Genomic DNA, 54217 nt, shown 5'->3' with positions numbered 1-54217 from the left:
AGTGGGAGAGGGCGATGCCGATGCCGATGAAGGTGGGCGCCCATTCGCCTACGAAGATGCCCCATCGGTCGGCGCGTTCGATGCCGGCGGCTTCGGCTTTGAGGCTGCCGATCCAGGAGGCGACGCTGAGGCCGATGGAGGCGATGCCGGCGAGGTAGGCGTGTTCGCTTCTGATGCCGATGTCGTGCATCTTCTTGATGATCACGGCGGGTCCTCTCTGTGGGGTTGGGGTCGGAGTTCCACGTCCGCTACGTCCTATTCATTCCGTATCGATGCATCTCCTTCGGTGTAGTCACTTTTCGGAACCAGCAACGACGGTCCGTCGAGGCGGTCGGCAAACCTGTGGTGCATGCGTACTCTCCCGGGCCAGGATGCGGCTATGCGTCACGTCCAGAACGATCCCGAGTTGCAGGAGCAGGTTCGGCGGTTCGTCACGCCTGATCGTCGATACCTTCGGTTGGGCGGGGGCCTTCTGCGGCTGAACCCTGTCGAGCGATCCGCTTTTGTGCGGGATCTGGCTCAGGCTGCCTACGAGATCACTCCGGCGGAGCTCAGCATCCTCTTCGAGGGCGGATGGCGCGAGCGCAAGACTGCCGCATGGCTGGTGGCTGTGGCCCACAGGACCGAGTTCCGCGACCTCATCGGTCGGCTCCTACTGGCCAGCGAGGGGCCGTATGCGGGCGCGGCGTACTGCGTCGTCCTTGCGAAGTTCGGCAGTGCGGCGGATGCCGAACTGCTCAGCGCATACCTTGATCACTACTTGTTGCGTCCCGACCTCGACTACGACCAGGCAGTCGTCCTCGGGACGCTCCTGTACCTCGATGGGATTCTCGGCTCCGAGTACACAACACGGTTCCTCGGCCCGGACGGTCCGTGGGACCGATGGCTCGAAGTCCGGGCCGTTGCGGCCCCTGACCCGCAACACTGCCGGCAGACCGTGCAGCAACTCTGCGTTCTCGTCGACGAGACCGCTGAGGCCTTCGTCTCGCCGGACTGCGCGAGTTGATCATGATCGAGCGAGACATCGTCCTCAACCAAATCGCCCAAGGCGTGCGCCCGGTCTCACAGGGCTTCGGCAGTCCTCAACGAGTGGCTGTGACAGTGGGTTTTGCCGTCGACCTCAGTCTGTCGGTGTCGGCGCGGCGCAGGCATCGGCGATGGCCCGCGTGTCCAAGTAGAACGGACGGACCTCGGTGATCCGCCCGTCCTTGACCGTGATCGCTTGCAGAATGGGGAAGTTGAGTTCACGGCCGGTCGCGCGAGCGCGAGCACGGACCTGTGTGAGCACGACCGCAGTCTCACCGGTGGCCAGGAACTCCTGTTCCACCATCTCGAACGACTCCCACACCTCTCCCATCATGAGGAAAAACTGCGTCATGCCGTTGTGCCCACGCCAAGTGCCTCCGTATGGCAGGGCATCTGCTTGATGCAACTCGACATCCGGCGCGAAGAAGGGGGCGAGGAGGTCGAACGAAGCCTCGCCAGGGCCTCCCGCCGCCAGGTACTCCGCCTCAGCCGCATACATGCCGGTGAGAACTGTTGCTGACTCCGTAATGGATGACATCGTCATGCCGCCAGCATGAGGGCCGCAGCAGGACCTTGCTGGCGGCAATCAGACATCGTTGAGCTGCACGTTCGGCACTTCCGGCAACACGCCCTACCTGCTCCCCCTGCGGAGCTGCTCTTCAGCCTTCCGGGTCAGACGCCGGTAGTACGGCCACACTGGCTTCGGCCGCTGGGCGTCACGGTAGGCCAGGAACGGGGCCGCGGACCGACCCAGCGTGACCAGCGCTGGAGCCCAGAGATCGAGGAAGTCCTTCTCGCTCACGTACCTTTTGGCGCAGTAGAAGCCGGCAATGTCGAGGCCGGCCAGGGCTCGGTTCGCAAGCTCGTACTGCTCTGGGGTCAGGCTTTCCACGTCCTGCATCTCGTGCAGCACCTTTCGCCCAGTCTGGAGCTTCGGGTCGATCAGTGATTCGTGGAGCCGCAAGGTGATGTCCCGGCGGTCGTTGCGGACCGACCGGTACAGCGAGCAGAGGCTGATCACCAGGGCGATCCCGGATATGACGACTGCGGTCCCGTTCACGTCTGCTGCGTCCCCCTCGGCCGTAAGCTGTGTCTGGGTCAGCAGTCGTACCCAGGGGCCACGGGCTGCATCCCGCAGCGCGCTTCCTAGCTGTCCAGAAATCCAAGGGCGCTGTCGGGCCGGCACACGTCGCAGGGTCTGACGCCTTCGGTGATGGCGGCCCGCACCTCGTCGAGGGTGTAGGCGAGCCAGGTCTCCAGGGTGCGGAGTCGCGGCAGGTCGGGCGGGAGGTCGGTCACGCCTCCAGCTTGCACCAAAATTCGAACAAGATTTCTACTGGGGTCATGGTCAGACGCAAGGTCGAGTACCTCACCGACACCCAGGAGCGGATCCTCGGCGCCATCCGCGCGGCCATCACCGAGCAGGGCGAGGCCCCCACCGTCGCCGAGATCGCCTCCACGGTGGATCTGCGGCCGTCATCAGTGCACTATCAGCTGCGCGAGCTGGAAGCGAAGGGCGCCATCGCCCGCGAGCCGCACCAGCCGCGTGGAATCCGACTCGCATGATGGCGGGCATGACCGCCGGCCGCTTCCACCTGACCGTGGTCGCCGATGGCAGGGAGGTGCTGCACGGCTGGTGGGGGAGCGAGACGGTGGTTCGCGGCAAGTTCACCGCCTGGATCGGCCGGCACGGGACACGGCCCGGCGCCCGGGTCACGCTCATGGACGAGGAGACGGGAGCCGTGCTGACGGAAGCTGCAGCACCGTCGTAGGGGGCGGTGGCGGGGCGGATGCCGAAGAGCCGCAGAAGACCTCCCCCAGGGCCCACGGTGAAGAGGAATCCCAGAAGGTGACGAAGACCCGGAAAACCTTGTCGAACGCGCTGTTGCGTTCAATGAGCAGCCACCTTGCCGGGACGCGTTGGCCTGAGCGATCCGATGATTCTTCCCCCATGAGCGATCAGCGTGGCCCCGCGGGGGAGAGCCGTCCAACGCGTTGCCTGAATCGAGTTCCCGTCGGTTGCAGATGGCGATGGGCTGCTCGCCGACGCGACGCCCCGGCACTGTCAGTGGCCCCTCGTAGACTCGTCCTATCGATCCGACGAGCAAGTCGGGTTTGTTGTGGCTGAAGGCCCCGTCTGGTCACGCAGGCGGGGTCTGCCGCTGCCTGGGGTGCATCCATTGGGAGGGTGCGACGGGAAGGGGCGGGTGAGGGCTCATCCTCGGGACCCTCGCCGCCCCCGGTGCTCCGGCGGAATCACCACCGGGGGCGGCCTCACCCGGCAAGCTCCGGGTGCCGGACGACCCTCTTTGCGGCCCTCTCGACGTCGACGCGAGGCTTGCCTTACGCGGTGAACGTGCTCGGTGACTGCGGCTTGGAACGTGTCGGCGGCCCCCAGCTGTGCGGCGCGGGCGCCGGGACCCTCGCCGACCTCGACGGGCAGGTGCGGCAGCGGCAGGCGCAGCTGAAGCCGCGATCCCGGGACCGGTACGCGGCCGACCGGCTTACTGCGGGCGCGGCTACGGTGCTCGCGGAGTCGATGGGGCCGGGCCGCCGCAAACACGGCAGGTCGACAGGGCACCCCCAACAGTGTCCCGGGCGACACGGGAGATCGTCCGGGACGGACGCACCCGCCCCGCTGGGTTCCTCGGGCTATGTGCCCGGCCCCGTTCGGCGCACCAGGTCGAGCACCGGTCGCAGTCCGGCCGGGCGCTCGGTCACCGGCAGATGATCCACGAAGTGAACTCCGCAGCCGAGGGCCGCGGCGCCGCCGTCCGCCCGCCGGTCGTCGCCCACCATCAGGGTCCGCCCCGGCTCCGCGCCGAGCGCCTCGCAGGCAAGCGCGAAAAGCCGGGGGTCGGGCTTGCGGATGCCGTGCTCGTAGGACAGGACGTACGCGTCCACGTACCGGTCGAGGCCGTGTGCGCGGAAGACGGGCCGCAGATCCCAGCCGATGTTGCTGACCACGCCCACGGCGACGCCCTGACCGCGCAGCGTCTCCAGCACCTCGGCGGCGTCGGGGTAGGGGCGCCAGGCGCCCGGCGTCATGTGGCGCTCGTACAGCGCGTCGTGCAGCCCGGGGTCCGGCAGCGGCACCCGCCGGGACAGCCCGGTGTAGGCGGCCCGGTGCAGCGCGGAGCTCTCGTCGCGGGTCTCCCACACCCCGGCCAGCTCCTCCGGTACCCGCACCGGCGGTGCGCCGCCGGGCAGCGCCCCCGCGGCCTCCAGCGCCCGTGCCGTCTCGGCCAATTCCGGACCGGACAGGGGAACCCCGGCACCGTCGAGCACGGCACGCAGCCAGTCCTCGGACGCTTCGATGCGGAACAGGGTTCCGGAGAAGTCGAACAGCACGGCGGTCATGGGCGGATCCTACGAGGCGGGGCGGCGGCCAGGTGCCGGAGTCAGGGATGCCGGCGCCGGTGCACCAGGACCGCGAGCGCCGTCACCAGGACGCCCAGGAGCCAGCCGCCCGCCACGTCCGTGGCCCAGTGCACGCCCAGCCATACCCGGGTCACACCGACGCCCGCCACGGAGATCGCCGCCACGGCCCAGGCGGCGCGGCGCAGGGCGGGGGAGGCGCCGTAGTAGTGGACGAGCCACACCAGGAGGCCGCACACGAAGGTCGCCGTCATGGCGTGGCCGGACGGGAAGGCCGCGTAGTGGGCGGAGTCGACGGGGTCGGGCCAGACCGGGCGGGGGCGGTCCACCGCGGCTTTCAGGACCTGTTGGAGAAGGCTGCCCAGCAGGCAGGTGGCCCCCAGCCAGACCGCCGTCCAGCGGTCCCCGCGCCGGAACCACAGCCACAGCACGACCGCCGCGGACAGGAGCCGCATCGTCCACGTGTCCCACACCCAGTCGGTGAGGACCCGCATGGCCTGCGTGACGTCGGGTTCGTCGACGGCCCAGCGGTGCGTCGTGGTGGCGATGTCGTCGTCGAGGCGGATCAACGGCCCCCACTCGACCGCCACCAGCGTGAGCAGCAGCGCCGAGCACACGGCCAGCGTCCAGGTGAGGCCGAGAGCCGTGCGGGGGCGCGGTGGGGTGGGCGGGGAGTCGACGGGCGGCGTCTGCATGCTGCGATACTCGCCGACCGGATGGCCCGGAGGCCAATTCCCGGGGTGGGAGCGCCCGCGGGCCGGCTAACCCAGCGCCCGCAGCCCCGGCGCGAACGCCACGAGTACCGGTACCGCCGGCACCAGCGCGGCCGCAGCCGTCAGCCGCAGCCGCCGGGCCGCCGAGAGCCGGTCGGGCGGGGTGAGCAACCGGTGCACCCGCTGCGGGACCTGGGCCTGCGGGGTCGGGCACGGACCGAACACGCCGCGGTCCTCGTTGAGTTCGACCAGCGCCAGCGCGGTCGTCAGGCGGCCGAAGCGGCGGGACGCCACGTCGTCCGCGGCGAGTTCGACCAGGCGGTGCATCTCGTCGCGGAACGCGGCGAAGACCGGAACCTGCGGGAACCCGTCCGCCAGCGCGGCCGAGCAGTGCAGCAGCCAGTCGTGCCGCGCCTGCGCGTGCCCCTTCTCGTGGGCGAGGACCGCGTCCAGCTGACGGCCCTTGAGGCGGCTCAGCGCGGCGGTGGTGACGACCAGCTGCGGGGGAGTGCCGGGCAGCCACCAGGCGTCCGGCCGCTCGCCCTCCAGGACGACGAGGCGGTCCGGTCCTGGCGCCTCGCCGGGCAACAACGGGGCGCGGTGCAGGAGTTCCGAGCGGCGCACCCGACGCCGGGAACGGGCCCGTACGACCTCCCGGACGAGCATCGTGGCGCTCCACAACCCGGCACAGGCCAGGGTGAGGGCGGTCGTGTCCGCCCAGAGGCCGGACGTGCCGAGCGCGTAGGCCTCGACCACCGGGCCCGGCGCCGTCGCGAAGACGGGCCCGCCCACCGCGTGCCAGGCCGCCGCCGCGCTGAACGTCATCGACAGCGCGCAGCACACCAGCACGGCCGCCACCACGCACTGCCACACCCACAGGGCGACCACCGGTTCGCGGTCCGGCCAGTCCGCCCGGGCGAGCAGTCTCGGGGCGAGCACGGCCGTCAGGGCGCCGAGCAGCAGCAGTGCCGCGGGGAGAATCATGGGGGCAGCCTATGAGCGCGGCGCCGCCCGCAGTACGGGCCGAGGCGCAAAGTGACGCAGGCAACGGTTGCGTGCGGCGAACACCGGGCACGGCCGGCCGACGGCGCGGTCACAGGTCCGCGTCACCCGGCCCCGGTGCACCGCCGGGTCACATGGCCGCCAGCATGGCCAGCATCGCGATGCCCATGGAGAGGCGGCAGGCCCGGGCCAGCTCCGGCCGGTCCCCCCACCCGGCCGTCGGACCACCGCCCCCGGCGACGGCGACGACCGGCAGCAGGCGTACGCCGGACAGCAGGACGTATCCGGTGAAGTAGAGCAGCAGCGCACCCGTCGCCGCGGGCGGACCGGACACGCCGTGCCCGTGGGCGTGGGCGGGCGAACCGGCCATGACCACCGCCATGTAGACCATGGCCGCGGCCCCGACGAGGTGGTGCAGGTGGTGGCCCCCGTACCGGGCCGCCGCCCACAGGGCGCGCAGCCCGGCGGCGCCGAACACCACCACGTATACGGCCCAGGCCCACGTGGGTGGGGTGAACGCCGCCGCGGGCACGGCCATGGCGGCCATGCCGAACCCCATCAGCGCCTCGCCGCCCGCGGCGCGGCGCTGTTCCCCCTCGTGGCTGCGCATCCGCAGCAGGCAGTACGCGCCGGTCGCCGCGCACAGCGCGACCAGCAGCCATCCGGGCGACACCGGTCCGTGCACACGCACCTCCCCGTTCGGCGGTCCACGGTCGGTCAAGGCCTGCCCCGGCCACGCGGCGCGCACGCGAGCGCAAGGGAGTACGCAGGGGGTTATTCGGGGGAGCGCGGGGGATTGCCGCTGGTCGGCGCCACGGCATGGCGGCGCGGGCGCTCCCCGCCGGCACGAGGAGTGATGATTCACAAGTAAAACACCTGCTAAGGTAATTCATATGAGCAGTGCGCACCCCTCCATCCCCGGCACCTCACCGGGCCGACGTCTGTCCCTGGCCGGCGTGCTGCGCCTGCGCCGGCCCTCCGAGATCTGGTTCAAGCCCGCCCTGAGTTCGGTCGCCGCCGTCGCCCCGCCCAACCTGCTCCTGCTGGCACTCGGCCGGCTCGACCTGGCGATGTACACGATGGCCGGGTCCCTGTGCGCGCTCTACGCCCACAACCGCCCCTACGCCGCCCGGGCCCGGGCCCTCGCGTGGGTGGTGCTCGGCATGCTCGGCGGAGTCGCCGTCGCCCTGGTCACCGCCTCGCTCACCCGGAACGCCGTCGTCCTGGTCACCGTCGGGGCCCTGCTGGCCGCCGTGCAGAAGGCACTGTGCGACGCCACCCGCATCGGCCCGCCGGGCAACGTGGTCCTGACCTTCATCAGCTCCGCCGCCCTCTTCGTCCCGCACACCCTCGGCCAGATCCCCGCCCACCTGGCCCTGGGCGCCGCCGCCGGCGCCTGGGCCTGGCTGGTCTGCATGGCACCCGTCCTGGTCCGACCGCACGGCCCGGAACGCCGGGCCACCGCCCAGGCCCTGAACGCCGCCGCCGCGTACGCCGAAACCGAGCACGCCGACCCCCGTGCCGCCGGCGACGGCGACGCCCACGCCGCCGCCCGTGCCGCCGGGTACGCCGCAGTGCAGCACGCCTGGCAGACGCTGCTGTCCCTCCCGGCCACCGGCGCCCGCGCCACCACCCGGCACGCCCTCGAACGCCTCGTCGTCCGCGCCGAGGTCGCGCTGGCCGCCCCCGCCGACACCGACCCCGAGCCGCTGCGCACCTGGGCCCGCGCCCTGCGTGGCACCGGCCGCGTCCCCCGCACCGACGACGGCCCGGCCGTCACCGACGAACTCCTCGGCGTCGACGCCGAACTCGCCGCCCGCCCCGCCCCCCTGTGGCAGCGGCTCGGCCCGCTCACTCCGGTCGCCGTACGCACCGCCCTGGGCTGCGCGCTGGCCGGCTACGCCTCCCTGGCCCTCGGCGTCGGCCGCCCCTACTGGGCGCTGGTCACCGCCGCCGCGCTCTACCAGGCCAATCTGACCCTCACCTGGAGCCGGGCCGTGCAGCGCGTGGTCGGCAACCTCGCCGGGGTGCTGCTCTTCGCCGCCATAGCCCCGCTCGCCCACCTCGGCCGGGCGCCGCTCGTCCTGCTCTGCCTCGCCCTCAACTTCGGCGCCGAGGCCCTCATCACCCGCAACTACTGGCTCGGCAGCGTCTGCGTGACCCCGATGGCGCTGCTCATCACCGAGTTCGCCGGATACCAGGAACCGGGTTCCCTGATCACCGAGCGGGTGGTGGACACCCTCGTCGGCGCCCTGGTCGGCTTCCTGGCCGCCGTCGCCGTCACCGACCGGAGCGCTGGGAACCGCGTCGAGCGTGCGCTGCGGGCCGCCGACCGGGCCCGGGAGCACACGGCCCGCGTCCTGGCGGAGCCCGATCCGGCGCCCGGCGCCCTGGAGGCCGCCCGCCGGTCCCTGGCCGCCGCGCTGACCGACCTGCGGGCCACCGTGGACGGGGCGGCCGGCGAATGGTGGGGACGCGCACTGCCGCAGGAGAGGGTCGTGCTCGCCGAGCAGTCCGGACACCGTACGCTCGCCGCAGCGGTGCGACGCCGGGCAGCGCGTCGGGACCGGGACACGGGAACGAGAGCGGAGGACGTACGGCCATGACCGCAACCGACGGGGGCTCGGCGACCGGGGGCGACGGGAGAGGGGGACCGGGCGGCGACACCGTGGCCGCGGTCGTGCGGCAGTGGCGGGCCGTCCATCCGGACCTCGACACCGGGCCGATGGAGATCATCGGCCGGATCAACCGCTGCGCCGCCCTCCTCCAGCAGGCCGAGGACGCGCCACTGCGCCGGGCCGGCCTGAGCCGGGCCGAGTTCGACCTGCTCGGCGCGCTGCGCCGCACCGGCCACGAGCTGACCCCGGGCGACCTCGCCCGCGAGACCTTCTCCTCCGGCGCCGCCGTCACCAAGCGCCTCAAGCAGCTCACCGAGCGCGGCCTGGTGGAGCGGCGCGGCGACACCCGCGACCGACGCGTCGCGCACGTCCGCCTCACGGACACCGGACGCGACCTCGTCGACGGCATCCTGCCCGAACAGCTCGCCTACGAGGCCGCCGTGCTGTCGGGCGTCGACGAGCCCCGGCAGGGGGAGCTGGCGGCACTTCTCGGCGGGCTGCTGGGCCAGCTGGAGGGCCGCCTGGACGCGCTGCGGGTCTGAAGCGGCCCCCGAAGGCGGGGCCGGGCCGGCACCCGGCGGCCGCCACACGCCGCCCCGGCAGGCTCAGCGCTCGTCCCCCGCCCGGTACACGCCGAACATCGCGCCCCGGGGATCGCGCAGCACCGCGATCCGCGGTCCGTCGGGCGGCGAGACGGGCTCCATCAGCACGGTGCCGCCGCCGTCGGTCGTGCCGGCCGCCGCCGTGTCCACGTCCGTCACCGCGAAGTAGGGCAGCCAGTGCGCCGGCACCTCGTGCGGGAACTTCTCGTCCATCGTCACCATGCCGCCGAAGTCCGCCCCGCCGATGCCCCACTGCGGGTAGTACTCCGAGGCGCTCAGGCTCCAGCCGAACACCGTGGTGTAGAAGTCGGCGGCCAGGTCGGGCTCGCGGGTCAGCAGTTCGACCCAGCCCAGCGAGCCGTGCGCGTTGAACAGTCCGGCACCGGCGAACGAGCCGGGCTGCCACAGCTGGAACAGCGCCCCGGTGGGGTCCACGACCACCACGAAGCGGCCGTGGCCGGGGACGTCCGTGGGCCCCTCCGGCACCGTGCCGCCGGCCGCCGTCACCTGCCGGACGGCGGTGTCCGCGTCGCGCACGGCGAACACCACGTCCCACGCGACCGGCTGCCGCGCCCGCGGCAGCGGGGTCAGCCCGGCGACCGCGTCGCCGCCGAGCCGGGCGATCGTGTGGCCGCTCGCCCGCCGCCTCGGGTCCGTCTCGGGGCGCCAGCCGAACAGCCCGCTGTAGAACCGCTCGGCCACCGCCAGGTCGTCGGTCCCCAGCTCCGCCCAGCAGGGTCCGCCGGTCACCGGTTCATGAAGCTTCATCGGGGCCTCCTTCCGCCGGGCCGCGGGCCTCCGCCCCCTTCCAGCACGCTAAGGCCGCCCCGGTGCCGGGGCCATCCGGCGCACACCGCCCCGGCGGCCCGGACGCCTCAGATCCCCGGCCGGTATCGCAGCGGATGCTCCGCGGGCACCTCCACCAGCACGATCCGGGTGCCGTCCGGATCCGCGATCCACATCTCCACCAGCCCCCACGGCTCCTCGACCGGCGGCCGCACGATCTCGACGCCCTTGGCGCGCAGTTCGTCGTGGGCCGCCGCCGCGTCCTCGACCTGGAGCCACACCTTGAGCGCGGGGGAGAGCGGGGCCTCGGAGCGCCCGGAGACCTCCAGGAAGCCGCCGCCGAGGAAGTAGACGGTGCCCCGCTCCGGACCGGTGCCGAACTCCCGGTGGACGGCGAGGCCGAGCTGGTCGCCGTAGAAGGCGCGGGAGCGTTCGGGGTCGGTGGGACGGAGCAGGATCCGGCTGCTGAGTACATGCACCATGCGTCCCGACCCTACTGGCGGCGCTACCCTCATCGATGCCCCCGCCGCGCCCGAGAGAGAACCGGAGACGCCCCACATGGACACCACCGCCGGCCGACTGATCTACCGCGATGCCACCGACGCCGACGTGGACGGGATCGTGGCGCTCATAGAGTCGGCCTACCGGGGCGACTCCAGCCGGGTCGGGTGGACCACCGAGGCGGACATCCTCCAGGGGCAGCGCACGGACCCGCAGGGCGTGCTGGACGTCGTGAAGTCGCCGGACAGCCGGCTGCTGACGGTCGAGCGGGACGGCCGGATCGTGGCCTGCTGCCAGTTGGAGCACCGCGGGGAGCACGCGTACTTCGGGATGTTCGCCGTCAGTCCCGCGCTCCAGGGTGAGGGCCTCGGCAGGACGATCATCGCGGAGGCCGAGCGGCAGGCCCGCGGGACGTGGGGCGTCAGGGAGATGCACATGACCGTGATCTCCGTCCGCGAGGACCTCATCGCCTGGTACGAGCGCCGCGGCTACCGCCGTACGGGAGAGATGACTCCCTTCCCGTACGGCGACGAGCGCTTCGGCATTCCGCTCCGCGACGACCTGCGGTTCGAGCTGCTGGTCAAGCCGCTGGTCTGAGCCTCAGGCGGTGAAGCGGCCGGTGCGCTTGATCTCCGGGTAGTCGGTCGTCGCGCCGTCGAGGCCCAGGGCGCGCACCAGCCGCAGCTGGTCCTGGGTGTTGATGGTCCAGGAGAAGACCCGCAGGCCCGCCTTGCGGGCCTGTTCCACGATCTCCAGGGTGATCCGGTTGATGTCCAGACACAGGGTCCCGGCGCCCGCCTCCACGGCCCGGTCCACGACTTCCTTGCCGTAGTACTGGGCGACCAGCGCGGTGCGCACCCCCGGCACCAGCCGCGCGATCTCGACGATGGCCTCGTCGTGGAACGAGATCACCTCCACCCGGTCCACCAGGTCCCGGCGGAGCATCACCTCGGAGAGCGTCCGGGCGGCCGCCGCGTCCTTGATCTCGGCCTGCAACGGCACGGAGACGGCGTCCAGTACCTCCTCGAAGACGGGGACGCGCTCCCCGCGGCCCGCGTCCAGCGCGCGCAGCTCCTCGAGGGTCTTGTCGGCGATGGCGCCGCTGCCGTCGGTGGTGCGGTCCACCTCCGCGTCGTGCATGACGACGAGCGCGCCGTCCTTGCTCAGGTGCAGGTCGAGTTCGACGACGTCGAGGCCGGCCTGCTCGGCGGCGACGAAGGAACGCAGGGTGTTCTCGGGTTCGACACCCATCGCTCCGCGGTGACCGATGGTGAGGAAGTTCAAGGCTCGACTCGCTTCCGTCGACGTCGGCGATGGCAGGGCGGCAGCCTAACGGCCCTGCGGGACCGTTTCCCCTCTGCCGCGCCTGGTATACGAGCCAGGGCGTCCCGCAGGAAAAAATGCGGTGAAGGCCCGGGTGGGGCAGGATAATTTGCGGGGGCTCCCCTTGCTGGGAGAAACCTCGTATGCATACGGTGTCCTGACGCAAGCTTCTCTCGTAGAGGATGGGACATGACGGAAATTCTTGTGCAGGTGGGTGTGGAGGAGAACATTCCTCCGGCGAGCAGGGTGGTTGAGCACCCGGCGTGGCCCGTGCTCAAGGATGCCGTGGAGCGGATCCGGCCATGGCAGTCCAAGGACGGGTCGATCGACTTCGACGCCGAGGGCGCGCCCGGGCGGACCGACGCCGAGGACGCCGTGCGCCGGGTCGTCGCGGCGGTCCGGGAGCTGTCCCCGCTCCTCCCGCACGACCACGCGTACCACGAGGCCCTGGTGGCCGACCTCGGCCGCTGGGCCGACGGCGGCTTCGAGGTGCCCGACTTCCTCGACTCGCTGCTGGCCTTCCAGCCCGCCGCGAACCGCGCGGACGGCCTCCAGCACCTGGTCGTCTTCCCGATGTACACGCAGAACGGCAACCCGGACCGCAACTTCGAAGCGGTCGTGCTGCGCATGGTCTGGCCCGACTGGCTGGCCGAGCTGGAGCGCACCCGCTACGACAACCCGTTGTTCTGCGGCATCACGTTCGAGGACTTCACGGCCGGCTACGACACCAACTCGGCCGTCCTCTTCCCGGAGACCATCGCCGTGCGCGAGGCTCCCGAGCGCTTCTCCTGGGGCGGCATCTTCTGTGACCGCGAGGCCGCCCGCTTCCGCCGCGTCACCGAGGCCGCCGTGGGCATCCTGGGCCTGGAGCTGCCCGAGGACGTCGCCGCGCTGGTGGACGACCAGAAGCGCTGCGAGGAGGCGTTCGTCCTGTGGGACATGGTCCACGACCGCACCCACAGCCACGGCGACCTGCCGTTCGACCCGTTCATGATCAAGCAGCGCCAGCCGTTCTGGATGTACGGCCTGGAGGAGCTGCGCTGCGACCTCACCGCCTTCAGGGAGGCCGTACGCCTGGAGGCCGACGGCGTCCCGCAGGCCCGTGACGTGCAGGTCGCGGTCCTCTTCGACCGCATGTTCCGCTTCCCGGTCACCGGTGAGCGGGTGCGCAACTACGACGGGCTCGGCGGTCAGCTCCTCTTCGCCTACCTGCACAAGCACGACGTCGTCCGCTGGACCGACAACAAGCTCTTCATCGACTGGCAGCGCGCACCCGAGGTCACCAACCAGCTGTGCGCCGAGATCGAGACGCTCTACCGGGACGGCATCGACCGTCCGAAGATCGTCCACTGGTTCGCCGGCTACGAGCTGGTCTCCACCTACCTCGCCCCGCACCCGGGCTCGAAGTGGGCGAAGGGCCCCGACGCCCTGGACCTCACCCTGCCCCCGCGCAAGCTGGTCGACGACGTGCTTCCGGACGAGTTTCCGCTGAGCATGTTCTACGAGGCGCTGTCCAAGAAACTCAAGAAGGTGATTGCCTCGACCCGGGGCATCACCGCGGACGGCGCCGAACGGGCCGCCGCGTGAGCGACGGCACCGGCGGTCAGGCACAACAGCGGCAGGCACAGGCTCGGGAGGCGAGGACCATGGGGAACGGGGCGCTCGACGGCGCGGTGATCGCGGTGGCCGGAGCGGGCGGACCCGCCGGACGGGCCGCGCTGCTGCGGCTCGCCGAGGCGGGTGCGACGGTCGTCGGCTCGGACAACGACCCGGAGCGGCTGGCGGAGGCGGTGGACGCGGCCCGCTACGCGCACGGCGGCGCCAGCGTCACCGGCGAGACCGTCGACCTGCTCGACCGGGACGCCGCCCAGGCCTGGGCCGACCGCACCGAGCAGGAGTTCGGGCGGGTCGACGGCCTCGTCCACCTCGTCGGCGGCTGGCGCGGCAGCCAGAGCTTCACCAAGACCAACCTCGACGACTGGGACCTGCTGGAACTGCTGCTGATCCGCACGGTGCAGCACACCTCGCTCGCCTTCCACGAGGCGCTCCAGCGCAGCGACCGCGGCCGGTACGTGCTGATCAGCGCCGCGGGCGCGAGCAACCCGACCGCGGGCAACGCCGCCTACTCCGCCGCCAAGGCCGCGGCCGAGGCCTGGACCCTGGCGATGGCGGACTACTTCCGCAAGGCGGGGGGCGAGCAGGGGCCGACGTCGGCGGCTGCGATCCTGGTGGTGAAGGCGTTGGTGCACGACGCGATGCGCGCCGAGCGGCCCAACGCGAAGTTCGCGGGCTTCACGGACGTGCGTGACCTCGCCGAGGCCGTCGCCGGAGTCTGGGACAAGCCCGCCGCGGAAGTGAACGGAAACCGTCTGTGGCTGACCGAGAAGCCGTGAACCCCCCGAAGACCGACGCGCGTCGCCATCACGACCCCGAGGTCCGCAGTTTCGCCAGTGACAACTACGCCGGGGCACACCCGGAGGTACTCGCCGCGCTGGCGCTGGCCAACGGCGGGCACCAGGTCGCGTACGGCGAGGACGAGTACACCGAGAACCTCCAGCGGGTGATCCGCGGCCACTTCGGCTCCGGCGCCGAGGCCTTCCCGGTCTTCAACGGCACCGGCGCCAACGTCGTCGCGCTCCAGGCGGTCACCGACCGCTGGGGGGCGGTGATCTGCGCCGAGAGCGCGCACATCAACGTCGACGAGGGCGGCGCCCCCGAGCGTATGGGCGGGCTGAAACTGCTCACCGTGCCCACGCCCGACGGCAAGCTCACCCCCGACCTCATCGACCGGCAGGCGTACGGCTGGGACGACGAGCACCGCGCGATGCCGCAGGTCGTGTCGATCACCCAGAGCACCGAGCTGGGCACGCTCTACACGCCCGACGAGGTCCGGGCCATCTGCGAACACGCCCACGCGCACGGCATGAAGGTGCACCTGGACGGCTCCCGTATAGCCAACGCCGCCGCCTCCCTGGACGTGCCCATGCGGACGTTCACCAACGCCGTCGGCGTCGACCTGCTCTCGCTCGGCGGAACCAAGAACGGTGCCCTGTTCGGCGAGGCGGTCGTGGTCCTCAACCAGGACGCCGTCAGCCACATGAAGCACTTGCGCAAGCTCTCCATGCAGCTCGCCTCCAAGATGCGCTTCGTGTCGGTGCAGCTGGAGGCGCTGCTCGCCAAGGACCTGTGGCTGCGCAACGCCCGGCACGGCAACGAGATGGCGCAGCGCCTCGCCGACGGCGTGCGTGCCGTGCACGGTGTGGAGATCCTCTACCCGGTGCAGGCCAACGCGGTCTTCGCCCGCCTGCCGCACGAGGTGAGCGAGCGCCTGCAGAAGCGGTTCCGGTTCTACTTCTGGGACGAGGCCGCCGGAGACGTGCGCTGGATGTGTGCCTTCGACACCACCGAGGACGACGTCGACACCTTCGTGGCGGCGCTCAAGGAGGAGATGGCGCGCTGAGCCGCGAGTCCCCGTCGATGCATAGATATGCGGTCACCTGAAAAGTCATTGACTGACGGGTGATCGCGTTTCTATGCTCTGCGGGCATGGAGCTGATCCAGAAGACCCCCGACCTGTCCGCCTATCTGGCTGCCGACGAGGTCATCGACCATGACCACCCCCGCGTACGGGAGGTGGCCGACGGACTCGCAAAAGAGGCGGCCGACTCGTATTCCTATGCGCGACTGGCCTTCGAGTTCGTGCGGGACACCATCCCGCACTCGCAGGACTCCGGAGACCCGCGCGTCACCTGGCGGGCCTCCGACGTCCTGGAGCGGCGTACCGGCATCTGCTACGCCAAGGCGCACGCGCTGGCCGCCCTGCTGCGGGCCGAGGACATCCCGGCCGCCCTGTGCTACCAGCGGTTCGACGTGGTGCACGGTCTGGTCGCGGTGCGCTTCAACGGTGCCTGGCACCGGCAGGACCCGCGCGGGAACAAGCCCGGCGTGGACGCGCGGTTCTCCCTGGAGGGGGAGCGGCTGGCGTTCACACCGGACCACGAGGCCGGGGAGGCGGACTACCCGGAGCTGTACGCCGCGCCGCACCCGGCCGTGGTGGACGCCCTGAAGGCGGCCACCGACCGGCCGCACCTGTGGGCGACCCTCCCCACGGCGCTCTGACGCGCCCGGCTCAGTGCGCCTGGGTCGCGCGCAGCTGCTCCTGAGTCGGCGCGGTGCCGCCGAGGTGGGCCGGCATCCACCAGGTGTCGTCCGCGCCCTTGGGGCGTACCGGGTAGGCGCGCTGCGCGGCCTCCAGCAGCTCCTGCACGCGCTCGCGCAGGCGGCGGGTGATCGCGCCCGCGTACTGCTCGCGGGAGGCCTCCATCGCCTCGCCGACCCGGATCGTGATCGGGGTGTGGCTGCGCTTGAAGTTGCGCGGGTGTCCCTTGGTCCACAGACGCTGGGTGCCCCACAGCGCCATCGGGATCAGCGGGACGCCCGCTTCCTGCGCCAGGCGCGCGGCGCCCGACTTGAAGCTCTTCAGCGTGAACGACTCGGAGATCGTCGCCTCCGGGAAGACCCCGATGATCTCGCCGGACCGCAGCGAGTCCAGGGCGTGCGCGTATGCCGCCTCGCCCTGTTTGCGGTCCACCGGGATGTGCTTCATGTTGCGCATCAGCGGGCCGGAGACCCGGTGCCGGAAGACCGACTCCTTCGCCATGAAGCGCACCAGCCGCTTCTGGGGCAGCGCCGCCAGGCCGTCGAAGATGAAATCCAGGTAGCTGATGTGATTGCTCACCAGCACGGCGCCGCCCTCGCGCGGGATGTTCTCCGAACCCTGGCAGTCGATCTTGAGGTCCCACACCTTGAACAGGGTGCGGGCGAGACCGATGGCCGGGCGGTAGGCGAGTTCTGCCATGGGCGGGTCGGGCCCTTCCTTGTCAGCCTGGGAAGGGGGCTCCCAGTCGAAAGTTACGGAGCCGTAGGTTTACGGCTTGTCGCAGATCGTGCCCCAAGAACGGCCCATGTACCAGCCTTGGTGCCCGTACGCGGCGAGATCCTCATCACTCGCCCGTCCATCGGGTGGCCGGAAGACGATCGTGGACCGGGAATCTCCACGCCGCCGCGAGTGCTGCACCTGGGGACGACCGGACCGGTGGCGCGCTGCTCAGGCGTGCCCATGAGTGCCGCGGACGCGGCGGATCGGGGGCGCGCTGGTGCGCGGGCAGGGTGACGACGGCGGGCTCGGGACTCCGGGTCCGCACCTCGACGCGGCCGACCTCGGGGCGGAACTCGGCAGCCGCGCGACGCTCGTGCAGTTCTCCAGCGCCTTCTGTTCCCCCTGCCGTGCCACCCGGCGGGTCCTCGGCGAGGTGGCCCGCATGGTCCCCGGCGTCGCCCACGTCGAGATCGACGCCGAGGCCCGCCTGGAACTCGTCCGCGCCCTCGGCGTGCACAAGACCCCGACCGTGCTGGTCCTCGACGGCGGCGGCCGCGTCGTGCGGCGTGCCGTCGGGCAGCCGCGCAAGGCGGACGTGATCGCCGCCCTGGGCGAGGCGGTGTGATCAGCGCCACGCCGGGGGTGAGGCGTCCTCCACAGCTTCCGCGTCCCGGGACGTATTTGACTGTGTGCGCCACCTGTCGTCAGCCTGCCCGAAGGCCCCGCTCCCCGTTGCCCGGACCGAGGCACAACGCAGAAGGACACCCCGTATGACGGCCACACCCGACGTCGCCGCGCCGCGGCTCGCCACCGACGACCTGCTGCGGTCCGTCTTCCGGCTCCACGCGGCGGGAGTCGCCGTGATCACCGCGTCCGGTGCAGCCGGTCCGGCCGGCTTCACGGCCACCTCCCTCACGTCCGTGTCCGCCCGGCCGCCGCTGCTCTCCTTCGGTATCGGCACCGGCTCCTCCAGCTGGCCCGCGGTCTCCGCTGCCGAGTACGTCGGGGTGCACGTACTGGGCGAACACCAGGAGGAGCTGGCCGCCACCTTCGCCCGCAGCGGAGCCGACCGCTTCGCGGCGCCCACCGCCTGGCGGGAGGGCCCGCACGGCGTCCCCCTGCTGGACGGGGTCCTCGCCTGGCTCGTCTGCCGCGTCGTCGGCCGGGTGCCGGCGGGGGACCACCGCATCGTGCTGGCCGAGGTGCTGACCGGCGACCCCTCGGGCACCGGCGGTCCCCTGCTGTACCACCGGGGCGGCTACACCGGCCTGCGCGACTGAGCGGTGCCGGCGCCCCGGCACCCGGCGCTTCTGCGGAGGCGTCGAGTTCCGGTTACGCTGCGTTGCGAAGGTCACAGTTCAAAGCGCTTGCTTAGCGGGAAAGAACTGGGTGTACTGACGAGTAATATTCCGGTGCGAAGCGCAGGTCGCCCCGCCCGGGATCGGCCGCTTGGGGCGCCTATGCTGCCTGCAAGAGGCAGCACTGAAATGTCGACGCAGTAGGAGAGCCGGCGTGAGCTTGAGGATCGTTGTCACTGTGAAGTACGTGCCCGACGCCACTGGCGACCGGCACTTCGCCGATGACCTGACCGTCGACCGGGACGACGTGGACGGTCTGCTCTCCGAGCTGGACGAGTACGCGGTCGAGCAGGCGCTGCAGATCTCCGAGAATTCCGACGACGACGTGGAGATCACCGTCCTGACGGTGGGCCCCGAGGACGCGAAGGACGCGCTGCGCAAGGCGCTGTCCATGGGCGCGGACAAGGCGATCCACGTCGAGGACGACGACCTGCACGGCACCGACGCCATCGGCACCTCCCTGGTCCTGGCCAAGGCGATCGAGAAGGCCGGCTACGACCTGGTCGTCTCCGGCATGGCCTCCACCGACGGCACCATGGGCGTCGTACCGGCGCTGCTCGCCGAGCGCCTGGGGGTGCCGCAGGTGACGCTGCTGTCCGAGGTCTCCGTCGAGGGCGGGACGGTCAAGGGCCGCCGGGACGGCGACACCGCCACCGAGCAGCTGGAGGCCTCCCTCCCGGCCGTCGTGTCCGTCACCGACCAGTCGGGCGAGGCGCGTTACCCGTCCTTCAAGGGCATCATGGCGGCCAAGAAGAAGCCGGTCGAGTCCTGGGACCTCTCCGACCTCGACATCGACGAGGACGAGGTCGGCCTGGAGAACGCCTGGACCGCGGTCGACTCCGCGGCCGAGCGCCCGGCGCGCACCGCGGGCACCATCGTCAAGGACGAGGGCGAGGGCGGCAAGCAGCTCGCCGAGTTCCTCGCGGGCCAGAAGTTCATCTGAGCCCCGCTCCGCCGACCGCCCCTCATCTTTCGCAAGCAGGAGAGAAGAAGTCCCATGGCTGAAGTTCTCGTCTACGTCGATCACGTGGACGGTGCCGTCCGCAAGCCGACCCTGGAGCTGCTGACCCTCGCCCGCCGCATCGGCGAGCCGGTCGCCGTCGCGCTGGGCAACGGCGCCGCCGACACCGCCGCCGCCCTCGCCGAGCACGGCGCGGTGAAGGTCCTCACCCACGAGGCCGCCGAGTACGCCGACTACCTGGTCGTGCCGAAGGTGGACGCCCTCCAGGCCGCCGTCGAGGCTGTCTCCCCGGCCGCCGTGCTGGTCCCGTCCTCCGCCGAGGGCAAGGAGATCGCCGCCCGCCTGGCGCTGCGACTGGGATCGGGCGTCATCACCGACGCCGTCGACCTGGAGGCCGGCGACGAGGGCCCGGTGGCCACCCAGTCGGTGTTCGCCGCCGCCTTCACCACCAAGTCCCGCGTCTCCAAGGGCACCCCGGTCATCACGGTCAAGCCCAACAGCGCCGCCGTCGAGCCCGCCGCGGCCGCCGGTGCCGTCGAGGCCCTGTCGGTCACCTTCTCCGCCCAGGCCACGGGTACCAAGGTCACCGCGCGCACGCCGCGCGAGTCGACCGGCCGCCCCGAGCTGACCGAGGCCGCGATCGTCGTCTCCGGCGGCCGTGGCGTCAACGGCGCGGAGAACTTCGCGATCATCGAGGCGCTCGCCGACTCGCTCGGCGCGGCCGTCGGTGCCTCGCGCGCCGCGGTGGACGCGGGCTGGTACCCGCACACCAACCAGGTCGGCCAGACCGGCAAGTCCGTCTCGCCGCAGCTGTACATCGCCTCCGGCATCTCCGGCGCGATCCAGCACCGCGCGGGCATGCAGACCTCGAAGACGATCGTGGCGATCAACAAGGACGCCGAGGCCCCGATCTTCGACCTGGTCGACTACGGCGTCGTCGGCGACCTGTTCGACGTGGTCCCGCAGCTCACCGAGGAAGTGAAGTCCCGCAAGGGCTGAGCGCCCTCCCGGCATTTCGGCCGAGGCCCCCGCGACCGTCGTCCTGGTCGCGGGGGCCTCGGTGTCTGCGCAGGATGGTGTTGACCGGCGACGAACCGCCGGATAACTTCGCTCTACGGATTATTGATTCCGTTCAGCGGAAAAGTGGATACCAGGAGGGTGTGGGATGGGTCAGCAGGAGAAGGTGGCAACGAGCCTCGCGGGCGCCGTCGGCGAGGAGATCAGTGCCTCCCTCGCACCGGTCGACGCGGAGCTGGAGCGCCGCTACCCCGGAGACCCGGGCACCCGCCAGCCCGTCCACACCGTGTACGTCCCCGGTGACGTCTTCGCCGCCGACACCATCCGCTCCTGGGGCGACCGGGCGCTCGCCGCCCTCGACGAACACGCCCCGGACGCCGCCTCCTTCGCCGCCGTCCTCGGCCTCGCCGACGACCTCGCCGAGCCCGTCCACACGCGCGTGCGCGCCAAACTGGAGCGCGAGCCGATCGAAGACCTCCGGGTCGACTTCGAGGACGGCTACGGCAACCGCACGGACGCCGAGGAGGACGAGGCCGCCGCCCGTGCCGCCCGTCTGATCGCCGAGGCGTACGCACAGGGCACGGCGGCCCCGTACATGGGCATCCGGATGAAGTGCATGGAAGCCCCGGTGCGGGCCCGCGGCATCCGCACCCTCGACGTCTTCCTCAGCGGCCTGATGGAGGCCGGCGGCCTGCCCGAGGGCCTGGTCCTCACGCTGCCGAAGGTGACCTACCCCGAGCAGGTCACCGCCATGGTGCGGCTCCTGGAGGCGTTCGAGAAGGCACGCGGCCTGACGCCGGGCCGGATCGGCTTCGAGATCCAGATCGAGACCAGCCAGTCCATCCTCGCCACCGACGGCACCGCCGCCGTCGCCCGCATGATCCAGGCCGCCGAGGGCCGCGCCACCGGCCTGCACTACGGCACCTTCGACTACAGCGCCTGCCTCGGCGTGTCCGCCGCCCACCAGGCCAGCGACCATCCCGCCGCCGACCACGCCAAGGCGGTCATGCAGGTCGCCGCCGCGGGCACCGGCGTACGCGTCTCGGACGGCTCCACCAACGTCCTGCCGGTCGGCCCCACGGCCAAGGTGCACGACGCCTGGCGCCTGCACTACGGCCTCACCCGCCGCGCCCTCGCCCGCGCCTACTACCAGGGCTGGGACATGCACCCCGCCCACATCCCCACCCGGTACGCGGCCGTCTTCGCCTTCTACCGCGAGGGCTTCGAGCAGGCCGCCGCCCGCCTTGCCCGGTACGTGAACCGCGCGGGCGGCGACGTCATGGACGAGCCCGCCACCGCCAAGGCCCTCAGCGGCTACCTCCTGCGCGGCCTGGACTGCGGCGCCCTCGACATCGGAGAGGTCGCCCGCCTCACCGGCCTGACCCGCACCGACCTGGAGGGCTTCTCCGCGCCCCGGCGCGGCGACCTCACGGCATCGGCGCAGTAGGCGGCGGCCGGGTCCCGGTGCGGGGGCCCTCGGGCCGGTCGGGGCGCACGTACTTCTCCAGGCCCGATGCCGTCACGCGTCGCTCCGCGGCGAACAGCCGCGTGCCCCGGTCGCACAGGGAGCGGTCGGCCCGTGCCCGGGCGCAGAACTCCTCGGGTGTCGTGCCGAAGAGCGCGCGCAACCGGGCCGATCCGCGCAGCAGGTCGGTGATCAGGGGCCGTTGTTCGCCCGGGTGCCGCCGTGGCGTGCCGGTGCCGTCGTGCAGGACGCCGTGGCGGTTGACGTAGATGTAGGCGCCGCGCAGCACCGTGCCGTCCGGCGGCTCGACGCGTACCTCGGGCGCGGGGAGCCAGGCCCGGTCGAAGTTGCCGTGGGCCATGGGCACGCCCTCGCTCGCGTCGATCACGGCGAGCTGCCCGGGGTCCAGCCACAGGACGAACAGCTCCCGCACGACGCCCGGGGCGCCAACCGGCGAGGCCGAGACGTAGCCCATGCGGCTCACGTGGGCGGAGACCCCGATGTCCAGGCCGGTGACCCGGGTCCTGACCATCGGGACCGGCGAGTCGATGCCGAACTCGGCCATCTTGTGGCGCAGCTGGCCCGGGCTCGCGTTGGAACCGATCGCCAGCACCGGGACCCGGTCGCCCCCGTCCTCGGGGACCGGCCGGTCCAGCGGCAGCAGCCGGTCGCCGTCGAGCAGCCCTGACTCCCGGGGCCACGCGCCCGGGTACAGCAGCGGCTCCTCACGGGGCACCCCGGCCAGCCCGAGCGCCTCCAGCGTCCGGTCGTCGCCGTCGGCCCGTACGGCCGCGCGGGAGCCCTCGGGAGACCGCGGTGCGGAGTCTTCGCCCGGTGGCTTCGGCACGCCCGCCTCAGCCCGCCGGCGGCAGCTCGCCGGAGCCGCGGGTGACGAGCCTGGTCGGCAGTTCGATGCGGTCCGGCGCGAGGAGGGTGCCGTCCAGCTGCCGGAACAGGCGCTCGGCGGCGGTGCGGCCGAGGGCGGCCGCGTCCTGCGCGACCACGGTGACGCCCGGCTGGAGCAGGTCGGCCAGCTCGATGTCGTCGAAGCCGACGAGGGCGACGCCCGGGGTGTGCTCGGCCAGGACGCGGATGACGGTGACGGTCACCCGGTTGTTGCCGGTGAAGATCGCGGTGACCGGCTCCGGGTCCGCCAGCATGTCCTCGGCCGCCCTGCGCACCCGCTCGGGGTCGGTGACGCCCAGGGACATCCAGGCGTCCTTCACCGGGATGCCCGCGTCCTCCATGGCGGCCCGGTAGCCGCGCAGCCGCTCGGCGGCCGTGTGGATGCGGGGCATGTCGCCGATGAAGCCGATCCTGCGGTGCCCGTGCGCGATCAGGTGGGCCACGCCGTCGCGGGCGCCGCCGAAGTTGTCGGACACCACCACGTCCGCGTCGATCTGCCCCGCCGGGCGGTCCACGAACACCGTCGCGACGCCCGCCTTCAGCTCTGGCTCCAGGTACCGGTGGTCGTCCCCGGCCGGAATGACCACGAGGCCGTCGACGCGCCGCGCGCACAGCGCCAGCACCAGCTCCTGCTCACGGTCCGGGTCCTCCGCGCTGGACCCGTTGATCAGCAGCGCGCCGTGCGCCCGGGCCACCTCCTCCACGGCGCGGCTGAGCGGCCCGTAGAAGGGGTCGGCCAGATCCTCCAGGACGAGGCCGATGCTCGCGGTCCGTCCCTTGCGGAGCACCCGCGCGCTGTCGTTGCGGCGGAAGCCGAGGGCGTCGATGGCCTCCTGGACGCGGCGCTCGGTCTCCGGGGTGACGCCGGCCTCCCCGTTGACCACCCGGGAGACGGTCTTCAGGCCGACTCCGGCCCGGGCGGCGACGTCCTTCATGGTCGGGCGATTGCCGTAGCGGTTCCCGGGGAGGCGGTCTGCGCGGCGGGTCGTGTCGGGCACGATGCGGTGTCCTGTCCTGTCGTCCACGGGAGTGCGTCGGCTCCTGTCGTCCACGGGGGATGTGTCGGTCGTGCGTTTGTATGAGGATGTGGCGTCGAGCATAGAGCCTGGACAACGTTGTCAGATGCGGGAGACACTGTCCATCGCACTCTCCGGTCCTCGTCCCCACCTGGGGCCGGTCCACGGTGCGCACTTGTGTTCGCCTTTTTCGTTTTCTTTTTTCGTTTTCGGTCCGACGGGGAGATCCGACTCTGATGCACACCGACCTCGTGGCAGCGCTGGACATCGGCGGCACCAAGATCGCCGGCGCGCTGGTGGACGGCGACGGCCGCATCCACGCGCGCGCCCAGCGTGCGACGCCTGCCCGGGAGGACGGCGACACCGTGATGGGGGCCGTCGAGGCCGTGCTCGCGGAGCTGACGGTGTCGGCGCTGTGGGGGCGGGTCACGGCCGTCGGGATCGGCAGCGCGGGCCCGGTGGACGCCTCCGCCGGTACCGTCAGTCCGGTGAACGTGCCCGGCTGGCGCGACTACCCGCTGGTCCGACGGGTCCGGGACGCCGTCGGCGACCTGCCCGTCGAGCTGATCGGCGACGGGGTGGCCATCACGGCGGCCGAACACTGGCAGGGCGCCGCGCGCGGGCACGACAACGCGCTGTGCATGGTGGTCTCGACGGGTGTCGGCGGCGGACTCGTGCTGGGTGGCCGGCTGCACCCCGGCCCGACGGGCAACTCCGGCCACATCGGTCACATCAGCGTGGACCTGGACGGGGACCCCTGCCCGTGCGGCGCCCGCGGCTGCGTCGAGCGCATAGCGAGCGGCCCCAACATCGCCCGGCGCGCCCTGGACGGCGGCTGGCGGCCCGGCCCGGACGGTGACACCTCCGCCGCCGCGGTCGCCGCCGCCGCCCGCCTGGGCGACCCCGTCGCGGTCGCCTCCTTCGAGCGCGCCGCGCAGGCACTGGCCGCCGGTATCGCCGCCACCGCGACCCTGGTCGAGATCGACATCGCCGTGGTGGGCGGCGGCGTGGGCAAGGCGGGCGACGTCCTCTTCACCCCCCTGCGCAAGGCCCTGACCGACTACGCGACCCTCTCCTTCGTCCAGCGCCTGGTGGTCGTCCCCGCCCAGATGGGCACGGACGCGGGCCTCGTGGGGGCGGCGTCGGCGGCGCTGACCAGGGTGACCGGGGTGACGGCGGCGCACGTCTGAGCCGCCGGCGCACCGGGGCGACCGCGTGGCCCCGGGCGGGCGACGGAGGAGCGGCCGGTCGCCCCTGGCCGACGACGGCAGGGGCAGGCCGGGTCGGCGCTTCCCGGGGCGTACCCGTGACCATGGCGTCGCCCCGCAGTTGAACGGGGCATGAAGAAGCGCAGCATGCTCGCCCTCGCGTCCCTCGCCACCGGCTTCGTCGTCGCGGCCGTCACTCCGTCCCACCCCGAGCCGAGCGACCTCCCGCTAGGCCTCGGCGCGGAGGACACCGTCAGCACCGCCCAGGACACGGTGGCCACCGAGAGCCTGACCCTGGACGACGATGCCCCGGGACAGCTGGGCTGACGCCCGCCGCGCCATCCGCATCCACGGCGCCGGCGCCCCTCTCCCCGGGGGCGCCGGCGCCGCTGTCGTACGTCCTCAACTGGGCCTGGTTTCCGTGGCAGGGTGGAGCGGGCAAGCCACAGGGGGCCAACAGAAGAGGGGGACCTGTGACCGTCGTCTGGATCAACGGCGCGTTCGGTGCGGGGAAGACCACCACCGCACGGGAACTGATCGAACTGATCCCGAACAGCACGCTCTTCGACCCCGAGATCATCGGCGGAGCACTGGCACACCTGCTGCCGCCCAAACGCCTGGCCGAGGTGGGCGACTTCCAGGACCTGCCGATCTGGCGCCGCCTGGTGATCGACACGGCGGCCGCGATGCTCGCCGAGCTCGGCGGGACCCTCGTGGTCCCGATGACCCTGCTCCGCCAGGAGTACCGGGACGAGATCTTCGGCGGCCTCGCCGCCCGCCGGATCGAGGTCAGGCACGTCCTGCTGGCCCCGGCCGAAACGATCCTGCGGGAGCGGATAGCGCGCCGCGGGATACCGGAGGGCCCGCCCGACGGCGAGATACGCGTGCGGCAGTGGTCGTACGACAACATCGAGCCCTACCGGTCCGCCCTCGCCTCCTGGCTCACGGCCGACGCCCACCCGGTCGACACCGGCGCCCTCACCCCGTACGAGGCCGCCGCCCGGGTCGCCGAGGCCGTCGGCAGCGGCGCCGCCCCCGCCTGCGAGATCGTGCAGACTCCGGAGCCCACGGGTGAGACAGTCGCCGCCGGTGTCCTGCTCTTCGACGAGCGGGACCGGGTCCTGCTGGTCGACCCCACCTACAAGCCGGGCTGGGAGTTCCCCGGCGGGGTCGTCGAACCCGGCGAGGCGCCCGCCCGCGCGGGCATGCGCGAGGTCCACGAGGAGACCGGCATCCGCCTCGCCGACGTGCCCGCCCTGCTGGTCGTCGACTGGGAACGGCCCGCACCCCCCGCCTACGGCGGTCTGCGGCTCCTCTTCGACGGCGGCCGGCTCGACTCCGCCGACGCCGGCCGGGTGCTGCTCCCCGGCCAGGAACTGCGCGACTGGCGCTTCGTCACCGAGGACGAGGCGGCGGGCCTGCTGCCCCCGGTCCGCTACGAGCGGCTGCGCTGGGCCCTGCGGGCCCGGGAACGCGGAGCCGCCCTCTACCTGGAGGCGGGCATCCCCGTCGGCTGACGTCAGAGAGCCGCCCCGTGGCTCCGTGCCGACTCCCGCAGCGTCCGACCGGCCCGGACGGTCACCGGATCCCCGTGACCGAAGCAGGCCAGCTCCGAGTCGAGGGCCGCCAGACGCCCGAAGGAGGCGACGGCCCGGTCCCGGTCGGTGTTGAACACGCCGAGGATCACCCTGCCGTCGTCCGGCGACGCGGCAGCGGCGTCCCCCGTGAACAGCACACCGTGCCGAGGGAGGTGCAGCCCGATGCTTCCGTCCGTGTGGCCGGGAGCGTGCACGACCCGCGCCCCGCCGCCGAAGTCCAGAACGTCGCCGTCGGACACCGCGGTCACCCGCGTCGGCCGGTCGAAGCCGCCCGCCGGGAGCAGCCGCAGCGCGTTCTCGTGCAGCGGACGCTCCCAGTCCTCGTACACGGGCGGTGGACCCGGCACCTCACCGCGCACGACGGGCGCCTCCAGGGTGTGTGTCACCACCTCGGCCCCGGTGAGCGCGGCGACCTCCTGCGCCCCGCCCACGTGGTCCTCGTGGAAGTGGGTGAGGACGACACGCCGTACACGCCCGAAGGAGCCGGCCCACGCGACGATGCCCGCACCGGCCCCGGCCGGCCCCGCGTCGACCAGGGTCAGGTCGTCGCCGTCGCGCCAGAGGTAGGCCTGGCCGACCGGGAAGCGCAGCAGGCGCAGACGCGGCAGGAGCTCGATGACGTCCATGGGACGACCGTAGGCAGGGCCCCGCGCGGTGGCGAGGCCCCTCTGCCGACGGCAGAACCCGAGCCGCCCGGGCTCAGCTCGCCGCGTAGTTGCGCAGGAAAAGCGCCTCGGCGACCGACAGCCGCTCCAGCTCCTGCGGGGACACGCTCTCGTTCACCGCGTGGATCTGCGCCTCCGGCTCGCTCAGGCCGATCAGCAGGATCTCGGCCTCCGGGTACAGCGCCGCCAGGGTGTTGCACAGCGGGATGGAGCCACCCTGACCGGCGTACTGCATCTCCTCGCCCGGGTACGCCACCGCCATCGCGTCCGCCATGGCCTGGTACGCCGGGCTGGAGGTGTCGGCGCGGAACGCCTGGCCCTGGCCGATCTGTTCGACGCCGACCCGGGCGCCCCACGGCGTCCGCGCCTCCAGGTGCGCCTGGAGCAGCTTGGTGGCCTCGGCGGCGTCCACGCCCGGCGGCACCCTGAGGCTCACCAGCGCGCGGGCGCCGGCCTGCACCGACGGGGTGGCGCCGACGACCGGCGGGCAGTCGATGCCGAGCACGGTGACGGCCGGCCGGGCCCAGATCCGGTCCGCGACCGAACCGGAGCCGATCAGCTCCACGCCCTCCAGCACCCGGGCGTCCCGGCGGAACTGCTCCTCGTCGTACGCCAGGCCCTCCCACGCGTTGTCCGCCGCCAGCCCGTCGACGGTCGTGGAGCCGTCCTCGGCGCGCAGCGAGTCGAGTACGCGGATCAGGGCGGCCAGCGCGTCGGGCGCCGCACCGCCGAACTGGCCGGAGTGCAGGTTGCCTTCCAGGGTGTCCACGCGCACGCGCACCAGGGTCATGCCGCGCAGCGTCGAGGTGACCGTCGGCAGGCCGACCCGGAAGTTGCCCGCGTCGCCGATGACGATGGTGTCCGCGGCCAGCAGCTCCGGGTGCGCCTCGGCGTACCGCTCCAGACCGCCCGTGCCCTGCTCCTCGGAACCCTCGGCGATCACCTTGACGTGCACGGGCACGCCGCCGTTCGCCTTGAGCGCGCGCAGCGCCAGCAGGTGCATCAGCACACCGCCCTTGCAGTCGGCCGCGCCGCGCCCGTACCAGCGGCCGTTCCGCTCGGTCAGCTCGAACGGCGGCGTGACCCAGCCGGCCTCGTCCAGCGGCGGCTGCACGTCGTAGTGCGCGTAGAGCAGCACCGTCTTCGCGCCCTCGGGCCCGGGCAGGTACCCGTACACCGACTGTGTGCCGTCCGGTGTGTTGAGGAGGTCCACGTCCTGGAACCCCTCGGCGCGCAGGGCGGACGCTATCCAGTTGGCGGCGCCGACGCTCTCGCTGCGCGGGAACTGGTCGAAGTCCGCCACCGATTTGAAGGCCACCAGCGCGGCGAGTTCCTCCTTCGCGCGGGGCAGCAGCGAGGAGACGGTCTCGGCGACCGGATTCGACGACATGGGCACGCTCCTTGTGGGTGCGACGTTGTACCAAGGAGTACTTGGATTGATGGGCCGATCCTCCCACAGTGGCCTGCGGCGATGGCCGCCGTAGGATGCGGGGGTCAGGTGCGGCATGCGGTTTGATCGGAGCAGTAGACCATCGTGAGCAGCGAGAACTCTTCGGCGGACGACGCGCGTCAGGTCTGGGACGTCGTCGTGGTGGGCGCGGGACCGGCAGGGGCCTCGGCCGCCTACGCGGCGGCGGTCGCGGGGCGCCGCGTGCTGGTGCTGGAGAAGGCGGAGCTGCCCCGCTACAAGACGTGCGGCGGCGGCATCATCGGTCCCTCGCGGGACACCCTTCCGCCCGGCTTCGAGCTGCCCTTCCGGGACCGGGTGCACGCGGTGACGTTCTCGAACAACGGACGCTTCACCCGGACCCGGCGCTCCCGGCAGATGCTCTTCGGGCTGATCAACCGGCCCGAGTTCGACCAGCAGCTCGTCGAGCACGCGCAGAAGGCGGGCGCCGAGGTGCGCACCGGGGCGACGGTGGCCCGGGTGGAGCAGCACGGGTCGGCGGTCCCGGACCGGCGCACCGTCGCCGTCGTCCTCCAGGGCGGGGAGACGGTGCTGGCACGCGCGGTCGTCGGCGCGGACGGCAGCGCCAGCCGGATAGGCGCGCACGTCGGGGTGAAGCTGGACCAGGTCGATCTCGGCCTGGAGGCGGAGATCCCGGTGCCGGACACGGTCGCCGAGGACTGGAAGGGCCGCGTCCTCATCGACTGGGGGCCGATGCCCGGCAGTTACGGGTGGGTCTTCCCCAAGGGCGACACGCTCACCGTCGGGGTGATCTCGGCGCGGGGCGAGGGTGCGGCGACCAAGCGGTACCTGGAGGACTTCGTCGGCCGGCTCGGGCTCGCCGGCTTCGAGCCGAGCATCTCCTCCGGCCATCTGACGCGCTGCCGCGCGGACGACTCGCCGCTCTCCCGCGGCCGGGTCCTGGTCTGCGGCGACGCGGCGGGCCTCCTGGAGCCGTGGACCCGCGAGGGCATCTCCTTCGCGCTGCGGTCGGGCCGGCTCGCGGGGGAGTGGGCGGTGCGGATCTCGGAGGCGCACGACGCGGTGGACGCGCGCAGGCAGGCCCTGAACTACGCCTTCGCCATCAAGGCCGGCCTCGGCGTCGAGATGAGCGTCGGCAAGCGGATGCTGACGGTGTTCGAGCGACGCCCCGGTCTCTTCCACGCGGCCCTGACCGGGTTCCGCCCGGCCTGGAAGGCGTTCAAGGACATCACGCAGGGATCGACGTCCCTGGGCGAACTGGTCCGCGGCCACCCGCTGGCCCAGCGGGCCCTGACGGCCATGGACCGGCGCCCCACCGACGCCTCGGCGAACGAGGGGGTCGATTCCTGACCCGCCCGGCCTGTGCACCGTCGCCCTCGCACTCCTGGAGAGGCGGCGCCCTGACCCATCCGGGGGCGCGGGGACCTGCGCGCCCAGCCACCGGCCACCCGCACCCGCCCACCGTCAGAAGCCCCCACTCACGGCCGCCCTCCCCCCCCCGGCGGAGCCGCCCCGTACTTCCCCGGGAGTACCCGTGATCACCACGCCCGGCTGACGCCGCCGGAGGCACGCGGCGTCTAGCGTGGCGGCATGGACGGACAGCGCGAGCGCCGCGGCGGGCCACCGCAGTGGTGGCGGCACGGACCCCCGTGGTGGGACCGGCGGGACGGCGAGGGGCGCCGCCCCCGATGGCCCTGGCGTTCCACCGCGCTGATCACGGCGTTCGTGCTGATCGGCTCCAACTTCGCCGCGCACGCCCAGGCGGGGGAGCGGGCCGACCTGGACCCCTTCGCGCGGGTGCTGCTGTTCCTCACCGGGGCCGCCCTGCTGTGGCGGCAGCGCCACCCGGTGCCCGTGGTGTTCGGCACGGCGGCGGCCACGCTGCTCTACCTGGGCTCCGGATACCCGTACGGGCCGGTGTTCGTGGCCGTCGCGGTGGCCTGCTTCAGTGCCGTCGTCACCGGGCACCGCCGGGCCGCGTGGACGGCGATGGTCGCGCTGTGGGCCGGGCACGCCCTGGTGTCGCACTGGCTCTACCGCTGGCTGCCGCCGTCCGGGGACTCCGCCGCCTCCTGGGGAGAGGAGATCGTGATCGCCACCTGGGTGGTGGCGATCGTGGCGTTGTCGGAGCTGGCCCGGACCCGGCGCGAGCAGTGGGCGCGGGAACGGGCCGAACGGGCCCAGGCGGCGAAGCGCCGCGCGGACGAGGAACGGCTGCGGATCGCTCGTGAGCTGCACGACGTCCTCGCGCACAGCATCTCCGTGATCAATGTGCAGGCGGGCGTCGGACTCGCCCTCCTCGACTCCGACCCGGAGCAGGCGCGCACCGCGCTCACCACCATCAAGGACCAGAGCAAGGAGGCGCTCGGTGAGGTGCGGCAGGTCCTCGGCGCCCTGCGCACCCCCGGAGACGCGCCGCGCGCACCGGCCCCCGGCCTCGACCGGCTGCCCGAACTGGTCGAGCAGGCGGCGAGCGCGGGCCTCACCGTCGAGGTCGAGGGGGAGCCGCCGAGACTGTCGCCCGGTACCGGCCTGGCGGCGTTCCGCATCGTCCAGGAGGCGCTCACCAACGTGGTGCGGCACTCGGGTTCGCGGCACGCGCGCGTGCGCCTCGACCGGGACGGCCGCATGCTGCGGCTGCGTGTCGACGACGACGGACCGGCGACGGGCGCCGACGCGGGCGGCAGCGGCAACGGGCTGGCCGGGATGCGGGAGCGGGCGGCGGCGCTGGGTGGCACCATCGAGGCGGGTCCGCGCTCCGACGGCGGCTTCCGCGTGCTCGCCGCGCTGCCGATCGACGTGGCGCACACGAAGGAGGAGGGCCGGTGATCCGCGTACTGCTCGCCGACGACCAGTCACTGGTACGGGCCGGGTTCCGTGCCCTGCTGGACGCCCAGGCGGACATCGAGGTGGTCGCCGAGGCCGCCGACGGCGAGGAGGCGGTGCGCCTGATCCGCGAACTGCGCCCCGACGTCGTCCTGATGGACATCCGCATGCCGCTGCTCGACGGTCTGGCCGCGACCCGCCGGATCACCGGGGACGCCGGCCTGCGGGAGGTGAAGGTCGTCATGCTCACCACCTTCGAACTCGACGAGTACGTCTTCGAGGCCATCCGCTCGGGCGCCTCCGGCTTCCTGGTCAAGGACACCGAACCCGAGGAACTCCTGCGCGCCGTGCGCGCGGTGGTGGACGGCGACGCGCTGCTGTCGCCGGGGGTGACCCGGCGCCTGATCGCCGAGTTCGCCGCCCGCTCCAAGGAGCCCGCGGCGGCAGGGGAGCTGGCCCGGCTGACCGAGCGCGAACGGGAGGTGATGGCCCTGGTCGGCATCGGCCTGTCCAACGAGGAGATCGCCCGCAGACTGGTCGTCAGCCCGCTCACCGCCAAGACCCACGTCAGCCGCACCATGGTCAAGCTGGGCGCCCGCGACCGCGCCCAACTGGTCGTGCTCGCCTACGAGTCGGGGTTGGTGCGGCCGGGCTGGCTCGGCTGACCCCCGCGTCCGAACCGCACCAGCACACTCACCACCCGCACCAGGAACACCGCGACGGCCAGCACCACTCCCGCGGCCACGAGCACACCCCGCGCACCGGCCGGCAGGGCGAAGAGAAACGCGGGTCCCGCCACGGCCCCGAACAGCACGGCCGCCGCGAACGCCGCGCTGCACAGCGCGTAGCCGATCTCGACCGTCATCGCGTCCCGCTCGCCCTGCGTACGCCGTCCCCCGTATGTCTCCATGTCGGCAAGTCTGGCAGATCGGGTTGGCCCGGCGACCGGTCTTTCGGGCCGCGTGCGCTCTGCTACGGTGCGCCCATGGCGGGGGACAGGTCCGAACAGGCGCTCGTCGCGCGGTGGCGCGGCATGCTGGCACTGCACGCCAGGACCCAGTGCGAACTCGACCGCGCGCTGCACCAACACGGGCTCTGCGGAAGCGACTTCGAGGTGCTCGACATCCTCGCGGGCTCACCGGACGCCGACGGCGCCTGCGGCTACCGGGTGCAGCAGATCTCCGAGCGGGTCCATCTGAGCCAGAGCGCGCTGTCCCGGCTGGTCGCCCGCCTGGAGAAGGACGGCCTCGTCGAGCGCTCCCTGTGCCCGGAGGACCGGCGGGGCGTCCGGGTGGCGCTCACCGCCGAGGGACGGGCCCGGCACGGCCTGGCGCTCCCGGTGCAGCGGGCCGTGCTGAACCGGATGCTGGTGCGCTGACCGTCCCCTAGCCCTCCACCGCCGCGCGCCGGGTCGCCACGGCGACGAGCACCGCGACCGCCGCGAGCGCCGCCACGCTGGTGAGCGCGGCCGGCAGGGAGAACCAGTCCGCCATGAAGCCGATCGCGGGCGGCCCGAGAAGCATGCCGCCGTATCCCAGCGTCGACGCGGTCGCCACACCGCTCGGTCCGCCCAGGGCGCCGGCCCGTTCGACGGCGACCGGGAAGATGTTGGCGAGTCCGAGCCCGGTGATCGCGAAACCGAACAGGGCCGCCCACACCGACGGGGCGAGCGAGCCGAGCAGCATCCCGGCCACCGCGGTGGTGCCGCCCGCCACCACCGTGGTGGTCCGGCCCAGCCGCTCCAGCAGGGTCGTGCCGGTCAGCCGGCCGACGGTCATGGCGAGGGCGAAGCAGGAGTAGCCGGCCGCGGCCAGACCTGGGGAGGCGTCCAGGTCCTGCTCCAGGTGCAGGGCGCCCCAGTCGGCCATGGCGCCCTCGCCGTACGCCGTGCACAGGGCGATCAGGCCGAAGGTGACGACCAGACGGCGGGTCCGGCGGTCGAGGCGGCGCGGGGAGCCGTCGTCCTCGGCCGGGCGGTCGGGCGGCGCGGCGGGTTCGCACCGCAGCAGGGCGCGGCCCGCGACGAGGGTGACGAGCAGTCCGAGCATCGTGAGGCCGAGCAGGTGCCGCGTCGGGGACAGCGACCCGGCGACCAGCCCGCCTAGTCCGGCGCCGACCATGCCGCCGAGGCTGAACGCCGCGTGGAAGCTCGGCATGATCGGCCGCCGCAGCACGGCCACCAGATCGACGGCGGCGCTGTTGAAGGCGACGTTGATCCCGCCGTACGCGCTGCCGAAGACCAGGAGTACGGCGCCCAGGGCGAGCGCCGAGTGGGTGAGCGGGGGCAGGGCGATGCTCAGGCAGAGCAGGACCGCGCAGGCGACGGTGACGGGATGGCTGCCGTAGCGGCGGACCAGCCTGCCGGTGAGCGTCATGGTGACGACGGCACCGGCCGAGACACCGAGCAGGGCCAGCCCCAGGGTGCTGGCGGAGGCACCGGTCTGCTCCTTGATGGCGGGGATCCGCACCACCCAGCCGGCGAAGACGAAGCCGTCGAGCGCGAAGAAGGCGGTCAGGGCGATGCGCAGGCGGGTGAGATCGTCGCGGGGACCCGGCACGGCACTGTGCGATCGGGTTTTGTTTATTAGCGGCACAAAGTCAGGCTAGGTGCCGAACGGGGATGGCGGCAAGGCACGGCTCACCGCCCGCGTCATTTGACGGAGCCGCCGGTGATCCCGGCGGCGATGTACTTCTGGGCGAGGACGAGCAGGATCGCCGCCGGTACCGCGGAGAGCACGGAGGCGGCCATGACCGAACCCCAGTCGCCGACGTGCGCGCCGATGTACTGGTAGATGCCCAGGGTGACGGGCTTGACCTCGTCGGTCGTGTTCAGGGTCAGCGCGAACATGAAGTCGCTCCACGCGAACAGGAACGCGAACAGCCCCGACGTGATCAGCGAGTTGCGGCTCATCGGCAGCACCACCCGCGCGAACGTCCGCACCGGCCCGGCCCCGTCGATCTGCGCGGCCTCGATCACCTCGCCCGGGATCGACACCATGAAGGAGCGCATCAGCACGATGGAGAACGGGATGCCCAGCGAGGCGTCCGCGAGCATCAGGCCGAAGTAGGAGTTGACCAGGCCCAGGTCGACGTAGGAGTTGTAGAGCGCGTTGGCGATGACGATGCCCGGCACCATCTGGGTGATCAGGGTGCCGAACACGATGGTGCGCGAGCCGCGCAGCCCGAACCGCGCGAGCCCGTACGCCGCCGGAGCCGAGATCGCCAGGCAGAGGGCGACCGCGCCGAGCGAGACGGCCAGGGAGGTCAGCAGGTGCCCGCCCTGGTCGCCGATCGCCTGGGAGAAGCCGGACAGGTCGAGGCCGCCCGGCACCGGGTCGACCTGGAGCAGCCCCGACTCGGGCTGGAGCGCGGTGTTGAGCATCCAGTACAGCGGGAAGAGCATCACGCCGAGGACGAGCACACCAGCGACGGTGGAGCCCCAGCGGCGCCGGGACGCGGTGGGTGTGTGGGTGGCCATCGCCGGTCACTTCCCCTCGGTGCGGTTGGCCCGCAGATAGAACACCGCGAACACGGCGGAGATCAGGATGAGTACGTTGCCGACCACGGCGCCCGCGCCGAAGTCCAGCTGGACGAAGGAGTTCTGGTACGTCAGCGTGCCGAGCGTCTGCGTGGCGTCGGCCGGGCCGCCGTCGGTCAGGGCGAGGATCAGGTCGAGGATCTTCACCGTCGACATGAACCCCAGCACCAGCACGACCGTGACGACCGGCCTGAGCACCGGCAGCGTGACGGAGCGGAAGGTCCGCCACGCCGACGCGCCGTCCAGGGCGGCCGCCTCGTGCAGCTCCTTCGGGATCTCCTGGAGGCCGCCGTACAGGATGACCATGTTGAACGGGATGCCGATCCAGACGTTGACCAGGACGACCGACAGCAGGGCAAGGTCCGGACTGGTCAGCCACGGGGTGTGCCCGCCGGCTCCGAGGGTGTCGAGGAACGAGTTCAGCACGCCGGTGTCCTGGTCGAGGATGCGCCGCCACACGATGCCGGAGACCACCATGGGCACCAGCCAGGGCAGCAGGATCAGCGAACGCAGTACGCCGTTCAGCGGGAAGCGGCGGCTGAAGAAGACCGCGAGCGCCAGCCCGATGCAGAACTGCCCGAGCAGCGACCCGGCGGTGAACACCAGCGTGTGCCACAGGGCCTTGCCGAACAGCGCGTCATGGAAGACGTTGGACCAGTTGTCGGCCCCGTTGAAGGGCGCCTCACCGGTGAAGAAGGTCTTCGGCGTGTAGTGCTGGAAGCTCATCACGACGTTGCGGACCAGCGGATAGCCGAAGAACAGCAGCATGAAGACGACGGCGGGGGCGACGAACCCCCACTGGGCCAGCCGGCGCCGGGTCCGGGCGGTGACGGTGGGCGTGGTCATGGGGGTGTACCTCAGTTCCCGCTCGTGGCCCGCTGCTGGGCGCGCTTCAGGGCGGACTCACTGGACTGGCCGGTCAGGGCGGACTGGAAGGCGCTCTGCAGGGCGAGCGACACGCTCGACCAGCCGGCGCCGAGCTGCGCCGTCCGGGACCGGGCGACGGCCACCTGGTCGGCGAGGGAGTCCAGTTCGGGCACCCGTTCGCGCCAGGCGGCGGCGGCCCGGGCGTTGGCCGGGACCATCCAGCTGTTGAGCGCGTAGGTGAGCTGCTCCTTCTCGCTCGACAGACAGGCCACGATCCTCCCGGCCGTCCTCTCCCGGGCCTCGTCACCGGTGTTGGGCACGGTGAGCACGGCGCCGCCGAGGGGGCCCACCGAGTCGTCGCCGGCTCGGGGGACCGGGATCGGCGCGAGGCCCCAGTGCAGCGACTCGTCGCTGTTGAGGGTCTCCACCTGCCACGGCCCGTTGATCATCATCGCCGCGTTGCCGGCCATGAACTGGTCGTTGACGTCCGCCTGTGTCCAGTTGACCGTCGACTTCGAGAGCGAACCGTCCGTCAACAGGCCCTTCCAGTAGTCGAGGGCCTCGACCACCTTCGGACCGTCCAGATCGGTCTCGTCGCCGCCGTTGGACCACATGAACGGCATGAACTGGAAGACGCCGTCCTCCGCGCCGCCCGCGCTGAGCGCCAGTCCGTACCGCCCGCCCCGGGTGAGCTGTTTCGCGGTCTCCCGCAACTGGGCCCAGGTGGTGGGCACTCGCACGCCCGCCTCGTCGAGGACGTCCTTGTTGTAGAACAGGGCGAGCGTGTTCACGGACCGGGCCGCGCCGTAGTACGTCCCCCTGTAGGAGCCGAACTCGGCGATGCCCTCGGGTATGCCCTCGGTGCTCAGCCCGAGGGTCCCGAGGTCGACCAGGCCGCCCGCCTCCGCGAACGTCGGCATCTCGGACGCGTCGAACTGCACGATGTCCGGCAGCGACTTGGACGACGCCATGCGCAGCGCCTTCGTCATCACCTGCGCCGCCGGAACGCTCTGCTGCTCGATGGTGACCCCCAGCCGTTCCCCGCAGCGGGCCATCGCCTCGGCGTCCCAGCGGTGGTAGGACTCGTCGGTCGAGGAATTCATCACGGTGTACACGTCGGCGTCGCGCTGCTGTCCGCAGCCGGCCAGCGCCGCCCCGGCGACCAGCACGGAAGCGGTGGCGAGCGAGGTGAAGCGCTTCGACATGGTGCGGCCCTTGCTGTCGTCCCGTCCGGCTGCCCCGCCGGACCGTTTTGTTTGATGGGATGACTAATACGTCAAGGACCCGCTCCCGCGCTAGACCGAAGCAACCCCGACCTCTTCACTCCGTGCGGTGACGATGGTGTTGTTTTCGGTGATCCCTCCAGTTCAAGGCGGTGGAGTTGGCGTGAACACCTCGGAACCGGGAGGGGGCCTGTGTACGATCAACCTGCTGTGCGACGGCTTCTGCGCTCCCCATCCGACAGCTCCCGCCCCACCCGAGGAAGATCATGAAGTTCACCGACGGCTTCTGGCTCATCCGTGAGGGTGTGCATCTCTCGTACGCCACCGAGGTACGCGATGTACGCCCGGAATCGAAGCGCTTCACTGCCTATGCCGCCGTGAAGAAGGTGGCGCGGAGGGGGGACACGCTCAACGCGCCGCTGCTCACGGTCGAATGCTTCTCGCCCGCCGAGGGGGTCATCGGCGTCCGCGTCACCCATCACGCCGGAAAACGCGGCCCCGGCCCCGACTTCGCCCTCGCGGACCCGGCCGACGGCGCCGGCGCGGTGCGCCAGGACGGCACCGTCACCGAGCTGACCAGCGGCCCGCTCACCCTCCGGCTGGACCGCGCCGGTCCCTGGGGCCTGACCTTCCACGACGCGGACGGACGCGAGCTGACCCGGGCGAACGCCAAGGGCACCGCCTTCGCCACCACCGGCGACGGCGCCCACCACATGCTGAGCCGGCTCTCGCTCGGCGTCGGCGAGCAGGTCTACGGCCTGGGCGAGCGCTTCACCCCGTTCGTCAAGAACGGCCAGGTCGTCGACATGTGGCAGGCCGACGGCGGCACCAGCAGTGAGCAGGCCTACAAGAACATCCCCTTCTACCTCTCCTCACGCGGCTACGGCGTCTTCGTCAACCACCCCGGCGCGGTCTCCTTCGAGGTCGGCTCCGAGTCCGTGGGCCAGGTGCAGTTCAGCGTCGAGGACCAGACGCTGGAGTACTACGTCGTCGCCGGGCCCACCCCCAAGGACGTCCTCAGCCGCTACACCGCCCTCACCGGCCGCCCCGCTCTCCCCCCGGCCTGGTCCTTCGGTCTCTGGCTCACCACGTCCTTCACCACGTCGTACGACGAGCGGACCGTGACGTCCTTCGTGGACGGCATGGCCGAACGCGGCATCCCGCTGACCGTCTTCCACTTCGACTGCTTCTGGATGCGCGAGTACCAGTGGTGCGACTTCCAGTGGGACCCGGACGTCTTCCCCGACCCGGAGGGCATGCTCGCCCGGCTCAAGGCGAAGGGACTGAAGGTCAGCGTCTGGATCAACCCCTACATCGCCCAGAAGTCCCCGCTCTTCGACGAGGCCGCCGCCCTCGGGTACCTGGTCCGCAGGCCGGACGGCGACGTCTGGCAGTGGGACCTGTGGCAGGCCGGGATGGGCCTGGTCGACTTCACCGACCCCGCCGCCCGCGACTGGTTCGCCGGGAAGCTCAAGCCCCTGCTCGACCAGGGTGTGGACTCCTTCAAGACCGACTTCGGCGAGCGCGTCCCCATCGACGTCGTCTGGCACGACGGCTCCGACCCGGAGCGCATGCACAACTACTACACCCACCTCTTCAACCGCACCGTCTTCGAACTCCTGGAGAAGGAGCGCGGCCAGGGCGAGGCGGTCCTCTTCGCCCGCTCGGCGACCGCGGGCGGGCAGCAGTACCCCGTCCACTGGGGCGGCGACTGCTGGTCGTCCTTCGAGGCGATGGCCGAGTCGCTGCGAGGCGGACTGTCGCTCTCCCTGAGCGGCTTCGGCTTCTGGAGCCACGACATCGGGGGCTTCGAGGGCACGCCCGACGCCGCGGTCTTCACCCGCTGGCTGGCCTTCGGCCTGCTCTCCTCGCACAGCAGGCTGCACGGCTCCTCGTCCTACCGGGTGCCCTGGGAGTTCGGCGAGGAGGCGGTCGACGTCGCCCGCCGGTTCACCCTCCTCAAGCACCGCCTGATGCCCTACCTGTACGGCGTCGCCGCCGAGGCCCACCGCACCGGCGTGCCGATGATGCGTCCGATGCTCCTGGAGTTCCCGCACGATCCCGGCTGCCGCCCGCTGGACCGCCAGTACATGCTCGGCCCGGACCTCCTGGTCGCCCCGGTGTTCACCGAGGACGGGGAGGTGGAGGTCTACCTCCCCGAGGGCACCTGGACCCACCTCCTGACCGGCGAGCGCGTCACCGGCCCGGCCTGGCGCGCCGAACGGCACGCCTTCGACAGCCTGCCGCTGTACGTCCGCGAGGGCGCGGTCCTGCCGCTGGCCTCCGACGACCGGCGCCCCGACGGCGACTGGCTGGACGACCCGACGCTGCTGGTCCACCCGCCCGCCGGCGCGGACTACGCGACCGAGGTCACCGTGCCCGACCTGCTGGGCACCCCGGCCGCCACCTTCCAAGTGCGCCGCGACGGCGACGTCCTGCGGGTCACCGCCACCGGCACCGACCGGCCGTTCACCGTGCGGGTCGCGGGCGGCGGGAGCGCGCGCGGCGCGGGTGAGGTGACGGTGCCGCTGGGGTGAGCCCGGACGCCGGGACTTCCGGTCAGGTGGTGAGAGCGGCGAGGGCCGTCAGGAGGCGGTCCACGTCGTCGGCGCTGGTGTAGGGCGCGAGGCCGACGCGGACCGCACCCTCGTCGCCCAGGCCCAGGTGGCGCGAGGCCTCCAGCGCGTAGAAGGTGCCGGCGGGCGCGTCGACCCCGCGCTCGGCGAGCCGCCGGTACACCTCGGCCGGGCTCAGACCCGCCACGGTGAACAGCAGGGTGGGCGTGCGCCGCGCGGCACGGGAGTGGACGGTGATCCCGCCGAGGTCCGCCAGCCCTGCCTCGATCCGCCGGCGCAACGCGTCCTCGTGCGTCTCCAGGGCGGCGAAGGAGGCGACGAGCCGCTCCCTGCGGCCGCCGTGCGCGTCCGGTTCCAGACCGGCGAGGAAGTCCACCGCGGCACGGGTACCGGCCAGCAGTTCGTAGGGCAGCGTGCCCAGCTCGAACCGCTCGGGGACGGCGTCGCTGGAGGGCAGCAGCTTGTCCGGGCGCAGTGTCTCCAGGAACTCGGGCCGCGCCGCCAGCACGCCCAGGTGCGGACCGAGGAACTTGTACGGCGAGCAGACCAGCGTGTCCGCGCCGAGCGCCGCCGGGTCGACGACCGCGTGCGAGGCGTAGTGCACGGCGTCCACGTGCAGCAGCGCGCCGACTCCGTGCGCCAGACGGGCGACGGCCGGCAGGTCGGGCATGGTGCCGATCAGGTTGGAGGCGGCCGTCACGGCGACCAGCCGGGTGCGTGGGGACAGTACCGCCTCGACGTGCTCGGGAAGCAGCTCCCCGGTGGCCGGGTCGAAGTCCGCCCACCGCACGCTCGCGCCCACCGCCTCGGCCGCCTGGATCCAGGGCCGGATGTTGGAGTCGTGGTCGAGGCGGGTGACGACCACCTCGTCCCCGGGCCCCCAGGCCTTCGCGAGCGTCCGGGACAGGTCGTAGGCGAGCTGGGTGGCGCTGCGGCCGAGGACGACCCCCCGCGGCTCGGTGCCCAGCAGGTCGCCGAGCGCGCTGCGGGTGTCCGCGACGATGCCGTCCGCGTTGCGCTCGCCCTCGGTCGTCCGGCCCCGGTTGGCCAGCGGGTTGGCCAGCGCCTCGCCGATGGCGTCGATCACCGGCTGCGGGGTCTGGGTGCCGCCCGGCGCGTCGAAACGGGCGGAGCCGGACTTCAGAGCGGGTATCTGCGCGCGGATCGCGTCGACGTCGAGGGCCATGTGCACTCCAACCAACCGAAGGCGGAAACTCCGTCCTCATGATCGCAGCCGGGCCGCCTTCGGAACAGACGGGGCGGTCGGGCGGGGCCGCGGGAGCCGCACCGCGGGCCCGGATGCCGGGCCGCCCGCCGAAGGGGGAGTGCACGGCGGGCGGCCGGTCCGTCCGGGCGCGGTCAGGGAACGAGTACGACCGTCTTGCCGGGCAGCCGTCCGGCGCCGGCGTCCTCGTGCACGGCGGCCAGCCCGGCCACCGGGCGGCGCGCGGCGACGTGCAGCCGGAGCTTGCCCGCGTCCACCTTGGCCACCAGCTCGGCCAGCTGGGCTCCGTCGCTCCGGACCCACAGGCTCGCGCTCCGCACGCCCCGGGCGGGATCCTCGGGAACCGGGCCGGCCGTGCTCGCCGCGACCCCGCCGTCGGCGACGTACTCCGTCAGCCGCGCCAGCTCCTCGGGGGAGACGCGGACGTGGTTCACCACAACTTGGAACGGACCGCCCACGGCGGCCGGGTCCGCGGCGAGGTCGAGGGGGCCGGCGACGCGGTCCGCGCCGTAGCCCCGGAGGCGGTCGGCGTGCGTCGGCGCGTCCACCGCGGTCACCTTCGCGCCCGCGTCGACGGCGAGCTGCACGACGAGGCTGCCCACCGCACCCCCCGCCCCATTGACCAGGACGGTCTGTCCGGGTTTCAGCTCGGCGAGTTCGAACACCGTCTGCCAGGCCGCCAGACCGGTCAGCGGCAGCGCGGCCGCGTCGGCGAGCTCGGTCGTCCGGGGGGCCGCGGTGAGGGACGCGGCCGGGGCGAGCACGTACTCGGCGGCGCCTCCGGCGGAGTCGAGGGGCAGCATCGCCACGACCCGGTCGCCCACCTCCGGGCCTGTGACGCCGGCGCCGAGTTCGGCGACGGTGCCCGCCAGGTCGATCCCCGGCACGTAGGGGAGCGCGATCGGAATCATCTCGGCCAGGACACCGGCGCGGATGTGGTCGTCGACGGGGTTGAACGACGTGGCCGCCACACGCACCAGCACCTGCCCGGTGCCGGGGACCGGACGGTCGACATCCTCGTAGCGCAGGACGTCGCTGCTGCCGAACTCGTGGAAACGTATGGCCTTCATGGCACTTCCTCAGGGTGTGTCCGACGTCTTCGAACAGGGCTTCATCGGCTTCTTTGCTTGCCCAGGCAAGTATTTTCACTTGCCTGGGCAAGTGAGAAGCTAGCCCATGTCGACTTGCCCAGGCAAGTGATTCAGGTTGCCCGGGCAAGTATGATGAGGCTCATGGACACCCAGTCACCCTGGCTCGACGACGACCAGCAGGACCTGTGGCAGGCGCTGCGCACGGTCGTCATCGCCCTCCCGGCAGCCCTCGACCGCCAGTTGCAGCGCGACGCGGGCATCTCCAACTTCGAGTACGGGGTGCTGGCCCAGCTGTCCATGGCAAAGGAGGCCACGATGCGCCTCAGCGACCTGGCCCGGGTCAGCGACAGCACCCAGCCCCGGCTGTCGAAGGTGATGGACCGCTTCGAAGCCCGGGACTGGGTCGCCCGCCGCCCCGACCCCGGAGACGGCCGGTACACCCTCGCCACCCTCACCGACGCCGGCCGGCAGAAGCTCGTCGAGAGCGCGCCGGAACACGTCGCGCAGGTGAAGCGGCTCGTGTTCGATCCGCTGACCGCCGCTCAGCGCCGCCACCTCGGGACCGCGCTCACCCGCATCGCCGCGACCGTGCGCGAGGAACTCGACTGAGGCGCGGGGCGCCGTCGCCTCAGGACCCCTCCTCCGCCACCGGCTCCTTCTCGCGCCCGCCCGGGTGCCGGTGACGCCAGATCCAGAAGACCGCGCAGGACAGCAGGGCCCATCCGCCCAGCACCAGGAACGGGAACACGTGCTGATGGCCCTGGAAGTACACCGCCGTGTGCTGCGCGTTGACCGAGGCGCCCGGCGGCAGCCACTGGCCGATCACCCCCAGCGGGGACGGCAGCAGCGGCCACGACACCGCGCCGCCGGACGAGGGATTGCCGAGGAGCACCATCAGCCCCCAGGTCGGCAGCATCGCCCAGCGCCCGAACAGGGTGTTGAACATGGAGAAGACCATGCCGGAGGTGAACAGGGTGAGCGCCAGGATCAGCCACGACTCCGCGAACGGCAGGTCGAGGGCGTCCAGCAGCCAGTCCACCGTCGCGGCGATGGCGAAGCCGCCGAGCAGCGCGTAGGCCATCGTGAACAGGATGCGCTCGAAGGGGACCAGTGACCGCGCGTGCACGCTGAGCTGGATCGCCCCGACGAAACCGATGATCACCGCGGCCAGGGAGATGTAGAAGATCGCCAGCCCGCGCGGGTCGCCCTCCTGGAGGGGGTTGATGTCCCGGACGGTGACCCGGACGCCCGTCTTCCGGCCCACGGCCGGTGCCGCGTCGGACAGGACTTCGGCGACCGAGGCGCCCGACGCGCTGGACAGGTCGAGGACGGCGGTCCGACCTCCTTCGCGCAACTCGAAGATCGCGAAGACCTCCTGGTCCTCCAGCGCCCCGACCGCCGCGGACCGGGTGTCGTAGGTGTGCACCTTCACCGAGGCGTTCAGCGCCTGCTCCAGGCCGTCCAGAAAGGCCCGGCTGCGGGCCTCGTCGTACGAGCCGACCACCGCTGTCGGGATCGAGCGCGGCGTCGGGTCCGCCATCGAGTAGGTGTACGAGCCCGCGAAGAGACCGGCAGCGGCGGCGAGGATCAGCACCAGCACCGTGGCCGGCCAGAACGGCGACTGCCGGAACGTGGACCAGCGCCGCCCGCGGGTCGGAGACCTGCCGTGGGCGCCGTGGGACATGTGGGCCATGATCCGGACGTTTCCACAGCCGGAGGGAAAGGGCACCAGGAGCGCCCTCGCCCGGGGGTGCACGGAGCGTGAGGGCCGTGGCCCCGGACCGAGCGAGGGATGTCGCCGAACGGGGGCCCCGGGCGCGGCCCGCCATGCCCTGACACTTCTTGGGTCTCCGGCCCCCGCAGCGACTACCCGGGGCCGACGGCGGTGTGCGGCGCCGTCGTCGCCGAGTAGACCGACCGCACGCCCGGGACCGGGGCGGCGGCCGCCGCGGCCAGCGCCGCCGCCGCGCTGGCGATGCCCACCACGGCGCCCGCGGCGACGTCGCCGGGATAGTGGACGCCGGTGTGGACCCGGGCGTAACCGACGGCGCTCGCCAGTGCGCCCAGGGGGACGGCGGCGGCGGGCAGGACGACACCGACGGCCGTGGCGAAGGCGACCGCCGCGGCCGTGTGGCCCGACGGGAAGGACGCCGACGCGGGCATGGGCACGTACCGGTCCACCGTCACCCGCGCCGACTCCCGGTCCGGCCGCGCCCTGCGCACCAGCCGCTTGCCCAGCAGGTTCGTCGAGGCCGAGGCCACGGCGACCGCCCCGGCCCCGACGAGCGCGGCCCGGCGCGCCCGCGCACCGCTGAGGGCGAGGGCGGCGGCGATCCCGAGGGAGACCTTCGAATGGTCCGCGGCGTGGGAGAGGCGGCGCAGCGCCCGGTCGAGCGTGGGCGTGGAGGTGGCGGCGACCGCCGCGTACAGCGCGCCGTCGACGGCACGCAGGTCACCGAGCACGGCGCTGAAGGCCCGGCCGGGGGCCCGTCGCGGGGCGGGCGGCGGGTCCGGCGGGCAGCCGGTGTCGTCGTCCCCGTCGGCTTGGGTCGGTTCGTTCATCGGCTCCTGCTCCGTGGGCCGGCCGGCCGGTGTACGTGGCGTGGTCCCTCGCCGCACCATCCTGGTCCGCCTCCGTGCCCGAGGCGCGGCGGCGGGGCCCGTCCGGGGGACGTGGGCCGCCCGTGGCACGGGGCCGGGGACCGCGCGTGGAAACGGGGTTGGGGACCGCGCGTGGAACGGCCGCCGGGCGGACGCGCGGCCGACGCCGCGCCCGGCGTGCCGGGTGAACGCTCAGCCCGCGGCCCGGAAGGACCGCAGGCGCAGCGAGTTGGCGACGACGAAGACCGAGGAGAAGGCCATGGCCGCACCGGCGATCATCGGGTTGAGGAGTCCGGCCGCGGCGAGCGGCAGCGCGGCGATGTTGTAGGCGAAGGCCCAGAACAGGTTGGACTTGATCGTGCCCAGCGTCCTGCGGGCCAGCCGGATCGCGTCGGCGGCGGCGCGCAGGTCGCCGCGGACCAGGGTGAGGTCGCCGGCCTCGATGGCGGCGTCGGTGCCGGTGCCCATGGCGAGCCCCAGGTCGGCCTGGGCGAGCGCGGCGGCGTCGTTGACGCCGTCGCCGACCATCGCGACCGAACGCCCCTCGCTCTGAAGGCGCTTGACGACGTCGACCTTGTCCTGCGGCAGCACCTCGGCGAAGACGGCCCCGGGTTCGATGCCGACCTCGCGGGCGACCGAGGCGGCCACGGCACGGTTGTCCCCGGTCAGCAGTACCGGCGTCAGCCCCAGGGCGCGCAGTCGGCCGATCGCCTCGGCGCTGGTCTCCTTCACCGCGTCCGCGACCTCCAGGACCGCCCGCGCCTCCCCGTCCCAGGCGACGACGACCGCGGTCCGCCCGGACGTCTCCGCCTCGCCCTTGGCGCGGGCCAGGTCCGCCGGGAGGGTCATCGCCCACTCGGCGAGCAGCCGCTCCCGGCCGACGAGGACCGCGTGGCCGTCGACGACGCCCTGCACGCCGAGGCCCGGGACGTTGGCGAAGTCCTCGGGGGTGGGCAGGGCGCTCCCCAGCCGCTCCAGCGCCCCGTCGGCGATCGCGCGGGCGACCGGGTGCTCGGAGGCGTGCTCCAGCGCACCGGCCAGGCGCAGGACGTCGTCCTCCTCGGCGGCACCGGCGGTGTGCACGGCGAGCAGGGTCATCCGGCCGGTGGTGACGGTGCCGGTCTTGTCGAGGACGACGGTGTCGACCCTGCGGGTGGACTCCAGCACCTCGGGCCCCTTGATGAGGATGCCGAGCTGGGCGCCCCGGCCGGTGCCGACCATGAGCGCGGTGGGAGTGGCCAGCCCCAGGGCGCAGGGGCACGCGATGATCAGGACGGCGACGGCGGCCGTGAACGCGGCGGTGGGTCCCGACTCGTTGCCGAGCCAGAAGCCCAGGGTGGCCAGCGCCAGGGCGATGACGACGGGGACGAAGACACCGGAGACGCGGTCGGCGAGGCGCTGTGCCGCGGCCTTGCCGTTCTGCGCGTCCTCGACCAGCCTCGCCATCCGGGCCAGTTGCGTGTCGGCGCCGACGCGGGTCGCCTCGACCACCAGCCGGCCGCCCGCGTTCAGGGTCGCGCCCGTGACGCCGTCGCCCACGCCGACCTCGACGGGGACCGACTCGCCGGTGAGCATCGAGGCGTCCACCGCGGAGGAGCCCTCCACGACCGTGCCGTCGGTGGCGATCTTCTCGCCGGGGCGGACCAGGAAGCGGTCGCCCACGGCCAACTCGGCCGTCGGAACCGTCCGTTCCCGGCCGTCGGGGCCCAGGACCGTGACCTCCCTCGCGCCCAGTTCCAGCAGGGCCTTCAGCGCGGCGCCGGCCTTGCGCTTGGCGCGTGCCTCGAAGTAGCGCCCGGCGAGGAGGAAGGCGGTCACCCCGGCTGCCGCCTCCAGGTAGATGTTCCCCGAGCCGTCACCGCGGGCGATGGTCAGCTCGAAGGGGTGGGTCATGCCGGGCGTGCCCGCGGTGCCGAGGAACAGGGCCCACAGCGACCACAGGAACGCCGCCGACGTGCCCACCGAGATCAGCGTGTCCATGGTGGCCGCACCGTGCCGGGCGTTGGTGAGGGCCGCCCGGTGGAAGGGCCACGCGGCGTACGTCACCACGGGCGCCGCGAGCGTCAGCGACAGCCACTGCCAGTACTCGAACTGCAGCGCCGGCACCATCGCCATCGCGATGACGGGCACGGCGAGCAGTACGGCGGTGACCAGCCGCTGCCGCAGGGGCCGCAGCGCGTCGCCGTCCCCGGGGGGAGCGGCCGGCTCGGTGCCGGGCGCGGGCTCGGCGCGCACCGGCTCGGGCTCGTGGGCCGTGTATCCCGTCGCCTCGACCGTGGCGACCAGGTCCGGTACGGACACCTCGCCCCCGTAACTGACCTTGGCCTTCTCCGTCGCGTAATTGACGGTGGCGCTGACCCCGTCCATCCGGTTGAGCTTCTTCTCGATCCGGGCGGCACATGAGGCGCAGGTCATGCCGCCGATGGCGAGTTCCACCTCGGCCGGTGCGCTGGTCGTGCTGGTGGTCATGGCTGCTCCTGACGCGTGCGCGGCGTGTGCTGGGTGGCATATACGGGGAGGGGGTATCTCCACTCCGCATTCATGTATACCCATAGGGGGTATCTGACGCAAGTGTTCGTCCCGCTTGACTAGGTACCCCCTAGGGGTATTGTGAGATGCAGGAAGAGCCTCTGCTCGCCGTCGAGCCAGAGGCCCGGAACCCGAGGAGACGACCGTCATGCGCACCGGACTGAGGATCACCGCCTTCGCCGCCGCACTAGCCGCGACCTTCGGCACCGCGTACGGCGTGGGCAGGGGAGTGGACCCCGTCGTGGAGGAGAGCGCGCCGCCCGCGCCCCACGACGAGCACGGCGGGCCGGCGCCCCGGGAGCCGGAGGGTGGCGGCCACGAGGGTCATGAGAGCACCCCGCCCGGTGGGCTCCAGGTCTCCGAGAAGGGCTACACCCTCGATCTCGCCACCCCGCGCGTCAGCGCCGGTGAGCGTCAAGAGCTGCGCTTCACGGTGCGGGACGCGAGCGGCGGGGCCGTCACCGCGTACCAACGCGAGCACGACAAGGAACTCCACCTCATCGTGGCCTCACGCGACCTGGTCACCTACCGCCACCTGCACCCCGCCCGCGCCGCCGACGGCACCTGGAGCACGCCCGTCGACCTGCCTCGCGCGGGCGGCTACCGCGTCTTCGCCGACTTCACCCCAGCGCGCAAGGGCGCCGAGAACCTCACGCTCGGCGCCGACCTCGCCGCCTCCGGCCGTTACGAGCCCGCGCGCATGCCCGCCCTCAACGGCACCGCCAGGGCCGACGGTTACCACGTCGAGCTCGCCGGATCCCTGCGCCCCGGCAAGGCGAGCGAGCTGAAGTTCGAGGTGTCCCGCGACGGCGAACCCGTCAACGACCTCCAGCCCTACCTCGGCGCCTACGGTCACCTCGTCGCCCTGCGCTCCGGTGACCTCGCCTACCTGCACGTCCACCCCAACGGCGAGCCCGGCGACGGGACCACCAGGCCCGGCCCGGGCATCTCCTTCACGGCCACCGCGCCCAGCGACGGCACGTACCGCCTCTTCCTGGACTTCCGGCACCGGGGCGAGGTCCACACCGCCGCCTTCACCGTGCGGGCAGCCGGTGCGGCGCCGGACGCGTCGGAACCGGCGCCCTCCTCGCCGACCGAACACGGCGACGAGCACGGCGACGAGCACGGGCACTGACGCTCCGGCGAACCGCTCCTACGCGCCGGCCGTGACGACCCGGACCCCCGCCTCCTCGAACCGGCGCACCAGCTCCGGGTCGGCCGAGGCGTCCGTGACCAGCGTGTCCACCGACTCGGTCGCGCAGATCCGGGCGAACGCCCGCCGGCCCAGCTTGCTGGCGTCGGCGGCCACCACCACACGCTCGGCGCGCTCGCACAGCACCCGGTTGATCGCCGCCTCCGCCTCGTCGTGCGCCGCCGCACCGTGCTCGGCGTCGAAGGCGACGACACCCAGCACGGCGACATCGAGCGTCACCTGGCCCAGCACGCCGTCCGCGAGCGGCCCGATCAACTCGTACGACTGCGCCCGGGCCACCCCGCCGGTCACCACGATCTTGAACTGCGGCCGGACGGCCAGCTCGTTGGCGATGTTGAGCGCGTTGGTGACCACCGTCAGCGCGGGCGTCCCGGCGGCCAGGTCGGCGCGCACGGCCAGGGCGCGCGCCACCTCCGTGGTGGTCGTCCCCCCGGTCAGTCCCACCGCCTCCCCGGGCGCCACCAGGGCCGCGACCGCCTGCGCGACGTACTGCTTCTCCGAGGCGCGACGGGCGGTCTTGTAGCGCAGCGGCAGCTCGTACGACACCCCGTGCACGACCGCGCCACCGCGCGTGCGCACGAGCATCTGCTGCTCGGCGAGCCGGTCGAAGTCACGGCGGATCGTCGCGGCCGAGACCTCCAGCTCGGTCGCCGCCTCCTCGACGTCCAGCCGGCCCCGCTCCACGAGCAGTTCCAGCAGCGCCTTCCAGCGGGCGTCGCGCGACATCCGCGCCTCCGTTCCTCGATCTCCGCCGACCCTAGCGCACGGTCCACTTCCTCGGATTGCTTGATTGTGCTCGAAAGCTCGCTATATCTTGCAGGAACAATCAGATCGGTCGATCGGGGAGTGTGCGGCATGACGCATGTCGAGGACGAACTCAACAGCCAGCCCGAGTGCTGGACGCGGGCCGCCGCGGAGGCGGCGGGGCACACGGCGGCGCTGCCCGCGGCGGGCGAGCGGGTGGCCGTCGTCGGCTGCGGCACCTCGTACTTCATGGCGCAGTCGGTGGCGGCGCTGCGCGAGGGCGCGGGCCAGGGCGAGACGGACGCGTTCGCCGCCTCGGAGTTCCCCCGGGGACGCGCGTACGACCGGGTCGTCGCCCTCACCCGCTCCGGCACCACCACCGAAGTGCTGGAGCTGCTCGCGGAGTTGAAGGGCAGCGCCCGAACCGTCGCGATCACCGCGGACCCCAGGACGCCGGTCATGGCCGCCGCGGACGACGTGGTCGTCCTCGACTTCGCCGACGAACGGTCGGTCGTCCAGACCCGGTTCGCGACCACCGCCCTCACCCTGCTCCGCGCCCACCTGGGCCTGCACAGCGACGCGGTCGTCGCCGACGCCCGCACGGCGCTCGCCGCCGCGCTTCCCGAAGGGCTGGTGGAGCGCACCCAGTTCACCTTCCTCGGCCGGGACTGGACCGTCGGACTGGCCAACGAGGCCGGACTCAAGATGCGCGAGGCGTCCCTCTCCTGGACCGAGGCCTACCCGGCGATGGAGTACCGACACGGGCCCATCAGCATCAGCACCGCCGGCACGGCCACCTGGATGTTCGGCGAGGCCCCCGAGGGGCTGGCCGACCAGGTCCGCGACACCGGCGCGATGTGGGTGCCGGGGGAGCTGGACCCGCTCGCCGAACTGGTCCGGGCCCAGCGGCTCGCGGTCGCCGTCGCCGCCGCCCGCGGCCTCGACCCGGACCGCCCGCGCCACCTCACCCGCTCGGTGATCCTCGCCCCCTGACGCCGCCGCGCGCACCGCCGCGCGCACCCGACACCCGCCCCGAGCCCGCCCCCGACACCCGTGCCCCGACGCCCGGGAAGGGAGAGACCGTGCCCCTCGCCAGCACCGGCGACCTGGTCGGCCGCGCCGCGGCCGCACGCTCCGCCGTAGCCGCCTTCAACGTCATCACCCTGGAACACATCGAGGCCGTCGTCGCCGGCGCCGAGTCCGTGCGCATGCCCGTCGTGCTCCAGGTCAGCGAGAACGCCGTGAAGTACCGCTACGGCCGCCTGCGGCCCCTGGCCGCCGCGGCCGTCGCCGCCGCCGAGGGCGCGGCCGTGCCCGTCGCCCTGCACCTCGACCACGTCCAGAGCGACGGCCTGCTGCGCCAGGCCCGGGACGCCGGGTTCAGCTCCGTGATGTACGACGCCTCCCGGCTGACGTACGCGGAGAACCTCGCGGCCACCCGGGCCGCCGTCGGCTGGGCGCACGCCCAGGGGCTCTGGATCGAGGCAGAACTGGGGGAGGTCGGCGGCAAGAACGGCGCGGCGCCCCTCGACGCCCACGCCCCGGGCGCGCGCACCGACCCCGCCGAGGCCGGCGCCTTCGTCGCCGAGTCCGGCGTGGACGCCCTGGCCGTCGCCGTCGGCAGCTCGCACGCCATGACCAGCCGCACCGCGGCCCTCGACCACGACCTGCTGAAGGCACTGTCCAGCGCGCTGGACGTCCCGCTCGTCCTGCACGGCTCCTCCGGCGTCCCGGACGCCGAACTCGCCGCGGCCGTCGCGGGCGGCATCGCCAAGGTCAACGTCGGCACCGCCCTCAACATCGCCATGACCGGCGCGATCCGGGAGCACCTCGCCGCCCGCCCCGACGCGGTCGACTCGCGCGGCTACCTCACCGCCGGAAGGGAGGCCATGGTGCGGACGGTGGCGACGATCATCCAGGTGGTCGGCGCTACGTCCTGACGGCCCTCAGCACCACGAACCGGCTGTCGCTCGCCACCAGGTCAGCGTTGCCGAACAGGCGCTTCAGCTTGACGTGGTAGCCCAGGTGCCGGTTGCCGACCACCCACAGCTCGCCGCCGGGGCGCAGCACGCGCCGCGCCCCGGTGAACATCCGCCACGCGGTGGCGTCGGTGGTCGCCTGGTGGGAGTGGAAGGGCGGGTTGTTGAGCACCAGGTCGACACTGCCGTCGGGCACCCCGGCCAGCCCGTCGCCCACCCGGAACTCGGCCTGTCCCGTCGCCCCGTTCGCCTTGTACGTCGCCTCCGCTGAGGCCGCGGCCTGGAACGACTCGTCGGTGAACAGCACCTCCGCCCCGGGGTCGGCCAGCGCCATCGCCGTACCGACCACGCCGTTGCCGCAGCCCAGGTCCACCACCCGGCGGGCGCCACCGGCCGTCGGCAGGTGCTGGAGGAAGAACCGGGTGCCGACGTCCAGCCGGTCGGCGCAGAACACGCCGGCGTGGTTGACGACGGCCCGGCCGGAGAGCAGCGGTCCGACGTCGTCGGGGAGCCGGTAGGTGAGCGGCCACGGGTTGGCCGGCCGCCGCAGGGCGGGGTCGGGCGTGGCGAAGATCAGCCGGGCCTTCTTCACGGCCAGCGAGGTCCTGGTCGGGCCCACGATCCGCTCGAACAGCCGGAGCGTCGAGGTGTGGATCTCCTTGACCATCCCGGCGCCGACGACGACCGTGCCCTCGTGCAGCGCGGGCGCCAGCCGCAGCAACTGGTCCTCCAGCAGCGCCAGGCTCTTGGGCACCCGCACCAGCAGCACGTCGACGCGGTCCGGCGGAGGGTCCTGCGTGGTCAGCAGGCGCACGGAGCCCGGCTCCGCGCAGGCCCGCTCCAGGTTGACGCGAGTCGCCTCCCGCCCGAGGTGGGAGTCGGTGATCTGCACCGGCCGGTGCCCCGCCAGCGCCGTCACCAGCGCTCCCCAGCGGTCCCCGAGCACCACCACCGTGCCGGTCAGCGGCACCTCCCGCTCCGCGAGGTGCCCGAGCAGGTACTCGTCGGAGGCGTCCCAGGCCCGGAGCCGGTCGCGCGGGTCCTCGGGGAAGCGGGTCAGCACCTGCTCGCCCCATGGCGTCGTCATACGGTCACTGCGGTCGTTCATCGTGCGCCCAGGCTAACCGAGCCGCAGCTCAGGCCCCCCTCGCGCGGACCGGGCGGCGTCGCGGGCAGGATGGGGACATGGACTCCGAGCTGTTCCCCAGGAGCCGTACCGAGACCGCGCCCGGTGCCGTCCACGTGCCGGACTGGCTGGCGCCCGGACGGCAGCGCGAGCTGCTGAGTGCCTGCCGCGAGTGGGCCCGCCCCCCGGCCGGACTGCGCACGGTCCACACTCCCGGCGGCGGCACCATGACCGCCCGGCAGGTCTGCCTCGGCTGGCACTGGCACCCGTACGCCTACGCCCGCACCGTCGTCGACGGCGACGGTGCGCCGGTGAAGCCCTTCCCGGCCTGGCTCGGCGAACTGGGCCGCGGTGCGGTGACCGACGCGCTGGGCGCCGGCGCCGCGGCGGACGCGCCGTACGACATCGCCCTGGTCAACTTCTACGACGCCGACGCCCGCATGGGCATGCACCGCGACGCCGACGAGCGCTCCGACGCGCCCGTGGTCTCCCTGAGCCTCGGCGACACCTGCGTCTTCCGCTTCGGCAACCCGGAGACCCGGACCCGCCCCTACACCGACGTCGAACTGCGCAGCGGCGACCTGTTCGTCTTCGGCGGCACCTCCCGGCTCGCCTACCACGGCGTGCCGAGGGTGCACCCGGGCACGGCACCGCCCGAGTTGGGGCTCACCGGACGGCTCAACATCACGCTCCGGGTCAGTGGCCTCTAGGCACCCCACACCTGCGGATCATGGGAGACTCCCCTCCATGAGCGGCAAGGCGGACCCCCGGGCGGCGGGGGAAGGGACCACCTCGAGGACGCGGCTGGAACGGGGGCGCGGCGCGCTCGGACCCGCGTTGGAGCTCGTGCACACCGGACGCGCCCCCACCAGGGCCGTCCTCACCGCGGAACTCGGCGTGACCCGGGCCACGGCCGGCGCCGTCGCCGCCGAACTGGAGGCGCTCGGCCTGATCCGGGTCGACGCGAGGCCCGGCGCGGCGGCCGGTTCGCAGGGCCGCCCCTCGCACCGCCTCGCGGTCGCCGAGGACGGTCCCGTCGCGCTCGCCGCGCAGGTCCACGCCGACGGCTTCCGCGCGGCCCTGGTCGGTCTCGGCGGCCGGATCGTCGCCACCGCACCCGGCTGCGAGGTCGTCGACGCCGACCCGGCGAAGGTGCTCGGCTCCGTCGTCGAGACGGGCGCGGAGCTGCTGCGGGAGACCGGGCGGCGCTGCGTCGGCGCGGGGCTCGCCGTGCCGTCCGCCGTCGCGGAACCGGAGGGCCTGGCCCTGAACCCGCTGCACCTGGCCTGGCCGGCGGGCGCGCCCGTGCGGCGGATCTTCGCCGAGCAGGTGCGCGCCGCCGGTATCGAGGGGCCCGCGTTCGCCGCGAACGACGTCAACCTCGCGGCCCTCGCCGAACACCGGCACGGTGCCGGGCGCGGAGCGCGCGACCTGCTGTGCGTGGCCACCGGCCACCGGGGCGTCGGCGGTGCCCTGGTCCTCGACGGCCGCCTGCACATGGGCAGTTCGGGTCTCGCCCTGGAGGTCGGCCACCTCGCCGTCAACCCCGAGGGCCGCCCCTGCCACTGCGGCAGCCGCGGCTGCCTCGACGTGGAGGCCGACCCGCTGGCCTTCCTCACGGCGGCCGGCCGCGAGCCGGGGCCGGAGGTGTCCCTGCTCCAGCAGTCCTACGACCTGATCCGCGACCACTACGCCGACCCGGCCGTCCGCACCGCCACCGAGGCCCTCATCGACCGCCTCGGCCTGGGTCTCGCGGGCCTGGTGAACATCCTGAACCCGGACCGCATCATCCTCGGCGGCCTCCACCGCGCCCTCCTCGACGCCGACCCCGAGCGGCTGCGCGCGGTCGTCGCCGACCGCAGCCTGTGGGGGCAGAGCGGCGGCGTACCCATCCTGCCGTGCAGTCTGGACCACAACAGCCTGGTCGGCGCGGCCGAGTTGGCCTGGCAGCCGGTCCTGGACGACCCGCTGGACGCGCTCGCCTAGGGGGTCGGCCGGGCGCCGCCGCTGGGGGCGTTGCTCAGGTCGACCACACAGAAGACGTTGCCGTCCGGGTCCGCGAGGACGACGAAGTCGGGGGCGGGCGGGTAGCGGTCCCAGTCGACCTTCCGCGCGCCGAGGCCGACCAGCCGCAGCACCTCCGCCCGCTGTTCCTCCGCCGAGTCCGTGTAGAGGTCCAGGTGGACGCGGGGGCGCGGCTCGGCCGGCGACTCGCTGCGCATCAGGCC

The 54217-nt window shown here is 72.8% G+C and carries 58 protein-coding genes (2 of these 58 running past the window's edge); 29 read left to right on the top strand and 29 right to left on the bottom strand.

The features are described from left to right. On the bottom strand, positions 1-205 hold the 5' portion of the coding sequence (locus tag OIE75_RS04560) for a hypothetical protein (protein ID WP_241000106.1). It extends 44 nt beyond the left edge of the window; only the first 205 of its 249 coding nucleotides appear in the window; the start codon lies at positions 203-205; the stop codon falls past the left edge of the window. Between the two features lie 174 nt (positions 206-379). Here OIE75_RS04560 and OIE75_RS04555 point away from each other — a divergent pair, with 174 nt between their 5' ends. Further along, the gene (locus OIE75_RS04555; protein ID WP_329469653.1) at positions 380-1006 is read left to right on the top strand and encodes a DUF6000 family protein; all 627 of its coding nucleotides are present in this window, start codon (positions 380-382) and stop codon (positions 1004-1006) included. Between the two features lie 114 nt (positions 1007-1120). Here the strand turns inward: OIE75_RS04555 and OIE75_RS04550 are convergent, their stop codons facing one another. From OIE75_RS04550 to OIE75_RS04540, 3 genes are all read right to left on the bottom strand, one after another. Next, a complete protein-coding gene (locus tag OIE75_RS04550; RefSeq protein ID WP_329469651.1) occupies positions 1121-1570 on the bottom strand; it encodes a nuclear transport factor 2 family protein in 450 nt (149 codons plus the stop codon). A gap of 87 nt (positions 1571-1657) precedes the next feature. After that, complete coding sequence (locus OIE75_RS04545) at positions 1658-2086, bottom strand: hypothetical protein (protein WP_307009874.1); 429 nt, start codon at positions 2084-2086, stop codon at positions 1658-1660. 86 nt (positions 2087-2172) lie between these two features. Then, on the bottom strand, positions 2173-2325 hold the full coding sequence (locus OIE75_RS04540) for a DUF6233 domain-containing protein (RefSeq protein WP_329469650.1): 153 nt from the start codon (positions 2323-2325) through the stop codon (positions 2173-2175). A gap of 45 nt (positions 2326-2370) precedes the next feature. On the opposite strand from OIE75_RS04540, the gene OIE75_RS04535 reads away from it, so the two are divergent. Both OIE75_RS04535 and OIE75_RS04530 read left to right on the top strand, forming a co-directional pair. Beyond that, entirely contained in the window at positions 2371-2592 is a 222-nt protein-coding gene (locus OIE75_RS04535; protein WP_329469649.1) for a LexA family protein, read from the top strand. A gap of 8 nt (positions 2593-2600) precedes the next feature. Further along, positions 2601-2798: a hypothetical protein gene (locus OIE75_RS04530; protein WP_329469648.1), complete on the top strand. Its 198-nt coding sequence runs from the start codon at positions 2601-2603 to the stop codon at positions 2796-2798. An 880-nt stretch (positions 2799-3678) separates the two neighbouring features. Here OIE75_RS04530 and OIE75_RS04525 read toward each other — a convergent pair. The 4 genes from OIE75_RS04525 to OIE75_RS04510 form a co-directional block, all read right to left on the bottom strand. Next, entirely contained in the window at positions 3679-4386 is a 708-nt protein-coding gene (locus OIE75_RS04525) for an HAD family hydrolase (protein ID WP_329469647.1), read from the bottom strand. A gap of 41 nt (positions 4387-4427) precedes the next feature. Beyond that, on the bottom strand, positions 4428-5099 hold the full coding sequence (locus tag OIE75_RS04520; RefSeq protein ID WP_307009865.1) for a phosphatase PAP2 family protein: 672 nt from the start codon (positions 5097-5099) through the stop codon (positions 4428-4430). Positions 5100-5165: 66 nt separating this feature from the next. Further along, positions 5166-6101 (bottom strand): M56 family metallopeptidase, encoded by a 936-nt coding sequence (locus tag OIE75_RS04515; RefSeq protein ID WP_307009862.1) that lies wholly within the window; start codon positions 6099-6101, stop codon positions 5166-5168. Between the two features lie 148 nt (positions 6102-6249). Further along, the gene (locus OIE75_RS04510) at positions 6250-6804 is read right to left on the bottom strand and encodes a DUF5134 domain-containing protein (RefSeq protein WP_307009860.1); all 555 of its coding nucleotides are present in this window, start codon (positions 6802-6804) and stop codon (positions 6250-6252) included. Positions 6805-7012: 208 nt separating this feature from the next. Between OIE75_RS04510 and OIE75_RS04505 the strand changes: the two genes are divergently transcribed. Further along, complete coding sequence (locus OIE75_RS04505) at positions 7013-8725, top strand: FUSC family protein (protein ID WP_329469646.1); 1713 nt, start codon at positions 7013-7015, stop codon at positions 8723-8725. Continuing rightward, complete coding sequence (locus OIE75_RS04500; protein ID WP_122620758.1) at positions 8722-9279, top strand: MarR family winged helix-turn-helix transcriptional regulator; 558 nt, start codon at positions 8722-8724, stop codon at positions 9277-9279. The genes OIE75_RS04505 and OIE75_RS04500 overlap by 4 nt, the downstream gene beginning before the upstream one ends. 63 nt (positions 9280-9342) lie before the next feature. On the opposite strand, the gene OIE75_RS04495 is transcribed toward OIE75_RS04500, so the two are convergent. Together OIE75_RS04495 and OIE75_RS04490 are read right to left on the bottom strand one after the other, a co-directional pair. Further along, positions 9343-10107 (bottom strand): VOC family protein, encoded by a 765-nt coding sequence (locus OIE75_RS04495; protein ID WP_329469645.1) that lies wholly within the window; start codon positions 10105-10107, stop codon positions 9343-9345. Between the two features lie 107 nt (positions 10108-10214). Further along, complete coding sequence (locus OIE75_RS04490) at positions 10215-10607, bottom strand: VOC family protein (RefSeq protein ID WP_122620756.1); 393 nt, start codon at positions 10605-10607, stop codon at positions 10215-10217. A gap of 76 nt (positions 10608-10683) precedes the next feature. On the opposite strand from OIE75_RS04490, the gene OIE75_RS04485 reads away from it, so the two are divergent. Next, positions 10684-11223, top strand: coding sequence for a GNAT family N-acetyltransferase (locus OIE75_RS04485; protein ID WP_307009854.1), 540 nt, complete (start codon positions 10684-10686; stop codon positions 11221-11223). Between the two features lie 3 nt (positions 11224-11226). Here OIE75_RS04485 and OIE75_RS04480 read toward each other — a convergent pair whose 3' ends face one another. Beyond that, on the bottom strand, positions 11227-11910 hold the full coding sequence (locus OIE75_RS04480) for a glycerophosphodiester phosphodiesterase (RefSeq protein WP_329469644.1): 684 nt from the start codon (positions 11908-11910) through the stop codon (positions 11227-11229). 228 nt (positions 11911-12138) lie between these two features. Here OIE75_RS04480 and OIE75_RS04475 point away from each other — a divergent pair, with 228 nt between their 5' ends. The 4 genes from OIE75_RS04475 to OIE75_RS04460 all read left to right on the top strand — a co-directional run bounded on the left by OIE75_RS04475 (position 12139) and on the right by OIE75_RS04460 (position 16068). Then, a complete protein-coding gene (locus OIE75_RS04475) occupies positions 12139-13536 on the top strand; it encodes a DUF6421 family protein (RefSeq protein WP_329469643.1) in 1398 nt (465 codons plus the stop codon). Between the two features lie 59 nt (positions 13537-13595). After that, complete coding sequence (locus tag OIE75_RS04470) at positions 13596-14342, top strand: SDR family NAD(P)-dependent oxidoreductase (protein WP_064726548.1); 747 nt, start codon at positions 13596-13598, stop codon at positions 14340-14342. Beyond that, positions 14339-15409, top strand: a complete 1071-nt coding sequence (locus tag OIE75_RS04465) for a threonine aldolase family protein (RefSeq protein WP_329469640.1) — start codon at positions 14339-14341, stop codon at positions 15407-15409. Before OIE75_RS04470 ends, OIE75_RS04465 begins: the two co-directional genes overlap by 4 nt. Before the next feature lie 86 nt (positions 15410-15495). Beyond that, positions 15496-16068: a transglutaminase domain-containing protein gene (locus OIE75_RS04460; RefSeq protein ID WP_307009846.1), complete on the top strand. Its 573-nt coding sequence runs from the start codon at positions 15496-15498 to the stop codon at positions 16066-16068. A 10-nt stretch (positions 16069-16078) separates the two neighbouring features. On the opposite strand, the gene OIE75_RS04455 is transcribed toward OIE75_RS04460, so the two are convergent. After that, positions 16079-16807 (bottom strand): lysophospholipid acyltransferase family protein, encoded by a 729-nt coding sequence (locus OIE75_RS04455; protein WP_307009844.1) that lies wholly within the window; start codon positions 16805-16807, stop codon positions 16079-16081. Between the two features lie 265 nt (positions 16808-17072). Here OIE75_RS04455 and OIE75_RS04450 point away from each other — a divergent pair, with 265 nt between their 5' ends. The 5 genes from OIE75_RS04450 (at position 17073) to OIE75_RS04430 (ending at position 21611) form a co-directional block, all read left to right on the top strand. Next, on the top strand, positions 17073-17453 hold the full coding sequence (locus tag OIE75_RS04450) for a TlpA family protein disulfide reductase (RefSeq protein ID WP_373462934.1): 381 nt from the start codon (positions 17073-17075) through the stop codon (positions 17451-17453). Positions 17454-17598: 145 nt separating this feature from the next. After that, a complete protein-coding gene (locus tag OIE75_RS04445; protein WP_307009842.1) occupies positions 17599-18108 on the top strand; it encodes a flavin reductase family protein in 510 nt (169 codons plus the stop codon). Between the two features lie 232 nt (positions 18109-18340). After that, positions 18341-19129: an electron transfer flavoprotein subunit beta/FixA family protein gene (locus tag OIE75_RS04440; protein ID WP_122620747.1), complete on the top strand. Its 789-nt coding sequence runs from the start codon at positions 18341-18343 to the stop codon at positions 19127-19129. 54 nt (positions 19130-19183) lie between these two features. Then, the gene (locus OIE75_RS04435; RefSeq protein WP_329469638.1) at positions 19184-20146 is read left to right on the top strand and encodes an electron transfer flavoprotein subunit alpha/FixB family protein; all 963 of its coding nucleotides are present in this window, start codon (positions 19184-19186) and stop codon (positions 20144-20146) included. Between the two features lie 166 nt (positions 20147-20312). Further along, positions 20313-21611, top strand: a complete 1299-nt coding sequence (locus tag OIE75_RS04430) for a DUF6986 family protein (RefSeq protein WP_307009838.1) — start codon at positions 20313-20315, stop codon at positions 21609-21611. Here the strand turns inward: OIE75_RS04430 and OIE75_RS04425 are convergent. Then, positions 21592-22389, bottom strand: coding sequence for a hypothetical protein (locus tag OIE75_RS04425; RefSeq protein ID WP_329473929.1), 798 nt, complete (start codon positions 22387-22389; stop codon positions 21592-21594). The genes OIE75_RS04430 and OIE75_RS04425 overlap by 20 nt on opposite strands. A gap of 94 nt (positions 22390-22483) precedes the next feature. Beyond that, positions 22484-23560, bottom strand: coding sequence for a LacI family DNA-binding transcriptional regulator (locus tag OIE75_RS04420; protein ID WP_307009836.1), 1077 nt, complete (start codon positions 23558-23560; stop codon positions 22484-22486). Between the two features lie 227 nt (positions 23561-23787). Here OIE75_RS04420 and OIE75_RS04415 point away from each other — a divergent pair, with 227 nt between their 5' ends. The 3 genes from OIE75_RS04415 (at position 23788) to OIE75_RS04405 (ending at position 26276) form a co-directional block, all read left to right on the top strand. Then, the gene (locus tag OIE75_RS04415; protein WP_307009833.1) at positions 23788-24741 is read left to right on the top strand and encodes an ROK family protein; all 954 of its coding nucleotides are present in this window, start codon (positions 23788-23790) and stop codon (positions 24739-24741) included. Between the two features lie 150 nt (positions 24742-24891). After that, positions 24892-25086: a hypothetical protein gene (locus tag OIE75_RS04410; protein WP_307009831.1), complete on the top strand. Its 195-nt coding sequence runs from the start codon at positions 24892-24894 to the stop codon at positions 25084-25086. Positions 25087-25232: 146 nt separating this feature from the next. Beyond that, positions 25233-26276 carry an NUDIX hydrolase gene (locus tag OIE75_RS04405; protein WP_329469634.1) on the top strand — a complete coding sequence of 348 codons (1044 nt, stop codon included), beginning with the start codon at positions 25233-25235 and terminating at the stop codon, positions 26274-26276. Between the two features lie 2 nt (positions 26277-26278). Here OIE75_RS04405 and OIE75_RS04400 read toward each other — a convergent pair whose 3' ends face one another. Then, entirely contained in the window at positions 26279-26983 is a 705-nt protein-coding gene (locus OIE75_RS04400; protein WP_329469632.1) for an MBL fold metallo-hydrolase, read from the bottom strand. Positions 26984-27056: 73 nt separating this feature from the next. After that, complete coding sequence (locus OIE75_RS04395; RefSeq protein WP_329469631.1) at positions 27057-28412, bottom strand: dipeptidase; 1356 nt, start codon at positions 28410-28412, stop codon at positions 27057-27059. A 144-nt stretch (positions 28413-28556) separates the two neighbouring features. Here OIE75_RS04395 and OIE75_RS04390 point away from each other — a divergent pair, with 144 nt between their 5' ends. The 3 genes from OIE75_RS04390 to OIE75_RS04380 all read left to right on the top strand — a co-directional run bounded on the left by OIE75_RS04390 (position 28557) and on the right by OIE75_RS04380 (position 31942). Then, positions 28557-29801, top strand: coding sequence for a geranylgeranyl reductase family protein (locus OIE75_RS04390; RefSeq protein WP_161328623.1), 1245 nt, complete (start codon positions 28557-28559; stop codon positions 29799-29801). A 240-nt stretch (positions 29802-30041) separates the two neighbouring features. Beyond that, positions 30042-31280: a sensor histidine kinase gene (locus OIE75_RS04385; RefSeq protein WP_329469629.1), complete on the top strand. Its 1239-nt coding sequence runs from the start codon at positions 30042-30044 to the stop codon at positions 31278-31280. Next, entirely contained in the window at positions 31277-31942 is a 666-nt protein-coding gene (locus OIE75_RS04380; protein ID WP_329469628.1) for a response regulator transcription factor, read from the top strand. Before OIE75_RS04385 ends, OIE75_RS04380 begins: the two co-directional genes overlap by 4 nt. Here the strand turns inward: OIE75_RS04380 and OIE75_RS04375 are convergent. Beyond that, positions 31903-32187 (bottom strand): DUF6332 family protein, encoded by a 285-nt coding sequence (locus tag OIE75_RS04375; RefSeq protein ID WP_329469627.1) that lies wholly within the window; start codon positions 32185-32187, stop codon positions 31903-31905. The genes OIE75_RS04380 and OIE75_RS04375 overlap by 40 nt on opposite strands. A 75-nt stretch (positions 32188-32262) precedes the next feature. Between OIE75_RS04375 and OIE75_RS04370 the strand changes: the two genes are divergently transcribed. Next, positions 32263-32655 (top strand): MarR family winged helix-turn-helix transcriptional regulator, encoded by a 393-nt coding sequence (locus OIE75_RS04370; RefSeq protein WP_122620735.1) that lies wholly within the window; start codon positions 32263-32265, stop codon positions 32653-32655. 7 nt (positions 32656-32662) lie between these two features. Here OIE75_RS04370 and OIE75_RS04365 read toward each other — a convergent pair whose 3' ends face one another. The 4 genes from OIE75_RS04365 to OIE75_RS04350 all read right to left on the bottom strand — a co-directional run bounded on the left by OIE75_RS04365 (position 32663) and on the right by OIE75_RS04350 (position 36887). Continuing rightward, entirely contained in the window at positions 32663-33835 is a 1173-nt protein-coding gene (locus tag OIE75_RS04365; protein WP_329469625.1) for an MFS transporter, read from the bottom strand. A gap of 92 nt (positions 33836-33927) precedes the next feature. Further along, complete coding sequence (locus OIE75_RS04360) at positions 33928-34755, bottom strand: carbohydrate ABC transporter permease (RefSeq protein ID WP_122620733.1); 828 nt, start codon at positions 34753-34755, stop codon at positions 33928-33930. A 6-nt stretch (positions 34756-34761) separates the two neighbouring features. Continuing rightward, positions 34762-35661 (bottom strand): carbohydrate ABC transporter permease, encoded by a 900-nt coding sequence (locus OIE75_RS04355; protein ID WP_307009816.1) that lies wholly within the window; start codon positions 35659-35661, stop codon positions 34762-34764. Between the two features lie 11 nt (positions 35662-35672). Next, the gene (locus tag OIE75_RS04350; protein WP_329469620.1) at positions 35673-36887 is read right to left on the bottom strand and encodes an ABC transporter substrate-binding protein; all 1215 of its coding nucleotides are present in this window, start codon (positions 36885-36887) and stop codon (positions 35673-35675) included. A 284-nt stretch (positions 36888-37171) separates the two neighbouring features. On the opposite strand from OIE75_RS04350, the gene yicI reads away from it, so the two are divergent. Continuing rightward, positions 37172-39442 carry an alpha-xylosidase gene (yicI, locus tag OIE75_RS04345; protein WP_329469617.1) on the top strand — a complete coding sequence of 757 codons (2271 nt, stop codon included), beginning with the start codon at positions 37172-37174 and terminating at the stop codon, positions 39440-39442. Positions 39443-39464: 22 nt separating this feature from the next. Here the strand turns inward: yicI and OIE75_RS04340 are convergent, their stop codons facing one another. Next, entirely contained in the window at positions 39465-40667 is a 1203-nt protein-coding gene (locus OIE75_RS04340; RefSeq protein WP_329469615.1) for a cysteine desulfurase-like protein, read from the bottom strand. A 173-nt stretch (positions 40668-40840) separates the two neighbouring features. Next, positions 40841-41776 carry an NADP-dependent oxidoreductase gene (locus OIE75_RS04335; protein ID WP_329469613.1) on the bottom strand — a complete coding sequence of 312 codons (936 nt, stop codon included), beginning with the start codon at positions 41774-41776 and terminating at the stop codon, positions 40841-40843. 162 nt (positions 41777-41938) lie between these two features. On the opposite strand from OIE75_RS04335, the gene OIE75_RS04330 reads away from it, so the two are divergent. After that, positions 41939-42406 carry a MarR family winged helix-turn-helix transcriptional regulator gene (locus OIE75_RS04330; protein ID WP_307009807.1) on the top strand — a complete coding sequence of 156 codons (468 nt, stop codon included), beginning with the start codon at positions 41939-41941 and terminating at the stop codon, positions 42404-42406. 19 nt (positions 42407-42425) lie between these two features. Here OIE75_RS04330 and OIE75_RS04325 read toward each other — a convergent pair whose 3' ends face one another. The 3 genes from OIE75_RS04325 to OIE75_RS04315 all read right to left on the bottom strand — a co-directional run bounded on the left by OIE75_RS04325 (position 42426) and on the right by OIE75_RS04315 (position 46867). Continuing rightward, on the bottom strand, positions 42426-43490 hold the full coding sequence (locus OIE75_RS04325; RefSeq protein WP_307009806.1) for an ABC transporter permease: 1065 nt from the start codon (positions 43488-43490) through the stop codon (positions 42426-42428). A gap of 173 nt (positions 43491-43663) precedes the next feature. Further along, a complete protein-coding gene (locus OIE75_RS04320; RefSeq protein ID WP_329469610.1) occupies positions 43664-44359 on the bottom strand; it encodes a phosphatase PAP2 family protein in 696 nt (231 codons plus the stop codon). Positions 44360-44590: 231 nt separating this feature from the next. Next, complete coding sequence (locus OIE75_RS04315) at positions 44591-46867, bottom strand: heavy metal translocating P-type ATPase (protein WP_329469608.1); 2277 nt, start codon at positions 46865-46867, stop codon at positions 44591-44593. A gap of 208 nt (positions 46868-47075) precedes the next feature. On the opposite strand from OIE75_RS04315, the gene OIE75_RS04310 reads away from it, so the two are divergent. Continuing rightward, complete coding sequence (locus OIE75_RS04310) at positions 47076-48062, top strand: hypothetical protein (protein WP_329469606.1); 987 nt, start codon at positions 47076-47078, stop codon at positions 48060-48062. 18 nt (positions 48063-48080) lie between these two features. Here OIE75_RS04310 and OIE75_RS04305 read toward each other — a convergent pair whose 3' ends face one another. Then, positions 48081-48866: a DeoR/GlpR family DNA-binding transcription regulator gene (locus tag OIE75_RS04305; RefSeq protein WP_329469604.1), complete on the bottom strand. Its 786-nt coding sequence runs from the start codon at positions 48864-48866 to the stop codon at positions 48081-48083. A gap of 129 nt (positions 48867-48995) precedes the next feature. On the opposite strand from OIE75_RS04305, the gene OIE75_RS04300 reads away from it, so the two are divergent. Together OIE75_RS04300 and OIE75_RS04295 are read left to right on the top strand one after the other, a co-directional pair. Next, the gene (locus OIE75_RS04300; protein ID WP_329469603.1) at positions 48996-49877 is read left to right on the top strand and encodes an SIS domain-containing protein; all 882 of its coding nucleotides are present in this window, start codon (positions 48996-48998) and stop codon (positions 49875-49877) included. Between the two features lie 89 nt (positions 49878-49966). After that, positions 49967-50824, top strand: a complete 858-nt coding sequence (locus OIE75_RS04295; RefSeq protein ID WP_329469602.1) for a class II fructose-bisphosphate aldolase — start codon at positions 49967-49969, stop codon at positions 50822-50824. Here OIE75_RS04295 and OIE75_RS04290 read toward each other — a convergent pair. Beyond that, positions 50814-51950: a methyltransferase gene (locus OIE75_RS04290; protein WP_307017738.1), complete on the bottom strand. Its 1137-nt coding sequence runs from the start codon at positions 51948-51950 to the stop codon at positions 50814-50816. The two genes, OIE75_RS04295 and OIE75_RS04290, sit on opposite strands and share 11 nt — an antisense overlap. 98 nt (positions 51951-52048) lie before the next feature. On the opposite strand from OIE75_RS04290, the gene OIE75_RS04285 reads away from it, so the two are divergent. Both OIE75_RS04285 and OIE75_RS04280 read left to right on the top strand, forming a co-directional pair. After that, positions 52049-52699, top strand: coding sequence for an alpha-ketoglutarate-dependent dioxygenase AlkB family protein (locus tag OIE75_RS04285; protein ID WP_329469601.1), 651 nt, complete (start codon positions 52049-52051; stop codon positions 52697-52699). Between the two features lie 37 nt (positions 52700-52736). Then, complete coding sequence (locus tag OIE75_RS04280) at positions 52737-53975, top strand: ROK family protein (protein ID WP_307009789.1); 1239 nt, start codon at positions 52737-52739, stop codon at positions 53973-53975. On the opposite strand, the gene OIE75_RS04275 is transcribed toward OIE75_RS04280, so the two are convergent. Beyond that, positions 53972-54217 carry the 3' portion of a VOC family protein gene (locus tag OIE75_RS04275; protein ID WP_329469599.1) on the bottom strand. The gene runs 153 nt beyond the window's last position, so 246 of the gene's 399 nt are visible here — the last part of the coding sequence; its start codon lies beyond the right edge, outside the window — the gene reads right to left on this strand; its stop codon occupies positions 53972-53974. The two genes, OIE75_RS04280 and OIE75_RS04275, sit on opposite strands and share 4 nt — an antisense overlap.

The sequence above is a fragment of the Streptomyces sp. NBC_01723 genome, assembly GCF_036246005.1.
GTDB lineage: Bacteria > Actinomycetota > Actinomycetes > Streptomycetales > Streptomycetaceae > Streptomyces.
This window is presented reverse-complemented; position numbering and strand designations above follow the sequence as displayed.

Coding starts and splice junctions, on each gene's coding strand:
- OIE75_RS04525 (WP_329469647.1), bottom strand. CDS start 4,386: ATGACCGCCGTGCTGTTCGACTTCTCCGGAACCCTGTTCCGCATCGAA.
- OIE75_RS04455 (WP_307009844.1), bottom strand. CDS start 16,807: ATGGCAGAACTCGCCTACCGCCCGGCCATCGGTCTCGCCCGCACCCTG.
- OIE75_RS04515 (WP_307009862.1), bottom strand. CDS start 6,101: ATGATTCTCCCCGCGGCACTGCTGCTGCTCGGCGCCCTGACGGCCGTG.
- OIE75_RS04490 (WP_122620756.1), bottom strand. CDS start 10,607: ATGGTGCATGTACTCAGCAGCCGGATCCTGCTCCGTCCCACCGACCCC.
- OIE75_RS04330 (WP_307009807.1), top strand. CDS start 41,939: ATGGACACCCAGTCACCCTGGCTCGACGACGACCAGCAGGACCTGTGG.
- OIE75_RS04360 (WP_122620733.1), bottom strand. CDS start 34,755: ATGGCCACCCACACACCCACCGCGTCCCGGCGCCGCTGGGGCTCCACC.
- OIE75_RS04340 (WP_329469615.1), bottom strand. CDS start 40,667: ATGGCCCTCGACGTCGACGCGATCCGCGCGCAGATACCCGCTCTGAAG.
- OIE75_RS04395 (WP_329469631.1), bottom strand. CDS start 28,412: ATGTCGTCGAATCCGGTCGCCGAGACCGTCTCCTCGCTGCTGCCCCGC.
- OIE75_RS04500 (WP_122620758.1), top strand. CDS start 8,722: ATGACCGCAACCGACGGGGGCTCGGCGACCGGGGGCGACGGGAGAGGG.
- OIE75_RS04300 (WP_329469603.1), top strand. CDS start 48,996: ATGACGCATGTCGAGGACGAACTCAACAGCCAGCCCGAGTGCTGGACG.
- OIE75_RS04505 (WP_329469646.1), top strand. CDS start 7,013: ATGAGCAGTGCGCACCCCTCCATCCCCGGCACCTCACCGGGCCGACGT.
- OIE75_RS04485 (WP_307009854.1), top strand. CDS start 10,684: ATGGACACCACCGCCGGCCGACTGATCTACCGCGATGCCACCGACGCC.
- OIE75_RS04415 (WP_307009833.1), top strand. CDS start 23,788: ATGCACACCGACCTCGTGGCAGCGCTGGACATCGGCGGCACCAAGATC.
- OIE75_RS04520 (WP_307009865.1), bottom strand. CDS start 5,099: ATGCAGACGCCGCCCGTCGACTCCCCGCCCACCCCACCGCGCCCCCGC.
- OIE75_RS04335 (WP_329469613.1), bottom strand. CDS start 41,776: ATGAAGGCCATACGTTTCCACGAGTTCGGCAGCAGCGACGTCCTGCGC.
- OIE75_RS04320 (WP_329469610.1), bottom strand. CDS start 44,359: ATGAACGAACCGACCCAAGCCGACGGGGACGACGACACCGGCTGCCCG.
- OIE75_RS04550 (WP_329469651.1), bottom strand. CDS start 1,570: ATGACGATGTCATCCATTACGGAGTCAGCAACAGTTCTCACCGGCATG.
- OIE75_RS04325 (WP_307009806.1), bottom strand. CDS start 43,490: ATGGCCCACATGTCCCACGGCGCCCACGGCAGGTCTCCGACCCGCGGG.
- OIE75_RS04460 (WP_307009846.1), top strand. CDS start 15,496: ATGGAGCTGATCCAGAAGACCCCCGACCTGTCCGCCTATCTGGCTGCC.
- OIE75_RS04355 (WP_307009816.1), bottom strand. CDS start 35,661: ATGACCACGCCCACCGTCACCGCCCGGACCCGGCGCCGGCTGGCCCAG.
- OIE75_RS04350 (WP_329469620.1), bottom strand. CDS start 36,887: ATGTCGAAGCGCTTCACCTCGCTCGCCACCGCTTCCGTGCTGGTCGCC.
- OIE75_RS04495 (WP_329469645.1), bottom strand. CDS start 10,107: ATGAAGCTTCATGAACCGGTGACCGGCGGACCCTGCTGGGCGGAGCTG.
- OIE75_RS04535 (WP_329469649.1), top strand. CDS start 2,371: ATGGTCAGACGCAAGGTCGAGTACCTCACCGACACCCAGGAGCGGATC.
- OIE75_RS04430 (WP_307009838.1), top strand. CDS start 20,313: ATGGGTCAGCAGGAGAAGGTGGCAACGAGCCTCGCGGGCGCCGTCGGC.
- OIE75_RS04530 (WP_329469648.1), top strand. CDS start 2,601: ATGACCGCCGGCCGCTTCCACCTGACCGTGGTCGCCGATGGCAGGGAG.
- OIE75_RS04290 (WP_307017738.1), bottom strand. CDS start 51,950: ATGACGACGCCATGGGGCGAGCAGGTGCTGACCCGCTTCCCCGAGGAC.
- OIE75_RS04435 (WP_329469638.1), top strand. CDS start 19,184: ATGGCTGAAGTTCTCGTCTACGTCGATCACGTGGACGGTGCCGTCCGC.
- yicI (WP_329469617.1), top strand. CDS start 37,172: ATGAAGTTCACCGACGGCTTCTGGCTCATCCGTGAGGGTGTGCATCTC.
- OIE75_RS04285 (WP_329469601.1), top strand. CDS start 52,049: ATGGACTCCGAGCTGTTCCCCAGGAGCCGTACCGAGACCGCGCCCGGT.
- OIE75_RS04475 (WP_329469643.1), top strand. CDS start 12,139: ATGACGGAAATTCTTGTGCAGGTGGGTGTGGAGGAGAACATTCCTCCG.
- OIE75_RS04305 (WP_329469604.1), bottom strand. CDS start 48,866: ATGTCGCGCGACGCCCGCTGGAAGGCGCTGCTGGAACTGCTCGTGGAG.
- OIE75_RS04310 (WP_329469606.1), top strand. CDS start 47,076: ATGCGCACCGGACTGAGGATCACCGCCTTCGCCGCCGCACTAGCCGCG.
- OIE75_RS04385 (WP_329469629.1), top strand. CDS start 30,042: ATGGACGGACAGCGCGAGCGCCGCGGCGGGCCACCGCAGTGGTGGCGG.
- OIE75_RS04280 (WP_307009789.1), top strand. CDS start 52,737: ATGAGCGGCAAGGCGGACCCCCGGGCGGCGGGGGAAGGGACCACCTCG.
- OIE75_RS04315 (WP_329469608.1), bottom strand. CDS start 46,867: ATGACCACCAGCACGACCAGCGCACCGGCCGAGGTGGAACTCGCCATC.
- OIE75_RS04445 (WP_307009842.1), top strand. CDS start 17,599: ATGACGGCCACACCCGACGTCGCCGCGCCGCGGCTCGCCACCGACGAC.
- OIE75_RS04555 (WP_329469653.1), top strand. CDS start 380: ATGCGTCACGTCCAGAACGATCCCGAGTTGCAGGAGCAGGTTCGGCGG.
- OIE75_RS04375 (WP_329469627.1), bottom strand. CDS start 32,187: ATGGAGACATACGGGGGACGGCGTACGCAGGGCGAGCGGGACGCGATG.
- OIE75_RS04370 (WP_122620735.1), top strand. CDS start 32,263: ATGGCGGGGGACAGGTCCGAACAGGCGCTCGTCGCGCGGTGGCGCGGC.
- OIE75_RS04410 (WP_307009831.1), top strand. CDS start 24,892: ATGAAGAAGCGCAGCATGCTCGCCCTCGCGTCCCTCGCCACCGGCTTC.
- OIE75_RS04400 (WP_329469632.1), bottom strand. CDS start 26,983: ATGGACGTCATCGAGCTCCTGCCGCGTCTGCGCCTGCTGCGCTTCCCG.
- OIE75_RS04470 (WP_064726548.1), top strand. CDS start 13,596: ATGGGGAACGGGGCGCTCGACGGCGCGGTGATCGCGGTGGCCGGAGCG.